This window comes from Bradyrhizobium sp. 2TAF36, assembly GCF_052114925.1.
Taxonomy (GTDB): domain Bacteria; phylum Pseudomonadota; class Alphaproteobacteria; order Rhizobiales; family Xanthobacteraceae; genus Bradyrhizobium; species Bradyrhizobium barranii.
This window is the reverse complement of the sequence record NZ_JBFRFR010000047.1, coordinates 1-57,671: the sequence shown is the minus strand read 5'-3', so window position 1 is coordinate 57,671 and position 57,671 is coordinate 1. Positions and strand designations below refer to the sequence as shown.

53 protein-coding genes and 1 tRNA gene are annotated in these 57,671 nt (G+C 63.3%); 36 read left to right on the top strand and 18 right to left on the bottom strand.

Features of this window, described 5'->3' with window-relative positions; translation table 11 throughout:
* The first annotated feature begins 108 nt into the window (after positions 1-108).
* The 9 genes from pncA (at position 109) to AB4Z51_RS26250 (ending at position 10,759) form a co-directional block, all read left to right on the top strand.
* Positions 109-735: a bifunctional nicotinamidase/pyrazinamidase gene (pncA, locus tag AB4Z51_RS26290; RefSeq protein WP_439036662.1), complete on the top strand. Its 627-nt coding sequence runs from the start codon at positions 109-111 to the stop codon at positions 733-735.
* 16 nt (positions 736-751) lie between these two features.
* Positions 752-1,867 (top strand): alpha/beta fold hydrolase, encoded by a 1,116-nt coding sequence (locus tag AB4Z51_RS26285; protein WP_439036661.1) that lies wholly within the window; start codon positions 752-754, stop codon positions 1,865-1,867.
* A gap of 150 nt (positions 1,868-2,017) precedes the next feature.
* Positions 2,018-4,051: an NAD(+) synthase gene (locus tag AB4Z51_RS26280; protein WP_354233566.1), complete on the top strand. Its 2,034-nt coding sequence runs from the start codon at positions 2,018-2,020 to the stop codon at positions 4,049-4,051.
* 462 nt (positions 4,052-4,513) lie between these two features.
* Positions 4,514-5,329: a sugar phosphate isomerase/epimerase family protein gene (locus AB4Z51_RS26275; protein ID WP_063983251.1), complete on the top strand. Its 816-nt coding sequence runs from the start codon at positions 4,514-4,516 to the stop codon at positions 5,327-5,329.
* 30 nt (positions 5,330-5,359) lie between these two features.
* On the top strand, positions 5,360-6,997 hold the full coding sequence (locus tag AB4Z51_RS26270) for an ABC transporter substrate-binding protein (protein WP_441498283.1): 1,638 nt from the start codon (positions 5,360-5,362) through the stop codon (positions 6,995-6,997).
* Between the two features lie 3 nt (positions 6,998-7,000).
* Positions 7,001-7,984, top strand: a complete 984-nt coding sequence (locus tag AB4Z51_RS26265; protein ID WP_166105807.1) for an ABC transporter ATP-binding protein — start codon at positions 7,001-7,003, stop codon at positions 7,982-7,984.
* Entirely contained in the window at positions 7,981-8,973 is a 993-nt protein-coding gene (locus AB4Z51_RS26260; protein ID WP_208071328.1) for an ABC transporter ATP-binding protein, read from the top strand. Before AB4Z51_RS26265 ends, AB4Z51_RS26260 begins: the two co-directional genes overlap by 4 nt.
* Positions 8,973-9,902: an ABC transporter permease gene (locus AB4Z51_RS26255; RefSeq protein ID WP_014495224.1), complete on the top strand. Its 930-nt coding sequence runs from the start codon at positions 8,973-8,975 to the stop codon at positions 9,900-9,902. Before AB4Z51_RS26260 ends, AB4Z51_RS26255 begins: the two co-directional genes overlap by 1 nt.
* Positions 9,899-10,759, top strand: a complete 861-nt coding sequence (locus tag AB4Z51_RS26250; RefSeq protein WP_441498282.1) for an ABC transporter permease — start codon at positions 9,899-9,901, stop codon at positions 10,757-10,759. Before AB4Z51_RS26255 ends, AB4Z51_RS26250 begins: the two co-directional genes overlap by 4 nt.
* 33 nt (positions 10,760-10,792) lie before the next feature.
* Here AB4Z51_RS26250 and AB4Z51_RS26245 read toward each other — a convergent pair whose 3' ends face one another.
* Together AB4Z51_RS26245 and AB4Z51_RS26240 are read right to left on the bottom strand one after the other, a co-directional pair.
* A complete protein-coding gene (locus AB4Z51_RS26245; RefSeq protein ID WP_283018873.1) occupies positions 10,793-12,169 on the bottom strand; it encodes a SagB/ThcOx family dehydrogenase in 1,377 nt (458 codons plus the stop codon).
* Between the two features lie 95 nt (positions 12,170-12,264).
* Positions 12,265-14,511: a TOMM precursor leader peptide-binding protein gene (locus AB4Z51_RS26240; protein WP_441498281.1), complete on the bottom strand. Its 2,247-nt coding sequence runs from the start codon at positions 14,509-14,511 to the stop codon at positions 12,265-12,267.
* Positions 14,512-15,428: 917 nt separating this feature from the next.
* Between AB4Z51_RS26240 and AB4Z51_RS26235 the strand changes: the two genes are divergently transcribed.
* The 3 genes from AB4Z51_RS26235 (at position 15,429) to AB4Z51_RS26225 (ending at position 18,896) form a co-directional block, all read left to right on the top strand.
* Positions 15,429-16,298 (top strand): VOC family protein, encoded by an 870-nt coding sequence (locus tag AB4Z51_RS26235; RefSeq protein WP_441498280.1) that lies wholly within the window; start codon positions 15,429-15,431, stop codon positions 16,296-16,298.
* A gap of 201 nt (positions 16,299-16,499) precedes the next feature.
* Complete coding sequence (ilvD, locus tag AB4Z51_RS26230; RefSeq protein WP_441498279.1) at positions 16,500-18,350, top strand: dihydroxy-acid dehydratase; 1,851 nt, start codon at positions 16,500-16,502, stop codon at positions 18,348-18,350.
* A 222-nt stretch (positions 18,351-18,572) separates the two neighbouring features.
* Positions 18,573-18,896: a hypothetical protein gene (locus tag AB4Z51_RS26225; RefSeq protein WP_071913852.1), complete on the top strand. Its 324-nt coding sequence runs from the start codon at positions 18,573-18,575 to the stop codon at positions 18,894-18,896.
* Between the two features lie 349 nt (positions 18,897-19,245).
* Here the strand turns inward: AB4Z51_RS26225 and AB4Z51_RS26220 are convergent, their stop codons facing one another.
* Positions 19,246-19,767, bottom strand: a complete 522-nt coding sequence (locus AB4Z51_RS26220) for a GNAT family N-acetyltransferase (protein ID WP_439036656.1) — start codon at positions 19,765-19,767, stop codon at positions 19,246-19,248.
* A gap of 151 nt (positions 19,768-19,918) precedes the next feature.
* On the opposite strand from AB4Z51_RS26220, the gene AB4Z51_RS26215 reads away from it, so the two are divergent.
* Genes AB4Z51_RS26215 through fabI form a run of 4 tightly spaced genes read left to right on the top strand, consistent with a single transcriptional unit; the run spans position 19,919 to position 25,138 of the window.
* The gene (locus tag AB4Z51_RS26215) at positions 19,919-22,141 is read left to right on the top strand and encodes a DUF3141 domain-containing protein (protein WP_439036655.1); all 2,223 of its coding nucleotides are present in this window, start codon (positions 19,919-19,921) and stop codon (positions 22,139-22,141) included.
* Between the two features lie 29 nt (positions 22,142-22,170).
* Positions 22,171-23,133, top strand: coding sequence for a phosphate acetyltransferase (locus AB4Z51_RS26210; protein WP_439036654.1), 963 nt, complete (start codon positions 22,171-22,173; stop codon positions 23,131-23,133).
* Positions 23,134-23,138: 5 nt separating this feature from the next.
* On the top strand, positions 23,139-24,353 hold the full coding sequence (locus AB4Z51_RS26205) for an acetate/propionate family kinase (RefSeq protein WP_439036653.1): 1,215 nt from the start codon (positions 23,139-23,141) through the stop codon (positions 24,351-24,353).
* Complete coding sequence (gene fabI / locus AB4Z51_RS26200) at positions 24,350-25,138, top strand: enoyl-ACP reductase FabI (protein WP_028147828.1); 789 nt, start codon at positions 24,350-24,352, stop codon at positions 25,136-25,138. The genes AB4Z51_RS26205 and fabI overlap by 4 nt, the downstream gene beginning before the upstream one ends.
* A gap of 6 nt (positions 25,139-25,144) precedes the next feature.
* Here the strand turns inward: fabI and AB4Z51_RS26195 are convergent, their stop codons facing one another.
* From AB4Z51_RS26195 to AB4Z51_RS26175, 5 genes are all read right to left on the bottom strand, one after another.
* The gene (locus AB4Z51_RS26195) at positions 25,145-25,603 is read right to left on the bottom strand and encodes a MaoC family dehydratase (RefSeq protein WP_441498278.1); all 459 of its coding nucleotides are present in this window, start codon (positions 25,601-25,603) and stop codon (positions 25,145-25,147) included.
* 13 nt (positions 25,604-25,616) lie between these two features.
* Complete coding sequence (locus AB4Z51_RS26190) at positions 25,617-26,267, bottom strand: 3-oxoacid CoA-transferase subunit B (RefSeq protein ID WP_166096587.1); 651 nt, start codon at positions 26,265-26,267, stop codon at positions 25,617-25,619.
* A 4-nt stretch (positions 26,268-26,271) separates the two neighbouring features.
* The gene (locus AB4Z51_RS26185; RefSeq protein WP_439036652.1) at positions 26,272-26,919 is read right to left on the bottom strand and encodes a CoA transferase subunit A; all 648 of its coding nucleotides are present in this window, start codon (positions 26,917-26,919) and stop codon (positions 26,272-26,274) included.
* 93 nt (positions 26,920-27,012) lie between these two features.
* Positions 27,013-27,609, bottom strand: a complete 597-nt coding sequence (locus tag AB4Z51_RS26180) for a hypothetical protein (RefSeq protein WP_439036651.1) — start codon at positions 27,607-27,609, stop codon at positions 27,013-27,015.
* Positions 27,606-28,532, bottom strand: coding sequence for an alpha/beta fold hydrolase (locus AB4Z51_RS26175; RefSeq protein WP_441498277.1), 927 nt, complete (start codon positions 28,530-28,532; stop codon positions 27,606-27,608). The genes AB4Z51_RS26180 and AB4Z51_RS26175 overlap by 4 nt, the downstream gene beginning before the upstream one ends.
* A gap of 132 nt (positions 28,533-28,664) precedes the next feature.
* Here AB4Z51_RS26175 and AB4Z51_RS26170 point away from each other — a divergent pair, with 132 nt between their 5' ends.
* The 8 genes from AB4Z51_RS26170 to AB4Z51_RS26135 all read left to right on the top strand — a co-directional run bounded on the left by AB4Z51_RS26170 (position 28,665) and on the right by AB4Z51_RS26135 (position 36,198).
* Positions 28,665-31,172 (top strand): alpha/beta hydrolase, encoded by a 2,508-nt coding sequence (locus AB4Z51_RS26170; RefSeq protein ID WP_441498276.1) that lies wholly within the window; start codon positions 28,665-28,667, stop codon positions 31,170-31,172.
* Positions 31,173-31,181: 9 nt separating this feature from the next.
* Positions 31,182-32,045 carry an alpha/beta fold hydrolase gene (locus AB4Z51_RS26165; RefSeq protein ID WP_085401516.1) on the top strand — a complete coding sequence of 288 codons (864 nt, stop codon included), beginning with the start codon at positions 31,182-31,184 and terminating at the stop codon, positions 32,043-32,045.
* 27 nt (positions 32,046-32,072) lie between these two features.
* Positions 32,073-32,423, top strand: a complete 351-nt coding sequence (locus tag AB4Z51_RS26160) for a phasin (protein ID WP_071913875.1) — start codon at positions 32,073-32,075, stop codon at positions 32,421-32,423.
* A 49-nt stretch (positions 32,424-32,472) separates the two neighbouring features.
* The gene (locus tag AB4Z51_RS26155) at positions 32,473-32,649 is read left to right on the top strand and encodes a hypothetical protein (RefSeq protein ID WP_166096581.1); all 177 of its coding nucleotides are present in this window, start codon (positions 32,473-32,475) and stop codon (positions 32,647-32,649) included.
* A 16-nt stretch (positions 32,650-32,665) separates the two neighbouring features.
* Positions 32,666-32,800: a hypothetical protein gene (locus AB4Z51_RS26150; RefSeq protein ID WP_256376406.1), complete on the top strand. Its 135-nt coding sequence runs from the start codon at positions 32,666-32,668 to the stop codon at positions 32,798-32,800.
* 24 nt (positions 32,801-32,824) lie between these two features.
* A complete protein-coding gene (locus AB4Z51_RS26145) occupies positions 32,825-33,514 on the top strand; it encodes a MarC family protein (RefSeq protein WP_439036648.1) in 690 nt (229 codons plus the stop codon).
* Positions 33,515-34,188: 674 nt separating this feature from the next.
* The gene (locus tag AB4Z51_RS26140) at positions 34,189-35,802 is read left to right on the top strand and encodes an NAD(P)-binding domain-containing protein (RefSeq protein ID WP_439036647.1); all 1,614 of its coding nucleotides are present in this window, start codon (positions 34,189-34,191) and stop codon (positions 35,800-35,802) included.
* Positions 35,803-36,006: 204 nt separating this feature from the next.
* Positions 36,007-36,198: a hypothetical protein gene (locus AB4Z51_RS26135; protein WP_063983274.1), complete on the top strand. Its 192-nt coding sequence runs from the start codon at positions 36,007-36,009 to the stop codon at positions 36,196-36,198.
* 47 nt (positions 36,199-36,245) lie between these two features.
* Here AB4Z51_RS26135 and AB4Z51_RS26130 read toward each other — a convergent pair whose 3' ends face one another.
* From AB4Z51_RS26130 to AB4Z51_RS26110, 5 genes are all read right to left on the bottom strand, one after another.
* Positions 36,246-39,626, bottom strand: coding sequence for an AAA family ATPase (locus AB4Z51_RS26130; protein WP_439036646.1), 3,381 nt, complete (start codon positions 39,624-39,626; stop codon positions 36,246-36,248).
* Between the two features lie 814 nt (positions 39,627-40,440).
* Positions 40,441-40,701 (bottom strand): DUF3551 domain-containing protein, encoded by a 261-nt coding sequence (locus tag AB4Z51_RS26125; protein WP_071917452.1) that lies wholly within the window; start codon positions 40,699-40,701, stop codon positions 40,441-40,443.
* A gap of 283 nt (positions 40,702-40,984) precedes the next feature.
* Positions 40,985-41,257, bottom strand: coding sequence for a hypothetical protein (locus AB4Z51_RS26120; RefSeq protein WP_063983276.1), 273 nt, complete (start codon positions 41,255-41,257; stop codon positions 40,985-40,987).
* A 42-nt stretch (positions 41,258-41,299) separates the two neighbouring features.
* Positions 41,300-41,554 carry a hypothetical protein gene (locus tag AB4Z51_RS26115; protein ID WP_038937372.1) on the bottom strand — a complete coding sequence of 85 codons (255 nt, stop codon included), beginning with the start codon at positions 41,552-41,554 and terminating at the stop codon, positions 41,300-41,302.
* Between the two features lie 361 nt (positions 41,555-41,915).
* Positions 41,916-42,005: transfer RNA gene (locus AB4Z51_RS26110), tRNA-Ser, on the bottom strand.
* Between the two features lie 467 nt (positions 42,006-42,472).
* Here AB4Z51_RS26110 and AB4Z51_RS26105 point away from each other — a divergent pair.
* The 9 genes from AB4Z51_RS26105 to AB4Z51_RS26065 all read left to right on the top strand — a co-directional run bounded on the left by AB4Z51_RS26105 (position 42,473) and on the right by AB4Z51_RS26065 (position 51,621).
* Positions 42,473-42,688 (top strand): hypothetical protein, encoded by a 216-nt coding sequence (locus AB4Z51_RS26105; protein WP_441498275.1) that lies wholly within the window; start codon positions 42,473-42,475, stop codon positions 42,686-42,688.
* Entirely contained in the window at positions 42,685-43,599 is a 915-nt protein-coding gene (locus tag AB4Z51_RS26100; protein WP_441498274.1) for a tyrosinase family protein, read from the top strand. The genes AB4Z51_RS26105 and AB4Z51_RS26100 overlap by 4 nt, the downstream gene beginning before the upstream one ends.
* On the top strand, positions 43,506-44,567 hold the full coding sequence (locus AB4Z51_RS26095) for a tyrosinase family protein (RefSeq protein WP_441498286.1): 1,062 nt from the start codon (positions 43,506-43,508) through the stop codon (positions 44,565-44,567). Before AB4Z51_RS26100 ends, AB4Z51_RS26095 begins: the two co-directional genes overlap by 94 nt.
* A gap of 18 nt (positions 44,568-44,585) precedes the next feature.
* Positions 44,586-46,865, top strand: a complete 2,280-nt coding sequence (locus AB4Z51_RS26090; protein ID WP_439036594.1) for a LodA/GoxA family CTQ-dependent oxidase — start codon at positions 44,586-44,588, stop codon at positions 46,863-46,865.
* On the top strand, positions 46,862-47,278 hold the full coding sequence (locus AB4Z51_RS26085) for a hypothetical protein (RefSeq protein WP_439036593.1): 417 nt from the start codon (positions 46,862-46,864) through the stop codon (positions 47,276-47,278). The genes AB4Z51_RS26090 and AB4Z51_RS26085 overlap by 4 nt, the downstream gene beginning before the upstream one ends.
* A gap of 161 nt (positions 47,279-47,439) precedes the next feature.
* A complete protein-coding gene (locus tag AB4Z51_RS26080) occupies positions 47,440-48,417 on the top strand; it encodes a tryptophan 7-halogenase (RefSeq protein ID WP_439036592.1) in 978 nt (325 codons plus the stop codon).
* Between the two features lie 10 nt (positions 48,418-48,427).
* Positions 48,428-50,635, top strand: coding sequence for a multicopper oxidase family protein (locus tag AB4Z51_RS26075; protein ID WP_439036591.1), 2,208 nt, complete (start codon positions 48,428-48,430; stop codon positions 50,633-50,635).
* A 31-nt stretch (positions 50,636-50,666) separates the two neighbouring features.
* A complete protein-coding gene (locus AB4Z51_RS26070) occupies positions 50,667-51,314 on the top strand; it encodes a DJ-1/PfpI family protein (RefSeq protein ID WP_439036590.1) in 648 nt (215 codons plus the stop codon).
* A gap of 115 nt (positions 51,315-51,429) precedes the next feature.
* On the top strand, positions 51,430-51,621 hold the full coding sequence (locus AB4Z51_RS26065; protein WP_028153368.1) for a hypothetical protein: 192 nt from the start codon (positions 51,430-51,432) through the stop codon (positions 51,619-51,621).
* 58 nt (positions 51,622-51,679) lie between these two features.
* Here AB4Z51_RS26065 and AB4Z51_RS26060 read toward each other — a convergent pair whose 3' ends face one another.
* Positions 51,680-51,904, bottom strand: a complete 225-nt coding sequence (locus tag AB4Z51_RS26060) for a hypothetical protein (protein WP_028153369.1) — start codon at positions 51,902-51,904, stop codon at positions 51,680-51,682.
* A 262-nt stretch (positions 51,905-52,166) separates the two neighbouring features.
* Between AB4Z51_RS26060 and AB4Z51_RS26055 the strand changes: the two genes are divergently transcribed.
* Positions 52,167-52,487, top strand: a complete 321-nt coding sequence (locus AB4Z51_RS26055) for a DUF1476 domain-containing protein (protein ID WP_441498273.1) — start codon at positions 52,167-52,169, stop codon at positions 52,485-52,487.
* Between the two features lie 18 nt (positions 52,488-52,505).
* Here the strand turns inward: AB4Z51_RS26055 and AB4Z51_RS26050 are convergent, their stop codons facing one another.
* The gene (locus AB4Z51_RS26050) at positions 52,506-53,096 is read right to left on the bottom strand and encodes a TIGR00645 family protein (RefSeq protein WP_441498272.1); all 591 of its coding nucleotides are present in this window, start codon (positions 53,094-53,096) and stop codon (positions 52,506-52,508) included.
* Positions 53,097-53,258: 162 nt separating this feature from the next.
* Between AB4Z51_RS26050 and AB4Z51_RS26045 the strand changes: the two genes are divergently transcribed.
* Positions 53,259-53,549 carry a hypothetical protein gene (locus tag AB4Z51_RS26045; RefSeq protein ID WP_439036588.1) on the top strand — a complete coding sequence of 97 codons (291 nt, stop codon included), beginning with the start codon at positions 53,259-53,261 and terminating at the stop codon, positions 53,547-53,549.
* A gap of 31 nt (positions 53,550-53,580) precedes the next feature.
* Here the strand turns inward: AB4Z51_RS26045 and AB4Z51_RS26040 are convergent, their stop codons facing one another.
* Positions 53,581-53,709, bottom strand: a complete 129-nt coding sequence (locus tag AB4Z51_RS26040; protein ID WP_256374848.1) for a hypothetical protein — start codon at positions 53,707-53,709, stop codon at positions 53,581-53,583.
* Between the two features lie 804 nt (positions 53,710-54,513).
* Here AB4Z51_RS26040 and AB4Z51_RS26035 point away from each other — a divergent pair.
* Positions 54,514-55,446, top strand: coding sequence for a septal ring lytic transglycosylase RlpA family protein (locus AB4Z51_RS26035; protein WP_441498271.1), 933 nt, complete (start codon positions 54,514-54,516; stop codon positions 55,444-55,446).
* Positions 55,447-55,512: 66 nt separating this feature from the next.
* On the opposite strand, the gene AB4Z51_RS26030 is transcribed toward AB4Z51_RS26035, so the two are convergent.
* On the bottom strand, positions 55,513-56,769 hold the full coding sequence (locus AB4Z51_RS26030; RefSeq protein ID WP_441498270.1) for an autotransporter outer membrane beta-barrel domain-containing protein: 1,257 nt from the start codon (positions 56,767-56,769) through the stop codon (positions 55,513-55,515).
* On the bottom strand, positions 56,766-57,671 hold a 906-nt coding region (locus tag AB4Z51_RS26025; RefSeq protein WP_441498269.1), incomplete at its 5' end, for an IPT/TIG domain-containing protein. The genes AB4Z51_RS26025 and AB4Z51_RS26030, both read right to left, overlap by 4 nt.

The window sequence follows — 57,671 nt, the reverse complement described above, 5'->3', positions numbered from 1 at the left end:
GCGCGATATCGCCGCATGTGTCGATGGTTGCGAAGCCGCGCGGGAAGATCGACATTGGACGGATCGTTCGGCGCCCGTCGCGCCGGACGGCTGGAACGGGACCTTGCGATGCAGATTTCCGACCGCGACGTGCTGCTGGTGATCGACGTGCAGAACGACTTTTGCACCGGCGGAGCGCTCGCCGTTCCCGGCGGCGAGAAGGTTGTCCCGGCGATCAACCGAATTGCCGCAAAATTCACCAATGTGGTGCTGACCCAGGACTGGCATCCGGGCGATCACGTCTCGTTCGCACCGAACCATGCGGGCAAGCAGCCGTTCCAGACCATCGAGCTCGACTACGGCACCCAGGTGCTGTGGCCGACGCACTGCGTGCAAGGCACGGCGGGCGCTGAATTCCATGGGGAGCTTGAAATTACCGGGGCAAACCTCGTCGTGCGCAAGGGTTTTCGTCGCGGCATCGATTCCTATTCGGCGCTGTTCGAGAACGACCACCGGACGCCGACGGGCCTGCTCGGCTATTTGCGCGAGCGCGAGCTGAAGACCGTCTTCGTCGCCGGTCTCGCGCTGGATTTCTGTGTTCGATTCTCGGCGGAAGATGCCCGCAAGGCGGGGTTCGAGGTCGCCGTCATCGAGGACGCATGCCGCGGCATCGATCTCGACGGCTCTGTGGCCGCGACCCATCGGAGTTTTCGCGAGCGCGGTATTTCGATCGTCAGCCTGGAGGCCTTGCTGTGAGGACCCTGAGATAGTCATGGTGGAGAAGAGCGGCAAACCGCTGGGTGGGTCGGACCGTCCTCCGGATGATCCGCTGTTATGGCCGTTTGCGGCAGCGCGGCTCGCGATGGACGCCTGCTTCTGGTGGCTGGAACGCGGTCCGCCGGAACAGGACGAGAGCAATCTGCCGTGGACGACGCCCAACACAGTCGCCCTGGAGCTTGCGACCATGCGCCTGCGCGATTGCACGCGGACGCAATCCGGCCAGCCGGCACTGGTCTGCGCGCCCTATGCGCTGCATCGGGCCCTGATCGCCGACTTCGCGCCCGGCCACAGCGTGGTGCAGTCCCTGCAAAATGGCGGCATCGATCGGGTGTACCTCACCGACTGGCGCTCGGCCTCGCCGGAGATGCGCTATCTCTCGATCGACGCCTATCTCGGCGATCTCAACGTCGCCGTCGACGAAATCGGCGCGCCGGTCGATCTCGTCGGCCTGTGCCAGGGTGGCTGGCTGTCGCTGCTCTATGCGGCGCGCTTTCCCGCCAAGGTGCGGCGGCTGGTGCTGGTGGGGGCGCCCGTCGATCTCTCGATCGATTCCGCGCTGTCCCGGCTAGCTCGCAATGCGCCTGAGGCGCTCTACGACCAGCTCGTGGCGCGCGGCGGCGGCAATGTCAGCGGCGACGAGATGCTGCGCTTCTGGACGAAGGCGCCGAGCCGCGACGACATTGCGGCGGCATTGCAGAGGGATCTCTCGGACGAGGAGGGCGCGGCACTGCTCGCGCGTTTCGATCGCTGGAATACCGAGACGCTCAACCTGCCCGGCACCTATTATCTGGAGATCGTCAACCGAATCTTCCGGGAGAATCGGATTGCCGGCGGCAACTTCACGGCGCTCGGCCGCGAGGTTGATCTGAGGGACGTCAAGGCGCCGGTCTTCCTGCTGGCCGGACTCGATGACGACGTCGTGCCGGCCAGACAGGCGCTTGCGACCGCCGGTCTGCTCGGAACACCGCCGGCCTTCATTGCCGCGGCCTCCGAGCCCAGCAATCATCTCGGCCTGTTCATGGGGGCGCGCACCCACGCCCATGCCTGGCCCCGGATCGCCGAGTGGCTGCGCAACGACCTCTCCGGAGTGCTGGCCCGCAGCGCCTGACCTTGTCAGTACCTTGGCCCGGCCGGGCCGGCGAACACGCAAATCCGTTATGCATGACGGCGGATGGCCTGCACGGGGCCCGGTCGATGGGTTACATATCATCCGGAACTGGCGGCTGCGGCCGCGACAAGATTAAGGGTACCGCGCTCGATGAGCTTCCACTCGATCTACGCCCACGGATTTGCGCGCGTGGCGGCCTGTGTCACCGCCTCCCACGTGGCCGATCCCACGGCCAATGCGAAGGCGATCCTGGCAGCGGCAGGCGCTTGCCATGAACAGTCGGTGGCGGTCGCCGTCTTTCCGGAGCTGTGCCTGTCCGGCTACGCGATTGAGGATCTCGTCAAGCAGGACCCGCTGCTCGATGCGGTCGAGCGCGGCCTTGTCACGATCGTCGAGGCGTCCTCGGCGCTGATGACCGTCCTGATCGTCGGCGCGCCGCTGCGCTTTGGTCATCGCATCTACAATTGCGCCGTCGTCATTCATCGCGGCAACGTCCTTGGCGTCGTGCCCAAGTCTTATCTGCCGACCTATCGCGAATTCTACGAGGGACGGCATTTCGCTTCCGGCGCCGGCATCGCCGGAGAGACGATCGCGTTTGGCGGGCTGCATGCACTGTTCGGCGTCGACCTCCTGTTCGCGGCCGAGGATGTTCCAGGCCTGATCATCGGCGTCGAGATCTGCGAGGACATGTGGATTCCGGTGACGCCGGCATCCGAACTCGCGCTTGCCGGCGCCAGCGTGCTGATCAACCTATCCGGCAGCCCGATCACGATCGGCCGGGCGCGCTCGCGCGCACTGCTGTGCCAATCGACGTCGGCGCGTTGTCTTGCGGCCTACGTCTATTCAGCCGCCGGAGCAGGGGAATCGACCACGGACCTGGCCTGGGACGGCCAGACCTCGATCTATGAGAATGGCGTGCTGCTGGCCGAGGGCGAGCGGTTCCGCCAGGACGGCCAGATCACGCTGGCCGACGTCGATCTCGATCTGCTCAGACAGGAACGCGCGCTGATGGGCACGTTCGACGATAATCGCCGGCAACGCGAAGCCTTTTTCCGGAGGATCACCTTCGCCCTGAAGCCGCCGGCCACCGACATCGGCTTCCTGCGCCAGATCGAGCGCTTCCCGTTCGTGCCGAGCGACGAAGCCCTGCTCGAGCAGGATTGCTACGAGGCGTACAACATCCAGGTCGCCGGCCTCGTGCAGCGCATGCGCGCGACCGGAACCAAGCGCGTGGTGATCGGCGTCTCGGGCGGGCTCGACTCCACCCACGCCCTGATCGTCGCCGCCAAGGCGGTCGACCTGCTCGGACTGCCGCGCAGCAACATCCTGGCTTACACGATGCCGGGCTTTGCCACCGGCAGCGAGAGCAAGACCAACGCACTGGCGTTGATGAAGGCGTTGCAGACGGAGTGGCAGGAGCTCGACATCCGTCCCACGGCGACGCAAATGCTGAAGGACATCGGTCATCCCTTCGGCAAGGGCGAGAAGGTCTACGACATCACGTTCGAGAACGTGCAGGCGGGCCTGCGCACGGACTATCTGTTCCGGCTCGCCAACCATCATGGCGGCATCGTCATTGGAACCGGCGATCTCTCGGAGCTCGCGCTCGGCTGGTGCACCTACGGCGTCGGCGACCAGATGGCGCATTATAATGTCAACGCCGGGGTGCCGAAGACGCTGATCCAGCACCTGATCCGCTGGGTGATCGCCTCAAAACAGTTCAGCGACGACGTCAACCGGACGCTTACGTCGATCCTGTCGGCCGAAATCTCGCCCGAGCTGGTTCCGGTCAAGCCCGGCGAGAAGCCGCAGAGCACGGAAGCTTCCGTCGGGCCCTACGAGCTGCAGGATTTCAACCTGTTCTACACGCTGCGGTTCGGCATGCGGCCCTCCAAGATCGCCTTCATGGCGCAGCACGCCTGGAATGATGTCGCCAAGGGCGAATGGCCGCCGGCGTTCCCGACCGATAAGCGCAGGGCCTATGATCTGCCGGAGATCCGGCGCTGGCTGGAGGTGTTCCTGCGCCGGTTCTTCGCCTTCAGCCAGTTCAAGCGCTCGGCGATGCCGAACGGGCCGAAGGTTTCGGCCGGCGGCTCGTTGTCGCCACGTGGCGACTGGCGCGCGCCGTCGGATTCCAGCGCTGCGGCATGGCTTGAGGATCTCGAGCGGAACGTTCCGAAGTGATTGAGACGGCTGATCGGGCAGGGTAGCTCCAGAACGCGGGCAGGGTAGCTCCAGGCGGCGCGAAATTGCGTTCAATCTAGAAAGTGCCGAGGTCCGGAGTGCCTAGGAGTCCGGACCTCGTCACCTTGCCCCAGCCTTTGATCCCCCCGCCCCATGCGGTCCCCCAACCCCATGTAGCGCGATCAGAAGGTGATGCCCCTGGAAGGCCGCCGATCGATGCGCGCGATGTACGCGAAGTATGGTTAGGATTCCATTCCGGATCACTACGGACACGAACGCGCTTGATGCTGCACGCTGGTGCATTCGTCCGCATCTGCTGCGATCACTGCTGCCTGAATTCGATGCAGGCGATCGGCGGGGATGTCCACATCAGCGCATCGCCCCGGCACCTGCATTTCACGGGCCTGTCACTTAACTGGTCTAGCGCTGCTCCCGTCATCGCTGACGGTCAAGGAGCAAGCCATGTCGAAGCCGGTGCTGGGCGCAGCATTGTCCATCAAATCGATCCCTGCTCACCGAGATTGGCTTCTGGAACGGCAGCGCGATCTCGAAATCCAGGATTTTTTCCGCGCGGATTTGCTCGACGGCGATTGGCGGAGTGCGGCCAGCGAGATCAAGCAGATGCTCTCGGGCCATACCGGCCGGCTCGGCATTCACGGCCCGTTCTGGGGCTTCAAGATCGACAGCCATGATCCCTTGATCCGCAAGGCGGTGACGAAGCGCCTGCTCCAGGGCCTCGATGCCGCGGAATTCCTCGGTGCGACGCAGATGGTGATCCATTCACCGTTCACGACCTGGGACCACAACAATCTCGACCTCTATCCCGATAACCGCGGCAATCTCGTCGAACGCGTCAAGACGACGCTTGCCGAGGTGATCGCGCGCGCCGAGACGATCGGCTGCGAGGTCGTCATCGAGAACATCGAGGACAAGGATCCGCGCGACCGCGTGCGCCTCGCTAAGGCGCTCGAAAGCAACAAGGTCCGCGTCTCCCTCGATACCGGCCACGCCAACTACGCCCACATCTCCACCGGCGCACCGCCGGTCGATTACTACGTCGAGACCGCCGGCGACATGCTGACGCATGTGCACCTCCAGGACACCGACGGCTTTGCCGACCGGCACTGGGCGCCGGGCGAAGGCAACATCCCGTGGGTGGCCGTGTTCCGCGCTCTGGGGCGGCTGACCTCCAACCCGCGGCTGATCCTCGAACTCCGCAATCACGACGACGTTCGCGCCGGCGCAGCCCATCTGGCCGCGCTCGGTCTCGCTGAATAACCGGCATCACAAAGGTCAGGGCTTATCGTCATGAGCAAACTCACCCGTCGCACCATCCTGAAGTCCGGCGGCGCTGCCGCGGGCACGCTTCTCCTGCCGCGCTTCGCGATCGGGCAGGCGGACAACCGTCCGTCGGTGACGATCGCCGTGCAGAAGGTGACGAATTCGAACGTGCTCGACGTGCTGCGCGAGCAATCGAACGTCGGCGAGCGCGTGTTCTTCTCCTCGATCTGGGAGGGCCTGATCTCCAAGAACTGGCGTGGCAGCCTGGAGGCCGTGCCGGGCCTCGCCACCGAGTGGCGTCGCATCGACGACCAGACCGTCGAGGTGAAGCTGCGCCAGGGCGTGAAGTTCCACAATAGCGACGAGCTGACGGCCGAAGACGTCGTCTTCACCTTCAGCCGCGAGCGCATGTTCGGCGAGACCGAGGCCAAGAGCCGTTCCACCATCCAGGCCTTCGAGAAGATCCCGACGCCGCGCCCGGGCAAGGAACTGCCGCCTGATGTGCCGGCGGTTGCCCGCCGCATCTGGCCGGACCTCGTGCGCGTCGATGCCGTCGACAAGTACACGGTGCGCTTCTACAACGCGACGCCCGACGTCACGATCGAGGGCCGGCTGTCGCGCTACGGCTCCGACATCATGAACCGCCGCGCCTGGGAGCAGTCCGCGAGCTATCTCGACTGGGCGCGCAAGCCGATCACGACGGGCCCGTACGAGGTCGTCGAACTCAAGCCCGACGTGTCGCTGACCCTCGAGGCGCATGACGAATATTGGGGTGGCCGGCCGCCGCTCAAGCGCATCCGTTTCCTCGAAGTGCCCGAGGTCGCGAGCCGCATCAACGGCCTGCTGTCGGGCGAATACCAGTTCGCCTGCGACATCCCGCCGGACCAGATTGCCGGAATCGAGAAGAACGCAGCGTTCGAAGTGCAGGGCGGCACCATCCTCAATCACCGCCTGACCGTATTCGACAAGAACCACGCCGTGCTCGCCAATCCCCTGGTGCGGCGCGCCTTCACCCACGCGATCGACCGCCAGGCGATCGTCGACAGCCTGTGGGCGGGCCGGACCCGCGTGCCGAAGGGCCTGCAGTGGGAATTCTACGGTGACATGTTCAACGCCGACTGGAGCGTGCCGGCCTACGATCCGAAGCTCGCGCAGGATCTGTTGAAGCAGGCCAACTACAAGGGCGATCCGATTCCCTATCGCCTGCTCAACAACTACTACACCAACCAGGTTGCGACCGCCCAGGTGCTGGTCGAGATGTGGAAGTCGGTCGGCCTCAACGTCCAGATCGAGACCAAGGAGAACTGGTCGCAGATCATGGAACGCGCGCCGACCCGCGCGGTACGCGACTGGTCGAACTCGGCTGCCTTCAACGATCCCGTCTCGTCGCTGGTCGCCCAGCACGGCCCGAACGGCCAGCAGCAGCAGATCGGCGAGTGGACCAACGCCGAACTGAACAAGCTTTCGGAGTTCCTGGAGACCTCGACCGACCGGGCCGCCCGCAAGAAGGCGTTCCGCCGCATGCTGGAGATCGCCGAGCGCGAGGATCCCGCCTATACGGTGCTGCACCAGAACGCGACCTTCACCGCGAAGCCGAAGTCGATCAAGTGGAAGGCGTCGCCGGCATTCGCGATGGATTTCCGCGCCGGCAATTTCGAGGCGTAAGTGGTGACGCCGCTGGTCAGCATCCAGGGCCTCAGCGTCGCCTTCAACGGCGTCCCGGTCCTGCGCGGCGTCGATCTCACCTTGCAGAAGGGCGAGGCTCTCGGCCTCGTCGGCGAGTCCGGCTCCGGCAAGTCAGTGACGTGGCTTGCTGCGCTCGGCCTCTTGCCGCGGCATGCAAAAGTCTCGGGCTCCGTGCGGCTCGACGGACGCGAAATCCTCGGCGCACCCACGGGTGAGCTTGACCGGGTGCGGGGCGGGCGGGTCGCCATGATTTTTCAGGACCCCGCAAGCGCACTCAATCCGGTGCTCACCATTCGCAAGCAGCTCTGCGAGGCTTTGGCGCTGCATCGCGCTCTCTCGGGCGAGGCGGTGAGAGCCGAAGCGCGGCGGCTGCTCGATCTCGTCGGCATTCCCGATGCGGCGCGGCGGCTCGAAGCCTATCCGCACGAATTCTCGGGCGGCCAGGTCCAGCGCATCATGATCGCGATGGCGCTGGCCGGAAATCCCGATCTCCTCGTCGCGGACGAGCCGACCACGGCGCTCGACGCCACCATCCAGGCGCAGATTTTGGAGCTGCTCTCGACCATCCGCCGCGAGATGAGCATGGCGATGGTGCTGATCAGCCATGATCTCGGCGTCGTCGCGGAAAACTGCGACCGCGTCGCCGTGATGTATGCCGGCCGCATCGTCGAGCAGGCGCCCGCCAATCAGCTCTTTGCCGATCCGGTGCATCCCTACGCGCAGGGCCTGATCGGCGCACTGCCGCCGCTCGACGGACCGCGTCGACGTCTCACGGCCATTCCGGGGACCGTTCCCGATCCCGCGCACATGCCAAGCGGCTGCGCCTTCGCGCCGCGCTGCGCGCTGGCGGCCGAGCCGTGCGGACTTGCCGTGCCGAGCCTGGCGCCGATCGCGAATGATCGCGTGGTCGCCTGCATCCGGGCTGAAGCTTCGCGCCGTGCGCTGCTCGGGATCGCCGCCGAATGAGCGGGCCGCTCGTCGAGATGTCCTCGATCTCGCGCAGCTACGCGATGCGCTCCGGGATGTTCGGCCGCAGCACAGCGGTTCACGCGGTCGACGGCTTGTCACTTGCGATCCGCAAGGGCGAAACACTGGGCCTCGTCGGCGAGTCCGGCTCGGGCAAATCGACCACGGGTCGTATCGTGCTTGGCCTCGAGCCGCCCGATCGCGGCGAGGTGCGGTTCGACGGCAAGATGATGGCCGCGCCAGGCACGAAGGCGTGGCGCGCGCAGCGGGCGCGCATGCAAATGATCTTCCAGGATCCGCTGGGGGCGCTGGACCGGCGGTTGCCGGTCGCAGCCCAGATCCGCGAACCCCTGGACATTCACGGTCTCGGCACGCCGGCCGAACGCGAGGAGCGTGTCCGCGAATTGCTGCGCGCCGTCGAGCTGACGCCGGCGCATGGCGCGCGCTATCCGGGCGCGCTCTCCGGCGGCCAGCGTCAGCGTATTGTGCTGGCGCGGGCACTGGCGACAAAGCCCGATTTCCTCGTCTGCGACGAGCCGGTCAGTGCGCTCGACGTCTCGATCCAGGCGCAGGTGGTGAACCTGCTTTGCGATCTCCAGGCGCAGCTCGGGTTGACGTTGCTGTTCATCAGCCACGATCTACGCGTTGTCAGGCAGATCAGCAATGTCGTCGCCGTGATGTATCTCGGCCGCATCGTCGAGATCGGCAGCGCCGATGATCTCTTCGCGCGTCCCGAACACCCCTATACGCAGGCGCTGGTCTCGGCGTCACCCGCGCCCGGCCGCCGCAGCGCGGGCCGCATCGTGCTGGCAGGCGATCCGCCGAACCCGGCGGCGCGGCCCCAAGGCTGTGCCTTCCATCCGCGCTGCCCGCGCGCTATCGCGCGCTGCGCGAGCGAGGTCCCGGCGCTGTCGGCCGTCAGCGGTGACAGGCAAGTCGCCTGCCATCTCGTGACGGGGCCGCAGGCCGAGACGCGGGACGCGGCCTGATGGGACGCTACCTTGCCATTCGGATTGGACGCGCGGCGCTGACGATCGTGCTCGTCGTCACCTTCGCCTTCGTTGTGCTGCGCCTCTCCGGCGATCCCGCGCTGATGATCCTGGGACCTGAGGCGCCGCCGGAAGTGCTCGCTGCTTTCCGTAAGGCCTGGGGGCTCGATGATCCCATCTGGTTCCAGTACCTCGACTACTTCGGCGCCATCGCCAAGGGCGAGCTCGGCCGCTCCATGCGCGACGGGCGACCGGCGATCGAGCTCGTGCTGGAGCGGATTCCGGCAACGCTGGCGCTGACGCTGCCGGCCTTCTTCTTCAAGGTCGCCCTCGGCATTCCCGCCGGCATCTACGCGGCGCTGCACCGCGGCTCGGGAATCGATCGCGCCGTGATGATGACGGCGGTCGCCGGCTTCACCGTGCCGAGTTTCGTCCTTGCGCTGCTGCTCGTGCTCGTCTTCGCCGTTCAGCTCGGCTGGTTGCCGTCGGGCGGGCAGGACAGCTGGCGTCACGCCATCCTGCCAATCGTGACACTCAGCCTCGGCGGCGCCGCGGTGCTGGCGCGCTTCACCCGCAGCGCCATGCTGGAGGTGCTGGGCCAGCCCTATATCCGCACCGCCTCGGCCAAGGGCGTGCCGTGGCGCAAGGTGGTGACGTCGCATGCGCTGCCGAACGCGGCGATCCCGACCGTCACCATTCTCGGTTTCATGGTGGGCACGCTGATCGCCGGTGCGGTCGTGGTCGAGAGCGTGTTTGCCTGGCCGGGAGTAGGGCGCCTGCTGGTCGTCGCCGTCGCCAACCGCGACCTCGCCGTCGTGCAGTGCATCCTGTTGCTGGTCGCGATGACCATGGTCACGTCCAATCTGATCGTCGATTTCCTCTACGGCTTCCTCGATCCGCGCCTCCGCGCCAAGGGAGCGCACGCATGACCGATGCGACGCTGAACTATACGGCTGTCCGCCGCCGCATCAGCCTGCCGGCCATTCCAGTCTCGGTCGGGCTAGCGATCTCCTGGATCGTGGCGATGCTAGTGATCGCGGCGTTCGCCGAGAAAATCGCGCCTTACAGCTTCACCCAGCTCGACCTGCGCAACCGGCTGGCTGCTCCCGGCAATGTCGCGCACTGGCTCGGCACCGACGAGCTTGGCCGCGAGGTGCTGTCGCGGCTCCTCGTCTCGATCCGCATCTCGCTGTTGATCGCCTTCGGCGCGACCGCGATCTCGGCGATCGTCGGCACCACGCTCGGCTTCCTTGCCGCGCATTTCCGCGGGGCCGTCGAGCAGTTCGTGCTGATGCTGACCGACTTCCAGGCCAGCATGCCGTTCCTGATCATGGCGCTCGCGGTGCTCGCCTTCTTCGGCAATTCGCTGCCGCTGCTGATCGGCCTGATGGGGCTGTTCGGCTGGGAGCGCTATGCCCGCATCGCCCGCGGCCTCGCCATCTCCGCCAATGCGCAAGGCTATGCCGCGGCCGTCCGCCAGCTCGGTGCGACGCCGTCGCGGATTTACTTGCGCCACATCCTGCCCAACATCGCCTCGACCCTGATCGTTTCGACCACGCTGGTTTTCCCCGAGGTGATCCTGATGGAATCCGGCCTGTCCTTCCTCGGCCTCGGCGTGCAGCCGCCGATGACCAGCCTCGGCAACATGGTCGGCTATGGCCGGGAGTACCTGACCCGGGCGCCCTGGATCATGCTGGCGCCGGCGACCACAATCGTGATCACCACGCTGGCCGTCTCCGTGATCGGCGACTGGCTGCGCGACCGGCTCGATCCGACCTTGCAATAGGGCGACTGGCCTGACGCCGTCGGACACCCGCTTCTAGCCTTGGACCTCCGGCGTCCTGCCGCGCCCGAGCGCGAATTGACCGACCGGGCCCTCGATATGGAATTCCAACTCCGTCATTTTCGCGAACAGATCGATGTTGGTGCTGCCAATGGCGCAGCCGCCGAGGCCCATATCGGTTGCCGTCAGGTAGAGCGTCTGAATCAGGCTGCCGACATCCTTCAGGATCAGCGAATATGCGATTGAGCTGTATTTCCAGGAGATCCGCCCAAAACGCGCCGCGATCGTGATGAGGATTTGTGGCTGACCCGGCGCGTCCATGGCGAACTGGGCAGCCGCCAAATGCGCCTGGAGTTGTTGGGGGGAGGCGCTGATCGCGACTAGCGCGTGGCTCCCTGCATCGTAGTGGTAGAGCCCGCGCGCAAGCCCGTCGCAGTTCGCGACGGTAAGGTACAATTCCAGCTCGTACGCGCTGCCCGCCGACGGATAAGGCCTTGTGCTGTAGGTGACGTCGGAACCGCCTTCGAAATACGGCTCGCTCTTCCACTCGGACAAGACGCGCGCGCTGGTGTCGAGAAACTGCGCGAGTTCGCCGAGCGTGACCGGATTCTTGTCGTCGAAATCCCGCGTTGAATGGCGTTCGCGCAACAGCTTCGGGAAGCGGGAGTTCGGCTCCGGGGAGGAGAATTTGCGCAGGTCAATCTTGCTGCCGGCCCAGGGCGGACGCACCGCTGGCGACGGCGGAACGATGCCGGCATAGGTGAAGGCGGCGCCGACCGGATTGGCTTGCCGACCCTCCGTGCTCCGCGTGTGAAACACCAGATCGTGGAAATCCCAGAGTACGAGGTTGCCGTCGCCTTCGTTCACCCGCAGGCCTTGTCCGTCTTTCGCATCGAGCTTGAGCAGGATCTGGCTGTCCAGCAACAGTTCGAGCAGATGGAGGGTGGAGGAAGCCACCTTCTGGTTGAGCTTGCCGATCTTCCGGGGCTGCGACAGCGCCGCAAGGGTGGCGGCGATGGCGGGATCGCCAATCCGGAACAACGCGCCGGCGCATGGCGATTCCAGCACCAGCTCGTTGCCGCGCCGACGGAGAAAGGCAAAGCGCGATAGCACAATGGTGTCACGACTGCCCAGCTTCGCGCGCCGCGGCCAGTATTCGGGGACTTGGGGCTCGATGACCACGAAGTCCTGCGTGTTACGCGACGAGGAGAGGCGGTATTCCAGAAGCCCCTGCCGGGCCAGGCGACGTACCAGGGCGTCGACGTCTCTCGCGAGGGCGCTCTTGCCCGCAAAGGACGCGAGCGGAAGGCCGGTGCTCAGATGTCGCGCGCAGTCCATCGCGGCCGCGCTGAATTGTCCGAGGTTGACGGAATAGTCGCCCAGAATGGCGGTGATGTTTCCGTCCGGCTGCATCTGGAGGGAGAAATGATGGCTCAACCGGGCGGCAATGTCTGGCGCGATCTTCCTGGTCGGCTTTTTCCGGGGAGCGCGCACGAAAGAGCAACCCTTCAGGTGTGTGGAAGGAATGAAGTCAGATCGCTTTCCGGTCGCGGCCGGTCCAACAATCCGAGCTTCACCGGCACATCGTAAAGGCGACCCGGTGCGAAACGGCGATAGAAATGACGCAGGCCGGGAACGAGGACTCTGACGACCGGAACCTCGACGTCGGGACGTGTCTGGTCGAGGACGAGGAAATCGTAGCCTGCACGGGCGGCGATCTCGACGCAGGCGACGACCTGGTCACGCGTATTGTCGTGAAGCTTGAGGCTCGGCGCTGGGAGGACGATCGGGTGGTCGCTCGGTGTCAGGAACGGGTAGTCTTCCAGGCGCAGCGGCGTGACACCGTCGAGGGTCGGCTTCTCGCCGCTTGCGCCGCCCATCATGCCGACGGACATAAATTGGGTCAGTTCGGTGAGGGATCGCAGCAGCGCTATATGGCGGTCGAAATGCGCGCCGGAACCGAACTCGATATTCTCGTGTCCATTCTGCATCCAGTGCATGATCGCCACGTAAGTCGGAATGCCGAGGTCCGTGGTGATGTCGAGCACCCACAGCTTGCGCCCGGCTTCCGCAAATTGAGCCTGGAGATCCCGAACATAGAAATCGTCGAATTGCCCGAGATCGACCTCGGCGCGTTGCACCCGGTTGTACCACCAGATCGCGTAGGCATCGCGCTCGATCAGTTCGAGGAAGCCCTGAACGATGGCTTCGTCGCGGGTGTTGCCGGCCGCGCAGCCGTTGGAATCCGTATGAAAGCCGCCATAGAAGAAGTACAGGAGGCCGGTCGGCAGATATTTGAAGCGTTTGTCGCGCAACGACGAGACCGGCGACCACTCGGTCCTCGTCGAGGGATCGAACGGCTCGGGCACCGGATGGGGATCGTCCGGCTGCTGCAGAAACCTGGTCTTGAACTGCGTTTCGCTGAAGAGCTGGACGTCGTTGGGAAGAAGCGCGTCGCCAGGCGCGAAATCGACGAAGCGGCGCGTCGTCCTGATCTCATCGCCCTGGAAAATACCAGAATAGCGTTCGATCGATTCCATCAGCGCGCTTGCCTCACCCTGTTCAGCCGTCGAGCCCTTGCCAAAACTGCCGCCACTCAATCCGGACCTGAGCTGGTCGATGCTGTGGGCCGGCGCGGRGAAATTGTGCTGGGCGAAGTAGTTGGTGTTCATCGGCAGGTCGACGTCGATCCGCTCGAGCCGGGTCACGACCCCTGTCAGTGGGCTCACATGCTTGCGGAAGCGCGACACCGTCGACCGCGACGTCACGGTGCGATATCCACCACTGGTCATGACGAGCCTCTTGCCCTCGGCAATCTCGACCAGGGCCGGAGATCGGCGCGGGTTGTTCAGCTTCCTGCTGCCGCAGGTCGGACATTGTGGACGTCGCGTCACGTAGTGCTTGGCGATGGCGGCGCCGGTCAGGTCGAAGCTTGCGATGTGATCGCACAAATCGGTGCGAAAATCCGAGGCAATTGCCTTGGYGATCTCGACCGCCGCAAAATGGATTCCAGTCTTGCCGACGCTTTCTCTGACGAGAGGCGACATGGCAACCGCACGCGCCGGTCCCCGGTCAAGAAACCCCTTGATCTCCCGGTTGCGGATCATGCGATCGAACAGGCAGGTCCAGCAGGCGCTCTCGCCCGGTTTGAACATGGGCCCGACCAGCGGAAACGCGCCGGACGGCTGTACCAGCAGCCATGGCGTTTTGCCCGCTACGCGTTCGTGGTTCAATTCGGCGAGCCGCCGGTCGAGATAATCGTTCACCAGCGTGATCGTGAGCTTCGGCGAGCGCTTGGCGATTTGAACACCGAGCTTGCTCAACGCCGCGGTCAGCTCCTTGGCGCCTTTGACGTCAATCGACTCGACCTGCACGGGGCAATTGCGAAGATTTTGTTCCGCGATCTCCAGGGGCATGCCGAGGCTTGCCAGGAAACCGCCGACGGCGTCGTCGAACGCTTTCGGGGTCCGCGCAACGACATATCGGCGATCGAGCAGCCGCTTGATTGCTTCCTCGATCTTGTCGGCCGGGAAGCGCTTCGAAAGCTGGCGAATGATCTCCGACCCGGCCTTGCCGTGTTGCCCGATCGCAGTGGCGAGGGCGCAGTAGAGCTCGCCGTGCAGGAAGAATTTGCGGTTCTCGGAATAGAGACAAACCGCATCGGGAGGCAGTACGTAAGCGGTGAAGTTCGGTGCAAATCGGAGAATGTCTTTGCGGGTCTGCCGCGCAACGCGGGTCTTGCGAGTTGCAGTCATTGAGTCAGCACGCTGATCCTGTTGCCGTCATGCTAGATCCCCGGCGCAAGATGGAACGTCGCGACCGCGCGCCGGCATTTTCCCAGAGAATTGAAACGAATTCAGCTGTCACCCGCAAGCCGCCGATGCAGGCGTCGTAGCGAAATCAAGCAATTGGCCGGACCCTTTCTTGAGGCCGGCCAATGACCTATCAACCCGTGAATTTGACATTCGGAACGTGCCGGGGTCTAGCACACGCGGCAGCGGCCCCATGATGCGCAGCAACCCGCGCATGATACGGCACATCCCACCACACCAACGCCACAGCCGACAGCACAGCCAACTGCACAACCCGCACATCGGCAACCGACGCCACATCGGCAACCACGGCAAGCCCGACAGCCTCCGCAGCCGCGGCAACCGCCGCATCCGCGCCATGCCAGCTGCACGCGGCTACCGGCGTTTTCCTTGTCGAAGAGATGGAAGGTGGCCAGGCTGACGTCAGCCATTTCCTCTTCATCGAGCGCGATTGCCTGGCCCGTTCCAAGGTGCGGCAATTGTTGTACGTCGGGTGTCGGTACGGCGGACGCCGATGCGCCTCCCGCCAGCGAGAACGTCAACCCTGCGGCTCCGAACGCCGGCACGGCGACTTTGCTTACTCGCTTCTTCCCTTTAGAAGTCTTCTTCGCCTGCCGCATGGTCGAACCTCCGAGCATTGCAAGAAGTATCCCAGCCGCGGTAAGTCTACGCCCAGGAAATAACGCGGGCAACAATTACGCGCACAAAAGCGCGGGGCTGCACGTTCGGGATGTATTCATCTTCATGAACGGCAACCGGCACGGCCGGTTGACACAACGCGTCAACGATCCACGCTCTCGCTACGCGTGCAGCTTGGTGCAGTGCCGCAAGCGCATCCAGGTTTGAACGGAGAGATCGGCGTGGCGGATCAACTCGGACGTTTCGCTTGGTACGAACTGCTGACCACGGACGTCGCGGCGGCGGGCGCATTCTATCGCAAGGTCGTCGGCTGGGGCGTGAAGGATGAATCGACTCCGGAACTGCCTTACACGGTGCTTCGTAGCGGCGACATCCCGCTGGGCGGCCTTATGGATATCCCGGAAGAGGGGCGGAGATCAGGGGCAACGCCGAGATGGATGGGTTACGTCGCTGTCGACGACCTGGACCGGGCTGCCGCGCAGATCAGGCGTCTCGAAGGCACGATCTTTGTGCCGCCGACCGACACCAATATTGGTCGAATAGCAGTCGCTGCCGATCCGCAGAAAGCGACGTTCGGGCTGATCGAGAAACCGACATATGGCCGATGGAAACCGGGCCGGCTGGACGAGCCCGGGCGCGTAGGCTGGCATGAGCTATTGGCCGCCGACCGGACAGTGATCTTCGATTTCTACAAAGAACTATTTGGTTGGCAGAAAGCCGACGCTCAAACCGATCCAGCGGACTGGTATCAATTGTTTTCGGCCGGGGGGCAAACGGTCGGCGGCATGCTGACGAAACTTTCGAGCGTAGCGCAGCCATGTTGGCTGCATTACTTCAATGTCGACGACATCGGCGCTGCGACGAAGCATGTGAATGCTGGTGGAGGCCGGATCCTCCAGGGTCCGATCGAATTGCCTGATGGCTGCTGGATCGCACGATGTGTGGATCCCCAGGGCGCCCTGTTTGCACTGCAGGGTGCCGGGGGTCATGCAGGCATCGAGCCATTCTCGGCCTCGGAAGTCGGGTGGTCCGCCAAGTGGGGCGGCATTGCCTCCCAGGGGAGAATTGTGCTGCCAAAGCCGAAGCGCTAGCTGCTGCAGCGTCCGTCCGGCGCTGGCGCGACCCTGCAATAACCCGCGCCGGGAGCAGGGGAGGCCTGCGCGGGGCCGATCCGGGCCGTTTCGGGGCAAGTTCCCGTTGCGCGCGCCCAGCCCGTGCGCTATCCGGCCGGAAAGGCCTGAGGCGGCTTCCATTTTTCCGCCCGGCTGACCCAACCGAGGACGGAAACCGCCATGCCAGCCTATCGCTCCCGCACCACCACCCACGGCCGCAACATGGCGGGCGCCCGCGGCCTCTGGCGCGCGACGGGCATGAAGGATGCCGATTTCGGCAAGCCGATCATCGCGGTCGTCAACTCCTTCACCCAGTTCGTGCCCGGCCACGTCCACCTCAAGGACCTCGGCCAGCTCGTCGCCCGCGAGATCGAGCAGGCCGGCGGCGTCGCCAAGGAATTCAACACCATCGCGGTCGATGACGGCATCGCCATGGGCCATGATGGCATGCTCTACAGCCTGCCGTCGCGCGAGCTGATCGCCGACAGCGTCGAATACATGGCCAACGCGCATTGCGCCGACGGCCTCGTCTGCATCTCCAACTGCGACAAGATCACGCCCGGCATGCTGATGGCCGCGCTGCGGCTCAACATCCCCGCCGTGTTCGTCTCGGGCGGCCCGATGGAGGCCGGCAAGGTCACGTTGCAGGGCAAGACCAAGGCCGTCGACCTCATCGACGCCATGGTGGCGGCCGCCGACTCCAAGGTCAGCGACGAGGACGTCAAGGTGATCGAGCGCTCTGCGTGTCCGACCTGCGGCTCCTGCTCGGGCATGTTCACGGCCAATTCGATGAATTGCCTGACCGAAGCGCTTGGCCTCGCATTGCCCGGCAACGGCACGGTGGTGGCGACCCATGCAGACCGCAAGCGCCTGTTCGTCGAGGCCGGCCACACCATCGTCGATATCGTGCGCCGCTATTACGAGCAGGACGATGCCTCCGTGCTGCCGCGCAACGTCGCCAACTTCAAGGCGTTCGAGAACGCGATGACGCTGGACATCGCGATGGGCGGCTCGACCAACACCGTGCTGCATCTGCTGGCGGCGGCCCATGAAGGGCAGGTGGAATTCACCATGCAGGACATCGACCGGCTGTCGCGCCGCGTGCCCGTGCTCTGCAAGGTCGCGCCGTCGGTCGCCGACGYCCATGTCGAGGACGTGCATCGCGCCGGCGGCATCATGGGCATTCTGGGCGAGCTCGATCGCGCCGGCCTAATCGACACCTCGGTCTCGACCGTGCACGCGCCGACCATGAACGACGCGCTGGAGCGCTGGGACATCAAGCGCTCCAAGAGCGAGTCGGTCCGTACCTTCTTCCGCGCTTCGCCCGGCGGCATCCCGACGCAGGTCRCCTTCAGCCAGGAGCGCCGTTACGACGAGCTCGATAGCGATCGCGAGAAGGGTGTGGTCCGCAACCTCGAGCATGCCTTCAGCAAGGATGGCGGTCTCGCCGTGCTCTACGGCAACCTCGCGCAGGACGGCTGCATCGTGAAGACCGCGGGCGTGGACGCCTCGATCCTGAAGTTCTCCGGCCCGGCACGCGTGTTCGAAAGCCAGGACGCCGCTGTGGAAGGCATTCTGGGCGGCAAGGTCGTTGCCGGCGAGATCGTGGTCATCATCTACGAAGGCCCGCGCGGCGGCCCCGGCATGCAGGAGATGCTGTATCCGACGAGCTATCTGAAATCGATGGGCCTCGGCAAAGCCTGCGCGCTCGTCACCGACGGACGCTTCTCCGGCGGCTCGTCCGGCCTGTCGATCGGCCATCTGTCGCCGGAAGCGGCGGAAGGCGGCAACATCGGTCTGGTGCGCACCGGCGACCGCATCGCCATCGACATCCCGAAGCGCAGTATCACGCTGGAAGTCTCCGACGAGGAGCTCGCCAAGCGCCGCGCGGCGGAAGAGGCCAAGGGCGATGCCGCCTGGCAGGCTGTGGGCCGCAAGCGCAACGTCTCGACCGCGCTGCAGGCTTACGCTGCGCTCACCACCAGCGCTGCGCGCGGTGCCGTGCGCGAGGTGAAGCGGCGCACGAAGTAAGCGCTGCACCGTCCGCGCCTCGCGCGCATAGTCAACAAGTTCTGAACGGCCGGCGAAAGCCGGCCGTTCGCATTAAGGATGCCTCGACGAAGTTCGGCAACTCGGGATGTTGCAGCGTATACTGCTCGCGACCTTCGCAAATCCATTTTGGGCAACTGGGGCACCACCACAATGTCTCGTACTCTCGCTATCGCTTTCTCAACAGTCGTCGCCGCGATTTCCATGACGAGCGCGGCCTCTGCCGGCTGCTACAATTGCTACGCGCCGCCGCCGTGCCAGACCTGCTACCAGCAGCAATACGTGCAGCCGCAATACCGCACCGTCGACGAGACCGTGATGGTTTCTCCCGGCGCTACCGTCGCGCACCGCACGCCGGCGCAGTACCGCACCGTGATGGTGCCGCAGACAGTGATGGTGGCACCGCCGAGCGTCCAGTACGAACGCGTCCCGCCGCAATACGCCACGCGCCAGCGCGTCGAGATGGTTTCGCCGGGGTATTCCTATTACGCGCCGGTGCAGATGGGCTGCGCGTCCTGCGGCTACTGAGCCGACGCAGCGACGAAGAGTTTCGGGCGGCGCTCCTTTGGGGGCGCCGTTTTCTTTTGAGGCAGCAAACGAGGCCCGGAAATGGACGCGAATCCAACCGGGCCTCGCAACCGGCGACGCCCTGGGCGGTGTCGCCAGTGTCCGGGATTGCTGAGGGGCGGCGTGTGTCGGCGGCCGACATGTTGCGAAGCTAGACGAACAGGCTGACGCTCGCCTGACAGATCGCGCGCGGCGGAAAATTCAGGCCTGGGGTGAGGGCGCGCGCTTGGAGGTGCTGGTACCAACGGACGGTGGCGCGACGCGCCGCCGCCATTTCTCTCGATGCTGGAGCTCTCGTGCCGGCCGCGTATTAGGACAGCTTCAATGCCATGTGAATTACACCGGGTTCGCGGATCGTTGCGGGCTTGAAGCCAAACTTGTCGAAGACGCGGCGCATGGCTGCGTTCTCCGGTAGCACTTCCGCGGTCAACTCCGTCAAACCGGCCTCGCGGGCGATAGCGATCAGATGGTGCGTCAGCAGCCCGCCAACGCCGCGTCCCTGCCAGGCATCGATCACGACGAAAGCTGCTTCGGCCCGTCCAGGCTCGAATATGACATAGCGACCACCGCCGATGATCATGCTGCGGCTCGCCTCTTCCGTGCACGCAACCAGCGCCACGTGGTTTCTGAAATCGGGTTCCATGAAGAAAGCGCGTTCCCGTTCGGAAAAATGACGCTTCGTCACAAAGAAGCGGCGTTGGAGCGATTGAGCGCTGGTCTCCTCGAGCGCGGCAAGCATGTCGGGCTCATCCTCGGGACGAAGCGCCCGGATATCGACCAATCGTCCGTCGCGTAGTCTCTCCTGGCGGCTGTAATTGGCTGCATCCGGCACTTAAGCTCTCCCGCGGCCCGATTGCGGCGTGCCCCCGCGGGGCGGTTGGTCGATCCCGATTGACGCGAACGCCGTCACCAACCGTTGACCTAAATCAACGTCAGCGACCGCCGAGCTTTTTGAATGACCTCGCGCGACGACGAGGTCGAACATGGCGATCAAAGACTTAAAGCTGCCTGATGGCCCGATGTCGGGGCTAGTCGCCTCGGCCGTGGAATACATGGTTGATGCGGGACAGCGCAGCGTCCTGTTCCTGGACATCATGCGCCAGCGCGGCGACCAGTACCGCGATCACGTCGCCCAGACCGCACCGCATGTGCTGCAATATGCTGCTGAATTGATCACGGACGGCCGGAAGCTGGACGAACCGGTCAACTACGCGCTGGTGCGCATCATTCCGCCGAAGGATGTTGAGATCGACATGAGCCGGCGTCCGTTCGTCGTGGTCGATCCGCGCGCCGGCCATGGACCCGGCATCGGCGGCTTCAAGGCCGATAGCGAGATCGGCGTCGCCATGAAGGCGGGGCATCCCTGCTACTTCATCGGCTTCCTTCCGGAGCCTATGCCCGGGCAAACCATCGAACGCATTGCGCGCGCGGAAGCCATCTTCATCGAGACCGTCATTAGCCGCCATCCGGACGCCGACGGAAAGCCCTGCGTGATCGGCAATTGTCAGGCCGGCTGGGCCGTCATGATCCTGGCATCACTGCGGCCGGAATTATTCGGGCCGCTGATCATCGCCGGTGCGCCGCTGGCTTACTGGGCAGGCGTGCATGGCAAATACCCCATGCGCTATTCCGGCGGCCTGCTGGGCGGAAGCTGGCTCACGGCGCTCACGAGCGATCTCGGCGCCGGCAAGTTCGACGGTGCCTGGCTGGTACAGAATTTCGAGAACCAGAACCCGTCGAATACGCTCTGGGCCAAGCAGTACAACGTCTACTCCAAGGTCGATACCGAGGCGGAACGCTATCTCGATTTCGAGCGCTGGTGGGGCGGACACGTCAATCTCAATGCCGAGGAAATCCAGTTCATCGTCGACGAGCTCTTCATCGGCAACAATCTCGCAGCCGGCAAGATCGATATGTCCGATGGCCAGAAGGTCGATCTGCGCAACATTCGCTCGCCGATCGTGGTGTTCTGCTCCAAGGGCGACAATGTCACCCCGCCGCAGCAGGCGTTGGACTGGATCCTGGACTGCTACGCCGACGTCGACGAGATCAGAGCTTATGGCCAGACCATCGTCTATACCGTTCACGAGAGCATCGGCCATCTCGGCATCTTCGTATCCGGCGGTGTGGCGAAGAAGGAGCACGCTGAGTTCTCCAGCAACATCGACCTGATCGACGTGCTGCCGCCAGGACTCTACGAGGCCACGTTCGAGGCCCGTGGCAACGAGACGCTCAATGCGGATCTTGCGACAGGCCAGTGGGTGATGCGCTGCGAGGCCCGCACGCTGGATGATATCCGCGCGATGGGCGGAAATTCGCCCGAGGACGAGCGGCGCTTCGCTGCGGCCAAGCGTGTCTCGGAGCTCAATCTCGCGGCCTATCAAAAATTCTTGCGGCCGTGGGTGAAGGGCATGGTGACGCCCCAACTCGCGGAATGGGCCCGCAACATGCATCCGCTGCGGCTGCAATACGAGGCGTTCAGCAGCCAGAACCCCTGGATGTCCACGGTCAAATCGGCTGCAGATCGTGTCGAGACAGACCGCAAGCCGGCTTCAAAGGACAATCCATTCCTGGCATTCCAGGAACAAATGTCGAAGCAGATCGTGCACACGCTGGATAGCTGGCGCGATGCGCAGGAGGCGCTGAGCGAGGCCGTCTTCCTCAACCTCTACGGCTCGCCGCTGCTCCAGGCCGCGGTCGGCGTCGACCCTAATTCCGTGCCCTCGCGCCACCGGGAGATGTCGCCGGAGCATCGCGCCATGCTCGCGGCACGGATCGCCGAGCTGAAATCGCACATCGCTGAGGGCGGGCTCCGCGAAGCGGCGCTCCGCGCGCTGCTTTATGTTGGCTCCGCACGCGGCATGGTGGATGAGCGGAGCATCGAGGCGTTGCGGCATGTTCGGCGTGACCATGCCGGCGCCCGCATGACGCTGTCGGAATTCAAGAAGCTGGTGCGTGAGCAGTTCTTCATGCTGCTTCTCGATCGCGAAGGTGCTCTCGCTGCGATCCCGAAATTGTTGCCCGACGACACCAACCAGCGGCGTGCGGCCTTCGTGGCGATGCGCGAGGTGCTGTCCGCGAGTGAGGACATCACCGGCGAGCGGGCCAATCGCCTGAAGCGCGTCGCCGCGCTCTTCGGTCTGGACGGAGAGGCGGAGTTGACATCGAACGTCGCCCCTTTCGATCCCAAGGCACGGGCGTCGTAACGCGGATTGGCAGGATCGGGAGTGACATCATGTCGGCCGACACGACGCAAATCCAGCCCGGTAGCAAGTACGATCGCTTAATTGCGGCGGCGAAGGGTGCGCCACCAACGCCGACCATCGTGGTGCATCCTTGCGACGAGACCTCGCTGCGCGGCGCCATCGATAGCGCAAGCGCCGGAATTATCCGGCCTGTGCTCGTCGGGCCCGAGCGGAAGATCAAGGATACTGCCGCCCGGTGCGATCTCGATGTGTCCGGTTTCGAGATCGTTGATGCCGCGCACAGCGACGAATCCGCGACCAAGGGCGTCGAGCTCATCCATGCCGCCAAAGGCGAGCTGTTGATGAAGGGCAGCCTGCACACCGACGAATTGATGCGCGCCGTCACGGCCAAGACCGGTGGCTTGCGCACCAACCGGCGTATCAGCCATGTCTTCGTGATGGATGTGCCTGCCTATGCAGAGACCATCTTCGTGACGGATGCGGCGATCAACATTTTCCCCGATCTCGACGCCAAACGCGACATCATTCAGAACGCGATCGACCTCTACAACCAGGCAGGGTTCGGCAAGACGCCGCGGGTGGCGATTCTGTCTGCTGTCGAAACCGTGACCTCGAAAATCCCCTCGACCATCGAAGCCGCTGCCCTATGCAAGATGGCCGATCGCGGCCAGATCACCGGCGGCATCCTCGACGGCCCGCTGGCTTTCGACAATGCCATCGATCTGGAAGCGGCGCGGATCAAGGGCATCACATCCGAGGTCGCCGGCCGCGCCCAGATCCTGATGGTTCCGGACCTCGAGTCCGGCAACATGCTCGCCAAGAATCTCGCCTATTTCGCCAAGGCCGATGGCGCCGGCATCGTGCTCGGTGCGCGCGTGCCCGTCGTGCTGACCTCGCGCGCGGATTCGCCACGTGCGCGGATGGCGTCTTGTGCCGTCGCCGCGCTCTATGCTCATGCCCGGCGCCGGAAGGCGCCGACGGTTGCCGCGTGATCGCCATGGATACGATCCTCGTCGTCAATGCCGGCTCGTCCAGTGTGAAGTTTCAGGTCTATGCGATCGAAGGCGACGGTGCGCTTCGTCGTCAGATCAAGGGACAGATTGACGGTATCGGCAGCCGACCGCGTCTGCGGGCAAGTGGCCCGAGCGGCGATCCGATGGCCGATCGGGCCTATCCGATCGAGGCCGTGCCTGATGTTCCGGCGGCGATGGCCGTTGCCGGCGACTGGCTGCGGGACGAACTTCGCGTCACGCCGATGGCGGTCGGTCACCGGGTCGTGCATGGTGGGCCGGACTATTCGCGGCCGGTACTGATCGACCACGGCGTCGTGTCCCGTCTCGAACGATTTGTGACCCTGGCGCCGCTGCACCAGCCCCACAATCTGGCGCCGATCCGTTCGCTGCTGGCGAATTTCCCGACGCTGCCACAGGTTGCCTGCTTCGACACCGCATTTCACCGCACGCATGATGCCGTCGCCGACCATTATGCTATTCCGCATCAACTTCATGCCGAGGGTGTCAGGCGCTATGGCTTTCATGGGCTGTCCTACGAATATATCGCCCGGACGCTGCCGGGCGTGGCGCCCGATATCGCGAAGCGGCGCGTGATCGTTGCCCATCTCGGCAGCGGCGCGTCGATGTGCGCGCTCAAGGACGGGCGTAGCGTCGAGAGCACCATGGGTTTCACGGCGCTCGATGGCCTCCCGATGGGAACGCGTCCAGGCCAGATTGATCCCGGGGTGGTGATCTACCTCATCTCCGAGAAAGGGATGTCTGCCTCAAACGTGCAGAACTTCCTTTATCGCGACTGCGGATTGAAGGGGCTCTCCGGTGTCAGCAATGACATGCGCGAGCTGGAGGCGAGCGCCGACCCCAAGGCGAAGCTCGCGGTCGACTATTTCGTCTATCGGATCGGTCTCAGTGCCGGCATGCTCGCGGCCGCCTTGCAGGGCCTCGACGCCTTCGTCTTCACGGCCGGGATCGGCGAGAATTCGGCGAACATTCGCGCGCGCGTGGTCGAGCAGCTCGGATGGCTCGGCGGCACGCTCGATCCCGTCGAGAACTCCCGCAATTCCAGATTGATCTCGCGTTCCGACAGCCGCATCCCCGTCTACGTCGTGCCGACCGACGAAGAGCTGATGATCGCACAGCATACGCTGTCGCTGTTGATGAACGGACAATCGACCAATCCAAGGCAAGAGAGGGTGTCATGATCCCCGTGTTCCCGGATACAAAGGTTGCCCTGAAGGGCAAGAAGGGCCTCGTCGTCGGCATCGCGAACGACCAGTCCATTGCCTGGGGGTGCGCGAGGGCATTTCGTGCGCTTGGGGCCGATCTGGCCGTCACTTACCTCAACGATCGCGCCAAGAAGCACGTCGAACCGCTGGCGCAGGCGCTGGAAGCGCCGATCTTCATGCCGCTGGACGTGATGACGGAGGGGCAGACCGAGGCGGTGTTCGAGCGGATTACGAAGGAATGGGGACAGCTCGATTTCCTGCTGCATTCAATCGCCTTCTCGCCGAAGGAAGCACTCCATGGCCGCGTGGTGGACGTCGGCCGCGATGGCTTCCTTAAGACGATGGACGTCTCTTGCTGGTCATTCCTGCGCATGGCGCATCTCGCCGAGCCGCTGATGAAGAACGGCGGCACGATGTTCACCATGACCTATTACGGCAGCCAGATGGTGGTGGAGAACTACAACATCATGGGCGTGGCGAAAGCGGCGCTTGAAGCGGCCGTCCGCTACGCGGCCGCCGAACTTGGCCCAAAGGGGATCCGCGTACACGCGATCTCACCCGGCCCGCTCGCCACGCGTGCAGCGTCAGGTATCCCGGAGTTCGACGAGCTTATGGACAAGGCGCAGTCCAAAGCGCCGGCGCGCAGCCTGGTCAGCATCGACGACGTCGGCAATGCCACCGCGTTCCTGGCGCTTGACGGCGCCAAGCTGATCACCGGGGGCGTTCTCTATATCGATGGCGGGTATCACATCATCGACTGAGCGCCCTCAGCGATAGTGCAGGGCGATCAGCTCGGCGACACAAGCGGGCTTCTTGCCGCCCTCGATCTCGATCACGAGATGATAGTTGACGCGCAAGCCGTCCGGCGGCACGTCCTCGGTTTCAGCGACGGTGACCCGGCCGCGGAGCTTTGAGCCGGCCGGCACCGGCGCCAGATACCGGATGCGATCCGCGCCATAATTCAGCGTATTGCGCAGCCCTTTCAAGCCCATCACGGATCGAATGAACAGTGGAGCAAGCGAGAGCGACAGCAGGCCGTGAGCGATGGTGGTGCCGCCGGGCGCTTCCTTCCTGGCGCGGTCCTGGTCGACATGGATCCATTGCTGGTCACAGGTTGCTTCGGCGAATTTATTGATCCGATCCTGGGTCRCTTCGATCCAGTCGCTCGCGCCGATCTCGGTGCCGACCGCGGATTTGATCTCGTTGAAGTCGCTGAATATCCGCATGGTCGTGACCTCGTCAGATCGTCATTTCAGGGATGTTGTCAGGAACGACCAATTCGGCCTCTGTCACCGCCATAACCTCGCCAACGCTGACACCTGGGGCGGTCTCGAGCAGCGTCGCCTTGCCGTCCGCAAAACCGATGACCGCCATGTCGGTCACGACCAAATGGACCGGGCGCGCCGAGGTCAGAGGCAAGTTGCATGTCTTGACAATCTTCGACTTGCCCTTCGCTGCATGTTGCATGGCGACGATGACCCGCTTGGCGCCGCTGACGAGGTCCATCGCCCCGCCCATACCCGGCACCATCTTGCCTGGGATCATCCAGTTGGCGAGAAGCCCATGCGCATCGACCTGGAGGCCGCCGAGCACGGTGACGTCGACATGGCCGCCGCGGATCAGTCCGAACGACATCGCACTGTCGAAGGTCGCCGCACCCGGGAGCGCGCTAATGGGGCGGCCGCCGGCGTCTGTCAGTGTCGGATGCGCCATGCCTTGTTCGGGAATCGGCCCGGTGCCGATCAGTCCGTTCTCCGACTGAAAGAAGACTTTCAAATCGGCCGGAACGTAGTTCGCAACCAGGGTCGGAATGCCGATGCCGAGATTGACGAGGTTTCCGCTCTTCAACTCCCTGGCGACGCGTCGGGCGATGATGATCTGCGGGTCCATGATCTCACCCGTTGGTAATGAGGTAATCGACGAGCGGCGCCGGGGTCACGACGTGATCGGGCGCGATGACACCGACGGGCACGATATTCTCTGCAGTGACGATGACCGTGTCGGCAGCCATCGCCATGATCGGGTTGAAGTTGCGGGAGGTCAGAGCGTAAGCGAGATTGCCGAGATAGTCGGCGAGAAACGCGTGAACCAGCGCGTACTGCGCCCGCAATGCCGTCTCCAGCAGGAACGGCTTGCCATCCACCTCGATCTGACGCTTGCCTTCGGCAACCAGCGTTCCGACGCCCGTCGGCGTCAGCACGCCGCCGAGGCCACATCCGCCGGCGCGGATGCGTTCGACGAAGGTGCCTTGCGGCACGAGATCGACGGCGATCTGGTTCGCGAGCATCTGCTGCTGCGCCTTCGGATTGAGGCCGATATGCGTTGCCGTCAGCCTTGAGACCAGCGCAGCGTCGAACAGCTTGCCGACGCCTTTGCCGGGAGTAGCGGCGTCATTGCAGATCAGAGACAGGCCGGTCTTGTTCTGCCGCACGAGTTCGTCAAGCAGGCGCTCCGGGGTTCCGACGCCCATAAAGCCGCCGACCATGACGCTCGCACCGGCCGGGATCATCGCAACGGCTTCTTCGACGGAAACGGCCTTCATGGGCGGAACTCCGGTCGGCAGGCGCAAGTGAATACTGGATCGATGTTGGGGGCGGGCAGACTCTCGGCTTTGATCTGCGTCAAGGTTGCCGGGTCATTCGCGCAGGCCAACGCCGACGCCTGCAAGGGTCTCGTGCCAGAGCCTGCGCACCTCGGCGTGCCGCCGTTCGAGCGTCGCGCTGACGGCATCCCGGAAAGGTAGGAGGTCCGGGCCCTTCAGGAACAGAATCTGCGCCTGCAACAGCCGGCCGCTTTCGAACTCGATGCGGCGCAGCGCCATCACGAAGGGATCGTTCGCGTTCGCTTCCGTCGGCAGCAGGGCCGCCGGCCGGATCCCGGCATGGACCGCATGTGCGAGCGTCGCGAGGTGAATGGTCTGCGCGCGGGTGTGGTCGGCGATGCCTTCGATGGGGGCGGGGAGCCAGGCCATCTCCCAGGATGCCGCCATGGGGCCCAGCGCGAGGTCCGGGACCCAGGCGGTCGCGCGCATGAGAAGCGAGACGATCTCGCTCTCGCGATAGAACTGCGCGTGCAATTCGGTCTGCCAGGCGGCATCGAATCTCGCGGGCAGGGCGACCGCGAATTGCCGTGCCAGCGCACCATGCGCAGAAACCAGGAACGCGGCGACCCGCGTCTGCTGGTGCGGCGGCACGCGCCCGTCGGCTTGCAGCGGTCCGAAGAACGCGCTCATGTTGCTGGCCTCTGCACCGGGATCGCGCGCAGATGGTCATAGCCGGCGGGAAACGGCGAAAAGTCTCCGCCGGCATCTTCCGGCGCGATCAAGACCTGCTTGTTGCCCTGCCAGCGGCCAGCCAACACGTCCTCGGCGAAGCGCGCCAACAGGTCGGCAGTTAGTGCAGCCTTTTCGAGCGTGAAGGCGTGATAGGCCCTCGGGATGATGACGAGCGCACTGTCGGGAATCTCCACACGCAACGTCTCGTGCAGCGCCCGCGGCGTGAGGAAGTCGAACTCGCCGTTCAGGATCATGGTCGGGACGGATATTGAGGAGAGCTGCGGCGTCAGCGGCTTGAAGTCGAGGAAAGACTCCATCAGGTTCTGAAGGGCGTAGACGTCGTTGACCAGCCAGCCCCGCCGCTTCACGTTGTCGAGCTTGTCCAGCAGCGGCTTCAGCCACTGGTCGGACRGGTTCATCGGCAGCAGCAGATCCTGGAGGTAGCCGGTTCCGCCCAGGATGAGGCCGGTGCGCAAGGCGTTGCCGATCAGAAGCAGTTGTGGTGAAAGCTCGGCAAAGCAGCTCATCGGTACAAGGCCCGACAGCCGCGCGCCATGCTCGATGGCATAGCGCAGCGCGATCAAGCCACCGAAACTGATGCCACTGAGGAAGACCGGACTGTCTCCAAGTTCGCCGATCAGGCGATGCAGCACGGCGATGTGGTCGTCCTGATCGATGAACAGCGCGGGCTTGTCGGAGACGCCCTGGCCGAGCAGGTCGAAGGTAGCGACCCGGAACCGCCGTGCGATCAGCGTGTCGCGATACGTGCCCCAAAGCTCGGAATACTGCGTGAGACCGTTGACGAGCACATAGGCAGGCGTGTTCGCCGGTCCGTCGAGCTCATAGCGGATACGATATGAGCCATGAGTGAGGAAGGGCATTGCGGAGACCGGCCAGCGTGACGATGACCACGATCCTCAACGCAGGCTCAAGGATTCCATTGAGCTAAATCAAACCTCAGGAGGAGGTCCAGCCTAGCGTTCGCGCAAAATACCGCCAGTAGGGAGTTCGTCATGAACGGGAGAAGCGCACTCAAGCGTTGCTTCGTCAGCCTGATCCTGTTGCTGCTCGGCACCGCGCTCGCGGTCGCCCAGCCGTTCACGCGGCGCTCGTCGCAGATGCAGCATGACGGGCTCAAAAAGACCTATGAGATCGCGAACTTCCGGCTTGGCGGCAAGTACGACCTGGCCAATCCCTCCAAATGGGAGAATGGCGGCGAGGGCGGCGTGACGCTGGAATCGCTCGGGGCAGGCAAGCTGCGTACCGGATACATCGCGATCGGCAACGCGCGGCGCAATGCCGCCGGTGAGATCACCAACGCGGTCGTGATCAATTCCTATTATTCCGGCGATTCCACCGATATGTACGAACAGTGGGTCAAGGGCGCGGCCCTGTCGGGCGGCGTCCCGATCATCGGCCCCGGACGGCCGATCGACACCGACCGCTACTACGTCATCATGGTCGACCCGCTCGGGACGTGGGGCGCCAGCAAACCGTCCGACGGCCTCGGCATCAAGTTTCCGCAGTACAGCTACTACGACATGGTGCAGGCGAACTACCGCCTGCTGCGCGACGAGTTGAAGGTCGCGCGCGTCGCGCTTGTCACGGGCGTCTCCATGGGCGGCACCCAGACCTATGTGTGGGGGGTCATGCATCCCGAATATATCGGCGCGCTGATGCCGATCGGCGGCACCACGCAGTCGGACGGTGAAGACCCCGTCGGCAACTGGACCTTCCAGATGATGACGGCCGCGATCGAGGGCGATCCGGTCTGGCAGGCGACCAAGGGCGACTACTACAATCTGCCCAAGGAGAAGCACCCTATGCCGGGTGTGGCGTTCGGTTGGTCGATTCTGGGCATGACGGGCTACGACTTCGGCTTCCGCACGACCCAGAACTGGGCCGCGGTCCAGCCCGAGATATTCTACTGGGATCCGCCGAACGAGAAGGCCGGTCTGAGTGTCACCAACCGTGCCAAGCTCTATGACGCCGTCGATCTCGTCTGGCGCAACCGGGTCGGTGAGACCCACAACATCAATCCATATCTCGGCCGCATCCAGTCGCGCACACTGGTGATGCACATCACCAACGACCTCTGGCTGAACTTCAAGCTGGCGCAGAAGGCCGTAGATCGCGTGCCGGGCGCGGACCTGATCGCGCAGGAGAGCCCGGTCGCACATTACGGCGTGTTCCCAATCATCAACCAGCGCAAGAACGATCCGAAGTTCGTCGCCTTCATGGACGACGTCGCGGCTCTCGATCGTGCGAGGATGTTCGTCGACAAGAATTATCGTGTGCCGGGCGTCGCCGAAAACATCGATCCGAGCAAGTCCTTTTGGAAGGACTTCGTGACCTATCCCTATCCGGTCAAATACGCCAACGCCAAGGACAAGATCGGCAACACCTGGCAGATCGGTTACATGGATGAGTATGCCGGCACCGACAAGGATCCCAAGGTCCTCGTCATCATCCACGGCAAGGGCGCATTCGGCGGGCACTATGGCAACATCATGCAATATGCGCTGCGGAGTGGCTTGCGTGTGATCGTGCCGGACTTGCCGAACTACGGCATGTCCGGGCCCGGTAATCTCGATAAGAGCCCGGCGCGCATCATGCAGGATATGCGCGAGGTCATCTACGATCTCGTCGTAAACCAGCTTGGCGTCAAGAAAGCCTATTATCTCGGCCACTCGCTGGGCGGTCAGTTCGTCACGGGGTACGCCCTGACCTGGCCGGATGCGGTGCAGGGCCTCGCGCTCGAAGCACCATCCGGGCTCGAGGAATACCCGCGCGACATTACGATCGCGAAAGACAAGAAGGCACCTCTGTTCCAACCGGGACTCGGTCGCGACTTCGACAAGTGGAAGCAGATCTGGGACCAGACCGGCATCCTGGCGGCGGAGAAGGCTCGCGACGAGCAGGGCATTCGCGACTTCTTCTATTTCAAGAAGCGCGACCCCGACACCGGCGTGGTGTCGGCGGCCAAGAGCGGCTACTTCTTCAGCGACAGCGAATATGCGCGCTTCCATACCGAGCAGCGCGTCGGGCTTACAAAGGGCAATCCCAAGGAGCTCGAACAGTGGTGCAACGTCTTCATCTTCGACATCTACACGATCGGGGCCGAGCTCCAGCAGGATGATCCGAAGAACCTTTACGAGCGGGTTACCCAGATCAAGGCGCCGATCTTCCTCGCTTTCGGTGACAAGGAGCCGTTCATCCCGACGCCGGCTTTCAACGGGCTGACCGATCTCGGACGCGACGTCATCACGCCGTTCATGACGCGCATGACCAATGCGGGCAACCGGCCGATTCTGAAAATCTATCCGGAGACCGGGCACTTCATCCATACCGACAATCCGGTGGAATATTCCGCCGACGTCGTGGACTTCGTCACGAAAGGAACGGTCGACACCTCATCGCCCCTCGGCACAGATCGCATGATCAAGGGTTCCGTGGTATCCGCCCTGCCAGTGGCGCCGACACCTCCCGGTGCGGCACCAACCGCCGGTCTCAACAAATAGGATCGGTCTATGCCACGGGTGCAGGCGGGTGAAATCGAGCTTGGCTGGCGGGAGTGGGGCCGAGGCGAAGTGACCGTCGTCTTCATCCATGGCAATCTCGCCAGCAAGGACTGGATCGAGCTGGCTGCGCCCTTGTTTCCAACGGGCCTGCGCGTCATCGCCATCGACTGGCGCGGCTGCGGGGACAGCGACCGGCCGAAGCCTGCCGCCGATTATTCGAACTACTCCATGCAGCAGCATGCCGAGGACATGCTGGCGGCACTCGATATGCTCGACATCGGTTATTGCCATCTCGCGACGCATTCGACCGGCGGCATCATCGCTGCCCGCATGCTCTTGATGCAGCCGCAGCGTTTCGGGCGCGTGTTCGCACTCGATCCGGTGACGCCGCTCGGCATGGCTTTCAATGCCGATCAAATCGGCCTGTTTCGGGCGATGATGGCGAGCAAGGACCTGACACGGACGATCATGGCGACGGCGGCGTCCTCGCTGTTCGTGCCCGAGAGCATGGCGCCGAACGCCGTGCCTCGATTTCGGGAGGGATTGAAGGACATCCAGGCGTTATTCGACCGCATCATCGAGCAGACCTTTGGCGTCTCCGAGGGCATCTGGATCGGGACGCCGGTCAACCTCACGAAGGAAAGAGAGAGCAGAGAGCTCGAGCGCCGCATGCCGGAGCTGAAGCATCCGCATCTGGTGCTATGGGGCGAATGGGACGGCTGGATTCTGCCAGCCGATCTTCACGTCATGGCCGATGCGATGCCGGATTGCCGTCTCGTGATCGTGCCTCGCGTCGGGCACTCGATGAATCTCGAAGTACCCGCGCTCTACGCCGGCTATTTCGGCGCCTGGTTCGGTGGACTTACCGCGTAACTGCTAACACCTGAAGGGAGAGACGTCATGGCAGAGATCAATCTATCGGCAGATAACGTCCGTGCGGCGCTGACCGAGGCGCTTGGCCGCCTGCGCAAGGCCAACGCGGACTATTTCGAGATGCTGGAGAAGGGGATCAGTTCGTCGCCTCTGCCGATCGCGAACCAGGCGAAGGAGTTTTGCAGTTTCATGCAGCGCAATGTCACAGCGACCCTGGACCTCAGCGACAAGCTGATCCATGCCAAGGATGTCCAGGACGCGCTCAAGCTTCAAGCCGATTTCTTCCAGGAGCAGATGCGGGCCCTGACCGACCAGACCAAGACCATGGGTGAGGCGGCGATGAAGGCGGCCGGCGGCATGTTCAGTCCGAAGAGCTGAGACTGCAACCACGGTACTGACAGACGCGGTAGCGTCAGAAAGGTCTGGTATGGCCGAGACCAACAAGCTTTCTGTCGAAAAGGCACTCCAGAAGTTGCTTCGCGACGAACCCTTGGAAACGGCGAGCGAGCAACGAGACGAAAAAGCCGAGGCGCTCAGGGAGGAGATCAAGCGCATGCGCGCGCAGAGATCGCGTCTTGAGCGATCACCCGGCAAGGACAAGTGAGATCCGGTATCATCGGATGATGCCCCGGTTTTTCGTCGGCATGCTGGCCCGTGTCGCCAACAGCTGGTCGGTGGCCGTGCTGTTCGAGGTTCTGCGCAAGACGCTCGACAATCTGGCCGATTTCAAAGCGCCCGGCTTCACATGCCCGTAAGCCGAAGAGCGGAGCGGGCGCAGCATGCGTGATATCGCCACATCGGGGCTCGTTGCCGATTTCCTGTTCGGCTTCGGCGCGCTGTTCGCGATCATCAATCCCTACGGACTGGCCTTCATCTTCCTCGACAAGACGAGAGGTCTTTCTGAAGACGAGCGCGCGAGCCTTGCGCTACGGGTTGCCGGTTATGCCTTCGTGGTCCTGCTGGTGTCGCTGTTTCTGGGCAGCCAGATCCTCAACTTCTTCGGCGTGACCATCCCGGCGCTTCGGATTGCCGGTGGCCTCGTGGTCGCAGCGACGGGCTGGTCCATGCTCCACGCGCCGTCGGGCCCGGCCGGACCTCACCAGGTCTCGTCCCCAGATCATGCGACCATGAAGCGCATGGCCTTCTTTCCCCTCACAATTCCGCTGACGACCGGGCCGGGAACGATCGCGACAGCTATCGCGATCGGAATCAGCCGGACCAGCAGCCTCGATGCGATGTTCCAGTCATCGATCGTTTCGCTTCTGGTGGCGTTCGCCGTGACTGCCGCGATCTATCACGCCTACCGGAAATCGAGCGCAATGGCGCGTCTGTTCGGCGAGGAGGGCACCAGCGTGGTGACGAAATTGTCAGCTTTCCTGCTGCTCTGCATCGGCGTGCAGATCATCCTCACCGGCGTTTCCGAGGTCGCGCGGTCCATATTGGACAGCGCTTCGCGCGCTATTCAATAGGTGGAAGCACGCCGACCGCACAATCGGCCAATGCGACTCCGAGGTTGGTCCGGTGATGATCAGGTAGAGTCCGTCTCCATCGGCGTTTGGCGCTCTACCTCGAGCGGTTTGAGCCTTCCAGCCATTCCTCAGGAAAAACCGTCCTCTGAACCTACGGTCAAAAGCCGCGGTCAGTGATCTGTCACCGCTCCTCCAAACAACGCTAGCCAAGAAGTTGAACTCATTGCAAATTCTGACGATCCGCGCGGAGCTCGCGTACAATGCTACGGTGACGAGCTACGAATGGACCCTCGCAAATTCGGCACTACGCCGATTGGGCGGGCAGGGGACTTCGTCAGGAACGCGGCTAAGCGTGCCGCTATGAGGCTACCTGATGGGCGAGCTAGCCTGAGTCTTTCAGTCGATTGACGCTCAGATCGTCACCGATAGGCGCGTTGATTGTCGATGTTGCGTGTCTCGCGATCGGAGGCAACTGATGGCTCGATCGTCGAGCGGATCAGAATTTGAGTGAGCGCTAGAACAATAGCCCGCTGTCTTGCGGGCCAAAATCGCTCTGTGCGAAACCCAATGGCGGTCGGGCGGTCGATTTTTCTGCAATCAGACCTGTGGTAATGGGACAGTAAGCCGAATGGCAAAAGTCATTTCTAACAAGAGCGCAGCGGCAGGAATGTCCCATGAGCGTCTCCCAACTCACGAAGCGCGTTCGACGCGAGCTTACTTATTTGGACTATCCGGCTCGGGAGTGGACCGTCCCGCGATTTATGGACGGAGTGCCGGTTTTGGACGTGCTGGTTGTCGGCGCTGGACAGAGCGGACTGGGTATCGCGTTCGGCTTGAGGCTTGAGCGCATAGCAAACTTCAGGATCATCGATCGTTGCCAGCGCGGTTTCGAAGGACCTTGGCGCAGTTTCGCTCGGATGGAACGGTTGCGGACTCCGAAGGAGGTGACTGGGATTGATTTCGGTGTCCCGAGTCTAACGGTGCGGGCGTGGTACGAGGAAAAATTTGGGCGGCGAGCATGGGGTCGCATAGATACCGTCCCTCGGGAGGTGTGGCGCTCGTATCTGGATTGGTACCGAGACGTCCTGGACCTCCCGGTTGAGAACGAGGTCGAACTAATGTTGATTGAGCCGGCGGATGGCATCTTCCTTGCCCATCTCCGTCGTTCCGAAGGAATTGAGCGGGTGTATGCAAGAAAGATCATTCTTGCGACAGGCTTTGAGGGAAGTGGCAGGTGGGGCGCTCCTAAGTCTCTGGTCGCCCATTTGTCGGCAGATCTTTACGCACATTCGGCCGATGATATCGATTTTCGCAAGCTTGCAGGAAAACGCATTGGTATCCTTGGTGCCGGGGCATCCGCCTTTGACAACGCAGCTCTCGCACTTGAGGCGGGCGCCGCGCGAGTAGACCTTTGCTTCCGCCGTTCGGAGATGCCGCGGGTCAACCCACTCACTTGGATGAATTTTGCCGGTATGTTGGGCCACTTCGGCGATCTGACGGACCTGGACCGCTGGCGATTCATGCGTCACATTCTTGAGGAGCTTCCGGTCCCGCCTACACAGGACGCTTTTTGGCGATGCCGCGAGTTTGAGAATTTCGCCTGGCACCCCGACTGCGGATGGAGTTTCATCGACGAAGCTTGCGGTATTGCAAGTGTTCGAAGCAGCAATCGTAGATTCGAATTCGACTTCATGATTTTTGCGAGCGGCGTTGAGGCGGATCTCTCGGCGCGTCCCGAGCTCGCCCTATTCTTTGAACAAATAGCCCTTTGGCGCGACCGCTTCACGCCTCCATCGGGCGAGGAAAGCGAGGCCCTCGCGCGCTATCCCTATTTGGGCCAAGCCTTTGAATTCACGGAGCGGCACCGCGGCACTGCTCCGTTTCTGCGAGGGCTACACAACTTTACATTCGGAGCGATGCTGAGCCATGGAATATCAGGAGCGGCCATCACGGGGATAAAATATGGAGTGCGGCGGCTCGTAAATGGCATCGCGCGTGATCTGTTTTGCGAGGAGTCGGCAACTTATTACCGAGATCTGCTTTCATACCAGACGCCTGAGTTGCGCACCTTGGACAGTGCATTTGTCTGGTTGAGCCAGCTTGGCAGTGACGCCACTGATTTCGAGAGCTTCGCCAATCAGCTGGATCAACGCCAGTTTGCCACGCTCCGCGCCTTGTTGCAGCGATCAAGGCCCCATGAGAAATCTCCGACTGTAAGGTCTTCCCGACTCGGTCGCACGAAGCGCACCTCGCGACCGGCGCGGCTCAAGAACAAAAAGCGGAAGTGAAATAACGACGGCGTGGTAGCGCGATGTCAGTTGATACCGCTTTATCTCGCGCTCACCACGAGGGCCCGTAGGTCGGAAGGCCGATCGAGTATTTCTGGAAGAAATGCCGTTTGACTATAGGTCGATGATATTGGAGAATATTTGTTTCACTGCCTTGCACATATTGATCACGGCCTAACGACCACCACCATCGGGAGGTAAGCAATGGCCTTCATCGCGTTTACGAAGGTGATCGATTTTACGACATTGACCGCCGAGCAGCGAAGACAACTCAAGAGCATTCTTGGAAAGCGCGAGAAGCAGCTCAAGAAGGCAATCAAGGATGTCGAGAGCGCCCTTAGCAAACTTGAACGAACAGGTGGCAAGTCCGGAAAGCGGGCGAAGGGCAGGCGTTGATCGGACGCTGATCAATTTACGTCAGGCATGATGTTGAGCGGTGTTGGTCAACAGCTGCCACGCTTTGGCTCATCTTTCATTCCTGAAACTGAGCGTAGTTCGTCCACGAGATTTCTCGCGTCTGTCAGATCGGGTGTATCCCGACCTTCGGTGAACCAAGTGTATATAGGCTCTAAGAGGGACCAAGCCTCGAAATATCTGCCTTCGTTACTCCAATGCCGCGCGAGACAGATCGAGGCACGCAACTCCCACCAGCGAGCTTGTTGTTGCCGCGCAATCGCCACGGCTCGCTGCAGTGCGGCCTCTGCCTGGTCACGCCTGCCGAGTTTTAGGTTGATGTTGCCCCGAAGACGATACAACTCGGCCTCAAAGAATCTCTCCCCTGTTGTTTCGGCCAGCTGGACGCCTTCGTCCAGCAGGCGCAGTCCAACTTCAAGCTCTCCGAGCTGGGCATGAGCGAAGGCGAGATGGCCCAAATAGAGAGTGCGGCGGCACCGTTCAGAGTTTTGGTAAGTTGCCGTCAAAGCGCCGCGCATCAGTTCGATCCCGACTTGAAGATCCCCTCCTTGGGCTAATAGCGCTCCGCGGAAAAAACGTGCTCTTCGTTCAATTGCCGCAAATTCATGCTCGATGCTGAGCGATATCGCTTCGTCGGCGTGAGCCAAAGCGCGCTTTGCGTCGCCGCCGATTGTGCCCAGAACGACTATGTTCCCCAGGGCCAGGGCCGTCGTAAAGCTTTGTTCCCTCGTTCGAGCAAGAGTTTCAGTACGCTCGACGATTGTTGTAGACTGTTTAGGATAGCCAAGGACCAATAGCGTCGTCGAGAGCCACGCTAGGCTGTTCACCGCGTCATCGACTCCGAAGCGGCGATAGGTCGATATCGTGGCTGGATTGGTTGAGCACAGTGCGAGGGCGCGATCGAGGTGTTCGCGTGCGTCGGCGAAGGCACCCGTGAGATGCAATGATTGTCCAATAAAGCGCGTGGCTAGGACGGCCACGCCGGGATGATCATGCTCTGCGGCCAACGCGAGGCCGTACCGGGCATCCTCCAGCGCTGAGCTATACTCCGCGCGCACACTGTGGGCTAGGTAGCTGCCCCACAGGATCGTCATCCGTTCTTCTAGRCTGACACTTTCGCCTAGCAGCGTGCGAGCCCGTGAGAAGACCCGCGACGTTTCAGCCGCGGCATCGCCCTCAGTTGCGGCGACTGCAGGACCAAGGGCCAGATAGAAATCCAGTTCTTTGCGATCGCGTTGCGGCGAGCTGAGCAGTTGCTGGGTCAGCTCCATTCCTCTCGTGAGATGTTTTACAGCCTCGGCATTGGAGGAGCGCCCGAGCGCGCGCTTTCCGGCCTTGAGCCAATAGTCCGTAGCCTTCTCAAGCATGCCGGCTTCGGTGAAATGGTGCGCAAGGATTTCAGGGTCGTTCACGACGGCATCCTGGAAGCCTTCCTCTAGCACGCGCGCTATTTGCGCATGGAGTTGCCGCCGCCGTGTCTTCAGCAGGCTCTGATAAGCCGCATCCCTCACCAATGCGTGTTTGAAGCTATAAATGGCATCCGGCAGGTCACCTTCGCGGAAAATAAGCCCGGCCTCCTCGAGTTCGGAGAGGGAATGCTGCAACCGTGTTTCCTCTCGAGCGACCACAGCCCGCATCAAGGAATAAGAAAATTCGCGACCGATGGTGGCGCCAATCTGGGCGATCTCCTTCACCGAATGCAGGCGGTCGAGCCGCGCCATCAGGGAGTCGTGAAGGGTTTCCGGGATGGCAAAGGGCGGTAACGGTCCCCCGAGCTGATAGCGATCCTGGCATTCGATCAGAATGCCAGCTTCGAGGACAGCCTTGGTGAGTTCCTCCACGAAGAGCGGATTTCCGTCAGTCTTTGTTACGATCTGCTTCATCACGTCGATCGGAAGCGCTCGGCCATTGGCCACCTGCGTGGCAACACCTTTGACATCATCTGGGTTGAGCCGTCCGAGGACCAGGCTTCCGACATTCGCAAGACCGGTCCAGGGAGGCTCGAACTCTGGTCGAAAGGTAACCAGCGCAAGGATAGACAACTGTCGGGCTCGCTCTACGATGAGGTCGAGCAATTCGAGGGTGGTGTCGTCGGCCCACTGAACATCTTCGATGAGCAACAGGATGGGCTGTTTGCGAGAACGGCTCTCGAATTGATCGAGCAGCGCGGCAAGTGTGCGGCGACGCTGCTGGGCGGGGCTTAGCTGCGGTTTTGGATAACGGCTCGCGAATGGGATCGATAGCAGCTCAGCAAAAAGTGGTACTACCGTCTGAACTTGCGGTGCGCTCAACGAGAGGAGTGCCTCCAGCTTGTCAAGCCGCGTCTCGACGGGATCGTCCGCCTTAAATCCGGCACTCCTTTCCAACTGCTCGACCACGGGATGAAGTGCGCTGTTGGCGTGGTAAGGCGAGCACTGATAACGGAAATGCACGTGTGGTTGATGCTTAGCTGCACGTTCAGCCAGAGCCGCTGCTAAGCGCGATTTCCCGATACCCGGCTCGCCTGAGATGAGAACGATCTGGCCTTCGCCCGTGCGAGCCAAACGTTGACGTTCCAACAAGAACTCCAACTCGGAATCGCGGCCGATGACAGGGGCGAGTTCTGTCGGACGCACCGCCTCAAAGCGGCTCTCGGAAGCCGAGACGCCCTGGACGGCCCACGCGCTCACCGGCTCGCTAATGCCTTTGAGGTGGTGGGCGCCAAGGTCGCGAAGACTAAAGATATCGCCAAGGAGACGACGGGTGGAGTCTGCGACGACCACGGTGTTCGGCTCGACCAAGGCTTGCACGCGAGCCGCGATATTGGGAGCGCCCCCAACCACGGAGTGCTCCCGAAGTTTGCCTTCGCCGCCCAGGTCACCGACTACCACCATGCCGGTAGCGATACCGATACGCACCGCGAGCGGTTCTCCAGCGCGGGTTTCAAGCCGTGCGACAGCAGCAATGATATCGAGCGCAGCTCTTACAGTTCGTTCGGGATCGTCCTCGTGCGCAATGGGATAGCCGAAATACGCAAGAATGCCGTCTCCGCGAAAGTCGGCGAGAAAGCCGTCATAGGAGCGCGTGATACGAGCACAAGCAGCGTGATAGGCATCGATGACGGCGCCCATATCTTCCGGGTCAAGGCGTGCCGTCAGGGCGGTCGAATCGACCAAGTCACAGATCATTACCGTGAGGTGGCGCCGTTCCGCGTATTGCGCAATTGCAGCATTCACGACAGTGGAGGGAAGGCTGGAGGGAAGCGCACTGATCGCATTCACGAGGCGTTTCCGGTCGCCGAGTGGGATGCCAACCTTTTCGAAGTCAACTTCTGTCAATTGCGGCAACACATCGCAATCTATGGCGTTCGCGATGAACAGGGACTCATGTCGTCCTAGGCCCAAACTTTTCAGCCAAGTCCCGATTTCCATGGCAGGACCCTTGTGTGTACGAACAGCTTCAGCGCATCAGAGCCGAATATTTGCTCGTCCTACTTAATTCTATTGGAAGCCATTCAAACGAACAGTTCGGCATGACCGCACCGACAATAGCATGCTGTCGGGTCCGGACATGTGAACAGCCTCGCAATTCGCAGCATCCAAATACCTGCGGAAACGTGCGAGCGCTTCCGGTTCGCGATGATGGTTGCGACCTGGGCGGCCCGTGAAATTGAGCGGACGATACGTCCGTGAAGCCAGGCCCGCCGGCTCACGCGGGCGGCCTACTTCGCGATCCGATATTTCCTGGCCGCCTTGCGCCTTGGTGGTGTATCCGGCGTACGCTGCTTTCCGAGGTCTCAAACAGAGGCAGGAGATAATGTCGGCTACAGAAATCCTAAAGAGCGCGCTCGCGCTAGCCCTTTCTACTGCGGCGACAACAACGACGCTCGCAACCGCCCAAGAAGCGACATTTTCAGAAGGCGAGCGACTTGGCCTTGCGGCGTGTTTGTCCAAATGCCCCGATAACGACAAGGCGTGCAACAATCGATGTATCTCGAGTTCTCAAACCAAGGGCCGTGTGTGGGGCGACGATGTGCGCGCTTGCATTAGGGGTTGCCGGGTAGGCACCCAAATGAAAGATCAGATATTTGGTTGTATAACGGGCTGCCGTCTTGATCGGATCGTCCGATAGAAGCGCGGTGGTAGCGTCGACACAAGCCGCTAGGGATTGCGGTACCGAAACGCAGGCGGCCCAAGCAGCAACCCGCCGGTTCACGCTGGCGGGCTGAGCGTCTCTCGCAATGCCCTAGTAGGCGCGGCGGCCGTGCCGCCGATAAGCTGCGGGGTTTTCCACGCCCGCGAAGTATGGATTAATGGCGCACTCTGCGGCGCGGCCCGATGCCGAAGCATTGCACTGAGGCAGCGATGTGTAGCTGCAATCGTAATAGTTGGCCCCCGCGCGGTAAACGTGCAGGCAAACCGGAAAGGCCGGATTATACGTCTGAGCTGCCGCCGGCTCTGTTGATGCCATCCCGATTGCCAAAATCGCCAAGGCCGGAGTACGCATTGGAACCTCCATTCGGACATTGAGAACGCGCGCGAAGCTCCACGAGCCAGTACTTCGATCGTACCCCGCGGAGGTCGCGACTGCGCCTGACGATCGCTACCAGCCCGCTGGTCACGCTGGCGGGCCGTCCCTTCTAAACTTCATTGCGATCGGTTCCGTTCCCGATCTGGAACTATACTGCTTTGGGCACAAGTGGACAGAACTGATTGCCGGTTTTTCCTATGCTCATGACCACCTGGCGACCCCATTACCGCCAAGGTAGCCTCCAAACGGCCCCGGCAACTTAGTCTTTTGCTGGGGCCGCTTTTGCGCTGGTGTCGATCAGCCGGACATAGGTCCCGCTCTCGTGCAGCTCGAGCCAGCCCTTCTCAACTGCATGCTTGATGCCGGCGCCGAACTCCAACCCGGTGGCCTTGAGCGTGTAGAGAAACGGAGCATTGAGCTTTTCGATGTGAATGCGACCGTCCTGGACAGCTTCAATGGTCTTCGCGAGCTCGACCAGTTTGCGGGCGGCGGCTTCAGGAGCGGCAAAGGCACGTTCGGCGGCGAGTTTCATGCAGATCGACTACCCGATTCTTCGTCCCCAGGCCGTACTGCTTCACCCGCACTTGTGGTTTTTGGCGTGCAGCGCGGTTCGGTCGCCGGTCATCTCACCGACGTAGTCGTCAATGGCGCTCATCAGCTTCTCGCGGTCGGCACGGCGATCCTTCCTGCCAAAGATGAGGTAGTGGCGAAGCCGGCCGAGTTCGGCCAGGTCGGCTGCTACCGCCTCGGCCCGCACTTCTTCCGCGCGCTGACGCATGCGCTCTTGGTGCCAAGCTCTCGCCGCCGCTCTGTTCTCTGCCTTGGTCATGACGCCATCGAACCGCGGCGCAGGCGAGAGTCAAATTATCGATTCCTAGCGGCGCGGAATGCTCGCGAGCTACTGCCGGTCGTGGGTGTGGATAGATGCGCGACGCCATCGCTGTGATTCAAGGACCGTCTTGTCGCTCCTTCGATGCATCGCGTCGAAACACGACAGTCCATCGCGACGTCGGAAAGCTGATGAGATCGGCGGCGGCATCAGTGTTGGGATCGGGCGTCGCCTCGTCCGAACTGCGACAAATCGACTCGATCTCACCGCGACGCTTACGGCGCCACCAAGCGACGATTGTACGTTCGATTGTGCGCTGAAGCGAAAACCACGAGCTAACTAATTGATTTTGTTGATGTTTTGGCGGAAGGGGTGGGATTCGAACCCACGGTACCCTTGCGGGCACGCCGGTTTTCAAGACCGGTGCCTTAAACCACTCGGCCACCCTTCCGGACAGAGAATGGTTGTCGCTTAACGCAGTCGACCGCGCAAGGCAACGCGAAGTTCGCGCTTGCGGGGGAAAACCAAGTCCGATGGGGAAACAGGCCGGGAAGGGCGAAGCTCGGCTTCGTCGAGCAGTCGTTCGGCGCGGATTCGCTCACGGTGGGGCTCGGCTTCGTCCCACGACGACTGGAATGCACGCTGGGCTCAATCGCGCAGCGCTTGATGACCGGACACGTCCGATGGCCGGCGCAGAGCTTGAGCAACACACTCGTGCTCGCATCCGCCTCATCCGCCTCATCCGCACGACGCATGGCCAGATCTGTCGTTTCGATAAAGGTTGTATGAAATAGATCACGCAACCCCGAAAAATATTCGCGCTTGCTTCGACGTTGAAGGTGCGTGTCTACGTGACATCACCCAAAAGTTGTGATTAGTCTCCGGCCGCCTTCTTCGTCTTGCTGTCCGGGGGCTGGAATGGACACCGAAGCATTGACCGTTGCTTATGCGCGCGTGAAGGCGATCCTGGATGAAGCTGCCGGCGATAGCACCGCTGATTATGGTGGCGCTGGACGGTTTTGGGATAAGGGCGCACAGGCGTTGGAGGCGGCCGAGATCTTCGGCATCAAGATGGTTGCTCCAGTGCCGGATGCTGCATCCCGCCGCATGCGCGCAGCGACGCGTCCGGATTGATCAAGGGATTGCGCGGTGAAGCACCGTTCGACGGTGGCCGGTTCCCGGCGCTGCCATGGGGCGGCAAGCGCGTCGCGCCCGCTGACGTCGACCGCATTGCCGACTGGATCGATGCCGGTTGCCCGGATGATGCGACCAGCGTCGCAGTCGAGCTTGCGCCTGGCAAGCCGGCGAAGACCGCGACGGTGAAGGTGAGCGAGATCGCCGAGTTTGCGGTCGCTGCCGACGGCTATTCGCCGGCCGCGGATGCCGGCGAGCCCCGGCGGCGCATGAACATCGACTGCATGAGCGAGCCGCAGCTCGAACGGCTGCGCCGCGGCTTCCGCCGGCTTTACGATCTCGACCACTGGCCGGAAGACCGGCGCAACTACAACAACCAGGCGCTGATCCACCAGAACCATTGCCAGCACGGCTGGGAGCGCTTCCTGCCCTGGCACCGCGCCTATCTCTACGAGTTCGAACAGAACCTTCAGGACTTCGAGCCCGGGCTGATGCTCCCGTACTGGGACTTCACGATGCCGGAGTACCGGCCGGAGGAGCCGGACAAGGGCCGCATCATTCCGAATTCGATGAAGGCCTATCTCACCGAGGAGGCGGCTGAGACGCTGTTGGCGGCGCTCGACCCGGCGCCGACGGCGGCGCAGAAGAAGGCGATCCTGGCGCTCGCGCATGACCGCGTCACCTTCACCTCACAGCACAGCTTCTTCTGCTATGTCATCAGCAACATCGGCTATGCGGCCGTCACGCCGGATCCTGACAATGCAACCGCCAGCGCTTCATCGACGCGCTGCTTCAGTCGAACTCGCTCTGGTATCCGCTGCGCTATCCGGCCGAATATCCCAAGGGACAGACGATCAACCAGGCAATCAACTATCATTACCCGTCGGCCGACGACATCGCCCAGATCCTGAGCCTCAACAATTTCCGCGACTTCGGCGGCGGCAGCATCTACGACGCGGCGTTCGGGTTCCTCGACCAGAATCCGCACAACACCATGCACATCTGGACCGGTGGGCAGAATCCGGATGCAGGGCAGGCGACCTATGTCTGCAAAGATGCCCCGACCGCGGCGGCTGCGTCGCAATCCGACGCCGAGACCACACGTCTGCGCGCGCTCGCCAAGCGCCGCAACGATGCCGTACAGGTCGGCGGGCGCCGTTTCCACGCCCGCCCGGATCTCTATTCGCAGCCGGGCTCCGGCGACATGTTCAGCAACCTGACGGCCTCCTACGATCCCGTGTTCTGGCCGATCCACGTCAATATCGATCGGATCTGGTGGGAGTGGCAGAAGCTCAATCCGAATGCGCTGCCGGCCGATCTCGATTCCGTGCTGTCGCCGTGGAACTACACCATCCGCGACACGCTCGACATCGCGCCGTTCGGCTACGAATACGTCCGCAGCTCGCATTTCATGCCGGTCGGCCTCGAGGCGCCGGTCAGCCGCTTCGTGTCGCAGCCGATCAACGTGCCGCAGGCCGCGCGCAGTTTCAAACGCGCGGAGATCCGCCTGCATCAGGTGCCGCAATTGATGCGCTCCTGCTTCGTGCGCGCCTTCCTGAACGAACCCGGGGCCGACGCCTCGACGCCGATCAAGGGCAATCCGCACTACGCCGGCTACATCTCGATCTTCGGACATGGGGCCTGCTACGGCGGTCCCGGCCATTGCGATATCCCGCCGCCGCAGCCGCGGCGCTTCGACCAGCGCGGGCGCAGCCACAATATGCCGCGCGTCCATCGCATCGACGTCACGGCCGCCGCCAGGCAGGCGCTCAAGAAGAAGGGCCCGCTGCAGATCACGCTGGTCGTGATCGGCGGCGACTACCAGGAGGAGAGGGAGCTTCTGAAGCTGGAAGGCGTGTCGATCAGTTTCCTGGATTGAGAAAGCGGCGGGGAAGTCATGGCGACGTATCGAATCCATCCGGGCATCGGCATCGCGCGCCTGGGCAACAGCGACAGCGAATTCTACCTCGCGCCGGAGACGCCCGCGGCGATGCCGCTCGCCTGCGACAGTTTCGGCAATCCCGTGCACGGCCCCGACGGGGTCACACCTGTTCCGGTCAAGACCTTCAAGGATGCGCAGGGCCGCGTGAAGCGCCAGGCCGCGCGCTTCCAGATCTTCGTCTATGACGAGGAGTCCCCGGAAGGCAGGCCGCTGGCGCTCGGCGATGCCGTGGAGGGCGGCGGCAATCATGGTGTGCTCGTCGACATCCAGTGGCGCGTCTATGTCGCCAACAAGAAAGCCTCCTGGTACCCGTTCACCGAGCTCAAGGGCGAGCATGGCTACGCCCCCGGCAGTGCGCGCCGCAACGCCGACATCACCGGCCAGGACCGCGACCTGCTCATCATCGATCCCGGCCCGCGCAGCGTGAATGCGACCACCAACCGGCGCGCGCATTTCGATCGCTCGGGCGGCCCCGGCGGCTATGCCACCACGTTCCCGCCCAGGGGCCTCCAGCCGTTCGACATCGACACGCTGGGCGAGATGATGACCGACAACAAGGGCCGCCTGGTCGTGCTCGGCGGTCACGGCAATTCGGGCATGGACGTCAACGGCAGCTTCGGTCCGAAGATCGAGGACTATGCCAACACCGACGGCTGGTACGACGACATCTCCGATGGGCCGGTGATGGCGCGGCTGATCATGTATTCGAAGCAGGTCGGCCAGACCCGCTACATCGACGTCGAGTTTCCGGCCTGGGTCGTGGTCGGCTACCCGCGCTTCGTCCCTGAGATCCTCGACATGATCACGATGGACGAGGTGCTGTACGATCTCTATGTGCGCCAGTTCGCCACCGATACCGGCATCTATGGGACGCTCGGCACCTATGACGATCCGCAGCAGATCCCGTTCCGCGACGAGGCGGCGCTGCGTCATTGGCAGGCCGGCCGTCTTGCCTGGAATCGCAACTACCGGCCGTGGTTCTATCGCGACATCTGGCCGATCCTGTTCCGGCCGGATGAATTCAGATATCTGAACGATATCCTTCAGCAATCGAACTATCCGCACGATCAGGCGCAGCGCGGCACGTTCGATCCCGACAAATTATCGAAGACCCCGAAACGCGCGACGCGGCCGACGGCGACGGCAACACCGTCGGATGCACCGTTGCGCGATGCCAGTCAGGGCGAAGCGGTCATGGCGGTGGCGGCGGTCGCAGGTCCGCCCCACTCTTCCAAGGCCGACGATCCCTACGGACCGATGCGCCGCTTCCTGTTCGATTTGTTGCGCCGTACGGGCGAGGCCAATTCGTTCCAGGTGCAGGACCGGGCATCGTCGCGCGTCCATTCGCTGCCGCTGATGCCATTGTTGTGCGGCGACAATCCGCTGACCAACGAGACGCCGTCGAAGTTCCTTCATCTCACCCAGTACCAGCTCTTCATCCTCGGCCAATGGGCGCGCGGCTGGTTCATCAACGAGAAGGAGGAGGGCTGGCTGCCCGAAGGCTATTCACCCTTCGCGCCTTATCCGAAGACACCGCCGAAGACCGGCCGCGAGCTCGACCGCGGCGTGCTCAGCAACGTGCTCGGCGGCGCCTTTTGTCCGGGCGCCGAGCTCGGCTGGGTGATGCGCAACCCTTCGATCTACTGGGCGCCGTATCGCATCAACGCCGATCGCAGCGTCTCGGATTTCCTGCAGAGCGCCGCCCAGGCCAATCAGGACCACGGCACCGTGATTGCCGACCCGACCTTCAACGTCAACTCGCCGCTCAGCCAGGACAACGACTTCAAGACCGGTCTTCAGCCGGGGGACCTCACCAAATATATGGGTCTGCCCTGGCAGTCCGATTTCAACGAGTGCACCACGCAGCCGATCAACATCACCTACGCCGACTGGAACAATCTGTGGCCCGACAGCGACAATGACGATCGCTTGCGGCGCGACGAGAAGACCTGGACCACGCTGTGGTGGCCGGCGCATCGACCGTTGCAGTCGTTCGAGATTGCCTCGGTCTCGAACGGAAAGCCCAATTACGTCTGGACCACGTGGAGCCGCGGCGTCCCGCAAACGCCGGTCGGCGACCTCAAGATGGTCACCGAGTGGTCGCTGCTCGGTTTCATCGTGCGCAATCCCTACGAGCCGGCCGTCAAGCCCGCCGACAGTTATCAAGGGCCCAAATACATCAGCGTCGAGCGAACAACCGGGTCGAGGCCCGATCCCAAAAGCGAGGCATCATGAGCGACAATGCATTCGTCGGACATTGGACCTATCGCAGCCTGCTCAACGATCCCGACGTCAACACGGCCTTCAACAATCTCGAATTCGGCCGCGGCACGATCGAGATCGTGGACGGGCCGATGCAACTCTTGACCGGCACGATCGGCGGCCCGGGCTGGTCGCTCGCGCTGAAGGGATCGCGCGCCTATGGATCGCCGATGCAGGTGCGTTTCCAGGGCACCGGCGTCGTCGGCGGCGAGGAATGGATCTACGATTATTGGGGCTCGCTGGTGCCGGCCTGGCCCAATGGCGTCGACCAGCGTCCGGCCATCGTCGGCTCAGTGATCCGGACCATCCCGCATAGCGGCGGTTCGCCCGGCACGGTGGCGCCGGCCGGCGTGGTTGCCTCGTTCTACGCAGTCCGGGCCGACTGACCTTGGCCGCGTTCGACATCATCGTTGCAGGCGTAGGTCCAGCCGGGGCGGCCGCTTCCCGCGCGCTTGCGATGTGCGCGCCGGAGCTTCGGGTGGCCGTGATCGCGCCATCCGAGCGGCGCGGGCGAGGCGAAGGACGAGGCCAAGGACGAGGCGAGGTCTTGTCACCGCTGGTCCAGCCGGTGCTGCGGCAGCTCGGTCTGTGGCCGACTTTCCTGGCGCAGGGCTTTGCGCCGTCGCACCGCACGCTCACCTCCTGGGACCAGGCCGGCCTGACGTCGAGCGAATTGCTGCTGGAGGCGCGCGGACCGTCATGGCGCGTTGACCGCCGGGCGTTCGATGGCTGGCTCACGGCGGCGGGTTGCCGCGCGGCCGAGCGCGTCGACGCGAAGGTCTGTCATCTCGCGCGCGAGGCGGCGGACGGCTGGTCGGTCGTTTGCGACGACGGCGACAGCCATTCGGCCCGGCTGATCATCGATGCGACGGGCCGCGCCCGCGCACTCGCCGATCGCCAGGGGTCGCGGGCGAAAGCGCAGGACCGCCTGATTGCGGCCTATGCCGAGGCGACGACATCGGGACCAGCGACACCGGAACTGCTCGTCGAGGCCTTTGAAGACGGCTGGTGGTACACGATGGCACTCGACCAGGGCAGGCGCGCCTTTGCGTGCATGACCGATGCCGATCTCGCGCGTGGCCTCAGGCTGAACACGCCGGACGGCTGGCGCAGAGCTCTCGCCAGGACGCAATTCGTCTCGGCGCTCGCGAGCAAGATCATTCGGCTCGAACAACCCCGCTTGATCCCTGCGGGCAGCCGGTACGCCGCAACGACTGCCGGCTTCCATTTCCTCTGCGCAGGCGATGCCGCAAGCGCTTTTGATCCGATCTCGGGTCATGGCGTGGTCAAGGCCATGCGCTCGGGCGTGTTCGCCGCCTACGCCGCCAGCGATTGCCTCGCGCGCGGTGATGCGGCCGCTCTAGATCGCTACGGCGCGTGGATCGCGCGCGAAGCTGCGGCCTACGCGACGACGCTAAGCGAACACTACGGCAGTGTCTCGCGCTGGCCCGAGCGCCCGTTCTGGCGGCGCCGGCGTGCCGACGCGCCTTCACGCAATCCTTCGAGCAGTCTTCTGGAACAGTAGGGCGGACAACATGATGAAGAGCTTCGCGCGAATTGGTCTTGTCATCGCCGCGCTGGGACCGAGCCTTCCAGCATTCGCGGCGCCGGTTCCCCGTGCTTTCGAACCGCCGCCGACGCTGCCCGGACAGGGCAATGTCGTGGCCCTGGAGGCCGGCGTGGCGCCGGCCGTTGGCGGTTGCCGGCCGCAAGGATCGATCTCGCGCAGCGGCTCGATCGTCTCGGTGGTGCTCAACTTCGTGCGCGGCCGCTTCTTCATCAACAACCCGGATCCGACCGATCCGCAACCGGATGGCCTCGACCCCGTCGAGCTGCGCTCCTATGGCGGCTGCAAGTCGGGCCCGGCGATCTTCGTCAAACCCGGCGATACGCTGCGCGTCGACCTGATCAACCAGCTCGCGAAGGACGACCCGAGCTGTTTGCCCAATCCTCCGGAGGGGCTGGGCTTGCCGGCGTTGGTCGGGTGCTTCAACACCACCAACCTGCACACGCACGGCCTGCACGTTTCGCCTGCCGGCAACAGCGACAACGTGCTGCTCAACATCGCCCCGCAGACGAAGTTTCCGTATGAGATCAACATCCCCAACGACCATCCGGCGGGGACGTTCTGGTATCACGCCCACCGTCATGGCTCGACGGCAGTGCAGGTGGCGAGCGGCGCCTCGGGCGTGCTGGTCGTCAAGGGCGAGCGTCCCTATACGCCACCGTCGCCGCAGAACCCGAAGCCGATTGCCGATATCGACACGGTCCTGCATGACGTCAACGGCGCCCCGTTCAAGGAGCAGCTCTTCCTGTTTCAGCAGATCGCCTATGCCTGCTTCGCCAACCAGCCGAACCAGCCCGGCGGCCCGTGGCAACAGATCTACACCACGCAGGGACTCTACAACGCCAGCAGTCCGGCAAATATCGCCAACGCGCCGTGGACGTGCCCGCTGGCGACGTCAGGCAATCCGGTAAGCCCCGGCGTCGTCGAGAACTTTGGCTTGCAACTGGACTCATCGTCGATCTGGGACACCAATGGCCGCTTCACCAGCGTCAATGGCATCGTGCAGCCGACGCTCACCGTGCCGGCGGGCGAGATCCAGCGCTGGCGCTTCGTGCATGCCGGCATTCATGACACGATCAACATTCAGCTCGTGCGGGCTACGCCGGTCGGCACAACCAACCTGATCGCGACCTCGGCGCTGAGCGGCAACCGCCAGCAGCAGAAGGCCGATCTTCTGGCCGCCTGCAACGCCTCGACGGGCACACTGATCCCGCAGTTCGAGATCGCATCCGACGGTCTGACCCGGACCAAATTGCGCACCGTGCACGCCTCGCAGGTCGGCGGCGTGCTCGAATCGAACTACATGCAGCCCGGCTATCGGAGCGACGTCCTCGTCGTATTCCCCACGGACGGGGACTATTGCCTGCTCAACCAGGCGGCGCCGAAGGCTGAGCGCGTGTCCAACGGCAATGGCGGCGGGCAGGGGCCGACGACGCCGCAATTGCTGGCCTATGTCCATGTGCGCGGAGGGCAGCCCGTGACGGGGGACCTGCAGGCCTATGTCGGCAAGGCGCTGTACGATGCCAATCCGACGCTGCCGGACGCCGTTCGCACCGGGCTGCGTGACGGCGATCTGCGGCCGTGGGCGCCATTCGAAAACCTTGCGCCGCCGGCTGCCGGCAGCCAGCAGCAGCAGGCGGCCTTCGCGATCAACTTCCCGGCCTTCACGGTCAACAACGCCTCGTACGATCCCGACGTGGTGAACTTCACGCGCGAGGTCAACACCACGGACGACTGGATGCTGTCCGCGCAAGGCGAGCCGCACATCTTCCATATCCACGTCAATCCGTTCCAGGTGATCGACGTCACCACCACCAACACCAACGGTCAGCAGATCTCGATCTACAATCCCGACGGCACCTGCAAACCTGACATCGTGTATGCCGACAAGCAGCAACTGGCCAACCAGTATTGCGGCATGTGGCACACATTCCGCGACACGATCATCGTCGAGAACAACTATCAGATCCGCGTCAGGACGCGGTACGACCGCTACATCGGCGAGTATGTCCTGCATTGCCACATCCTGGACCACGAGGACGCGGGCATGATGGCCAACATCGCGATCGTTCCCGACCTCAACGCGCCGGGCGGCGGCCTCGGGATGGCGGGGATGCGCCATGCCAAGCAGCCGACGGCAACACCCGCGGCGACGCCCGTAGGCCACAAACATTGATCGTCAATGGAAGCAGGGAGGATTACGCGCGATGAAGATCGGCATTCCCGTCTACGACGGCGTCGACATGCTCGACGTCGCCGGACCCTTCGAAATGTTCGACTGGGCGGATTTCGACGTCGAGGTCGTCGCTGAAAAGCCGGGAATGAAACGGTTTCGCAACCGGGGATTTCCGTTCGAGGTCGCAAAATCCTTCGCGGAGTGCACCCAATATGATGCCGTCTGGATTCCCGGCGGCGATCCAGTCGCGCTCACCGAGATCATCAACGATCCGCACCGGACCTACGTCCAGTTTCTGACCAGGCAGGCCGCCGGTGCGAAGTACATGTGCTCGGTCTGCGAGGGGGCGATGCTGTTCGCGGCATCGGGTCTTCTCGACGACCACTGGGCGACGACGCACTGGGCTTTCCTGGAATGCTTCCCGACGCTGTTCCCGAAGGTGAAGGTTGCCGACGGACATCCGCGTTTCGTGCTGGATCGCAATCGCCTGACCGGAGCCGGAATATCCGCGGGCCTCGACGAGGCCCTGATGTTGATCACGCTGCTCGGAGGCACGGAGCTGGCGCGTCAGGTTCAGCAAAACACCGAATACTATCCGGATCCGCCCGTGCGCAGCGCGATTCCCGCAGCGCCGCAGTGCCCGCTCACAGGCGTCAAGCCGCCGGGGTCGACGCAATAGGTCCGGCCGACCGAATGCATCATCTAACTATCTGATATGTCGAGACTTCAATCGGCCGCGTCGACTGCCGGGTTCAACTCATGGAACCGTTTCGTTGCTTGCGCGTTGTCTCCGCATGACCGAAGACCTTTCCTTCCGACGCAAACCCCTGACCCCTGAGCAGCGCCAGGCTCGTGATGCCGCACGCCGGATCGAGGCCGAAAAGGCCATGCGCGATCACGAGGAGGCCCAGAAGGCGTTTTACGCCAACAAGGAACGGCTGAGGGCCGAGCGGCTCGCGCGCGAAGCGGCCGAGGCGAAGGGCTGACCGAACGCGGTCGCCGCCCACAATCTTCTGAAGCGATCTCCCAACCGGAGACCGGCCGCTAATGCCGGTTGGACATTCCCGTTGCGCTCAAAGCCAGCTTGAGCGCCTGGACGGCGCCGGCGAACGCGCCGCGGGGCGCTTGCGCCTCGATCGCCTCGGCCGCGATGCGACAATCGTCGGCGACCTTGAGCAACCCGCTTCGCGCGAGATCCATGGTGGAGAGGGCAGCCTGCTCCAGGCAGACCCGTTCAAGCCGTCGAAACTCCCGCAGCTCTTTGTTCATGCGCCAGCTCTCAATGTCCCCCGGCCCATCCGGCGCCGAGTCTGCTTAACGGACGGTAAACATCTCTGCCTAGCCGATTTGGCTGGCGCGGCGCTGGTGCGTGTCGTGCCCACGCCCGGGCTTGCGGCGCACCACCGCGCAGGCTTGACGGCCTCGGCCTTCCGGGAGGAAGATTCAAATGATCCTAAACTGACGAGAACCACGGAGACGTTCGCTCCCAGCCAGTCCGATTCTCCTCAGCGAAAACGCATTGGAGCTGACCATGACCACGTTCGACAAGCGCGAGCAGGGCTTTGAGGCCAAATTCGCCCACGACGAGGAATTCATGTTCAAGGCCACGGCCCGGTCCAACAAGCTGCTCGGGCTCTGGGCCGCGGGCCAGCTCGGGCTCAGCGGCGATGCCGCGGCAAGCTACGCAACGGCGCTGGTGACAGACAATCTGGAGAGCCRGAGCATCGACGATGTCGTGGGCAAGGTGTCTGGCGATCTTGCCGCCAAGGGCGTGGCGCGCGAGCAGGTCGCGCAGAAGCTTCAGGAGTGCCTGCACCAGGCGCTCGCGCAGCTCGAAGCAGGCAAGCAATAAGAAGGCCGGCCGTTGCCCTCACTCGGCGTGCTTGCGCATTCCGGAGTCGCTGAGCCTGTCGACGTAGGCAATGCCGATCGCCGAGGCGATGAAGGTGATGTGGATCAGGACCTGCCACATCACGCCGGTCTCGGTGAAGCCGGCGCGGTTCGAGCCGAGATTGCCGGCCTCGATGAAGGTGCGCAGCAGCGCGATCGAGGAGATGCCGATGATGGCCATGGCGAGCTTGATCTTCAGGACGCTCGCATTGACGTGGCCGAGCCATTCCGGCTCGTCGGGATGACCCTGGAGGTCGAGCCGCGAAACGAAGGTCTCGTAGCCGCCGACGATGACCAYCACGAGCAGGTTGGAGATCATCACGACGTCGATCAGCGCCAGCACGCTCATCATGATCTGCTGTTCGGTGAGGTCGATCGCGTGCCAGGAAAGATGCCAGAGCTCCTTGAGGAACAGCACGATGTAGACGCATTGCGCCACGATCAGTCCGAGATAGAGCGGCAGTTGCAGCCAGCGCGAGCCGAAGATGATCATCGGCAGCAGGCCCAAACGCGGCAACGGCGGGCGGGGTTCGGTGCGCAGTTCGGACTCGGGTCCAGGCTCAACCGACATTCAGGCAGCATCCTCGCGAGCTGAGATGATCTCGCCTTCATGTAACCCGACAAGATGGCCGGTGGAAGACGGCCAAGCCGCTGGTTGCGGCCGGCAGATCGCGCAGTCTCGTGCTACCGTGCCGAACGGCCAAAGAGTCAGGGCTTGAATCGGGAGGCGGGGGTGTCTTGGAGCGGCTTCGGCAAAGGGCTCGGCGGCATCGCGGTCGCCGTCGCAATCGTGGTTGGCGCCGGTGGCGCGGAGGTCTCGGCGACGCCGCTGACGCCGTTTCGCTACGAGGCGCAGGCGCAACGTCATTGCCCGCACGATCAGGTGGTCTGGCTCGATTTCAGGAAAGGCATCTACTACGGCAAGGGCCAGAAGCGGTATGGCCAGGGTTTCTACGGCAGCTTCGTCTGCCTGACCGAGGCCCGCGACAGCCTTTATCGCCGCTCGCTATTGGGCCTGCGCTGAGCAGCGCGTGATTCGGAAGTTTGGGGGACGGCTATTTCCGGTCCGGCAGCTTCACCGGCACGTGCGGGGAGGTGCTGATCACCCGAGGACTTCCGTCGGGATAGGTGCGGTCGCCGCGGATCAGCGATTCCAGAACCAGAAAAAATTTCTCAGCAAGCATTTGCGTCACCCTCGTTGGTGATGGCCTCTTGAAATGAGTCGAGGCGCCGAACGCAGAAATTCAATCAACTAAACGGGAGCAGGGCAATACCGGACAGCGCTGTATGCTGCATCGCGGTGTAGTTGTGGTTAGAAAGAAGGAGACTGGTGGTGGTGCTCAGGCGAAGGCCAGTGCCACCAGGCTCGAGCAGAGAAGAAACAAGCCGCCGGCGGTCAGTGCCAGGAAGCCATCGGATACGAAGTCATGATTGCGCATGGGACACCTGCCGCTCTCGTGTTCGATGCTCGGTCGGATCGATTAAGATTGTCCGAACGTGCCGTCTTGAAAGAGGTGATCCTTGCCGTCCGCGCGAATGCCCTCAGGCCCTCGTGCGGTAACCTTCAAACGCATGGGCCAGGAAGATCCCCGCGCTTACCAGACCCATCAGTGCCGAAACCGTCTCGATCATCGTCAAATTCCAGTTCGCCCCTGCAACCGAGAAAACGCGTGCGGCCTTGCACAGTCAAAAGAATTCCAGTGAGCCACAAGACAATGGGGGTGGAGTGAGGATTTGGCGCAACAGAATGTCCAGGAGTGGCACAGAGCAGGGGGCCTGCGCTCCGTAGATCAACGGGGAGAAGCGAACGCCCCGTTTACCATCCCGGCGTGAACGCTGTGGGCTCCCCATTTCCGCCGTGTTCGGGTTGCGTTATCCTTACTGCTTCCGACGCGGTGGTGGGCCGCCTTGGATTTTGGGACCGGACAGCGCTCCCCCGTAGCCAAAGCGGGTTGGGTATGCCTCCGGCGAAGTGGTATTTGGGGCGCATGGGGATCCGACGGTCAGATTCGGTTTTGCGGGCCGCGCGCGGTGTTGCCGCGGTCGCGACCTGCCTCGCGCTCGCCAATTGCGCCTCCTCGAACAAGTTCGCCAGCCGGGTCGATCCGAAATACGGCGTGTCCTCGAGCCCGCGGGTCGTGGCGTTTGGGGATCCGGTTCCGAAAGGCGGCGGCACCTACCGCGTCGGCRAGCCCTATGTTGTGGGCGGCCGGACCTACGTGCCGGAGGAGGACGTCAACTACCGCGCCGAGGGTATGGCGTCCTGGTACGGCGACGATTTCCACGGCCGCCTGACCGCCAATGGCGAAGTGTTCGACATGACCTCGCTGACAGCGGCGCATCCGACCCTGCCGATGCCGTCCTATGCGCGGGTGACCAATGTCTCGAACGGCAAATCGCTGATCGTGCGCGTCAACGACCGCGGGCCCTATCACGGCAACCGGCTGATCGACGTCTCGAACAAAGCCGCTGAACTCCTTGAATTCAAAGGCAATGGCGTCGCCAAGGTCCGTGTCGAATACGTTGGCCGGGCGCCGCTGGAAGGCTCCGACGATCGCCAACTGATGGCGACCCTGCGCACCGGGATCCCGGCGCCGTCGCCCTCGATGGTGCGGGTTGCCTCGGCAAGGCCCTTCGTGCCGGAGCTTCCGTCGTCGAACCGCGGCGCCATTCGCGGTGAGGTTCCGACGCCGGAGGGGCGGCCCTATAATCTCGGCAACACCTCCGCCGACATGGCGTCGCTCAACGCGACCTCGGAGATGTCGGCCTCGAGCCGCAGCCGCAGCCGGGGCCGGGCGCTCCAGAACGCGCGTGCCGTGTCCTATGACGAGGATGGCCGCTACGCGACCGAGAACGCACCGTCATCGGCCGACGGCGCCGCCGAGGCCCGCAGCATCCTGAGCGGCCGCGGCCTCTACTAAGCAGGTACCAAACCGGCAAATCCGGCGAGCGGCGTAGCGCCGCTGGCCCGTCGTCGCGCCCAGGGATCAGAATGGGATGCGCGCGCGTCCCGTGAACGTCCAGATCTGCGTGTTGCTGCCGATGCCGCCGAGTTCGGCGCCGAAGCCGACCGTGGTGCCACCCGCCAGCCTTGCGCCGATGCCGCCCGTGATGCGGGCTGACCAGCCCTGGAGCAATGGTGTCGAAGCGAGCGGGATGCCGCCCGCAGCAACGATCGCGGCCGCATCGTCCTGCGTGAAGTAATAGTCGGCAAAGACGCCGGCATAGGGCGCCAGCAGCACGCTATCGAGCCACGGTATGGGGTAGGAGACCCTGTTGCCGGCAGACGCGCGGCCGCTCGAGAAGGTGCGGGCCGCCTGCTGGGTGCCGAGCGAGTCGACATAGGCGTTTTCCCGCTCCCAGATCGCGTAGACCTTGGCCGACGGTTCGATATTGAAATTGGCCCAGCTGTAGCTGCCGGTGAAGCCGGTCGCGAATATCCAGCGATTGCCGTTGAAATTGCCTTGCGCCGTGCCGGCGGTGCCGTCATAGCCGATGCCGGAATAGGTCACGGCCACGTCGTAACGCAGCGTCGGGATGATCTTCCAGCCGAGATAGGCGCCGACGGTCCAGCCGTCGCCCTTCAGCTTTCCGTTGATGTCGGTCTGGGTGTAGCTGAAGTTCTCGTAGCCGCCGGTCACACCGACCAGCAAATTGGGTCTCGCCCGGTAGGTCAGTCCGGACAGCAGGTTGATCTGCTGGCCGAAGAGCGTGGCCTGGGTTGCACCCTGACCGATGTTGCCGGACGAGCCCCATTGATCGATGCCGGTGCCGCGCACGTCGATCCAGAACAGCCAGTCCCTCTGCTCCCTGAAGCGCGCAGCCGGTGCTTTGGTCGGAGCCGCCCGATCGATCGCGGCGAAGGCGTCATCGATCCGCGAGGAGCCGCGCCCGCGGCCGCCGGTCCGGCCGGAGCCGCCGTCGCCCGAATAGGCGTTCAAACTTTGAGAACCGGGCTGCTGACCGGATTTGGGCTTGTCGTCCTCATCGCCGTCGGGCGCGGCGGCGAAATTGACGCGCAGCCCGCCCGCGCCTGGCGTGATGTATTGCCCGCCGTCGCTGAACCCTTCGGAAATCGCGGTGTCAATCGAACCGGAGATCGCCTGTCCCGAACTCTGCGCCACGATCTTGGTGACGTTGAGCTGGAGGGCGCGCAGCTTGGCGCTGTCGGCGGGAATGTCGATCGACTGGTTCAGGGCCGGCGAGGTCGAGGCGTTGAAGGCCACACTGCCGTTGTAGGTCACCGTGATGCTGTGATTGCCGACGGCGAGCGCGTCGTGGCAAAGGTGGCGACGCCGGCCGACAGGCTAGACGTGCCGATCGGCGTGCCGCCGTCGTTGAAAGTGACCGTTCCCGTCGGCGTTCCGCCCAAGCTGCTCACCTTGGCCGTGAACGTTACAGACTCGCCGTAGCTGCTCGGATTCTTCGACGAGGTGAGCTCCGTGGTGGTCGTCGCGGACAGATAGGTGAACCTGTCTGCCGCCGAGGTCGGCGACGTCCCTCCGGCCGTCGTCACGGTGACATCGACCGTGCCGGCGCCGGGCGGCGAGGTTGCCGTGATCGACGTTGCCGAATTAACCGTGAAGCTGGTCGCGTTGTTGGCGCCGAACTTCACTGCGGTGGCGCCGCTGAATCCGGTCCCCGTGACCGCCACGGAGGTGCTGCCGATCGCGGATCCGGAGCTCGGTGAGATCGAGCCGACCGTTGGTGCCGGCGTGTAGCTGAATTGGTCCGATGCCGATGTGGCGGACGTTCCGCCTGGCGTCGTCACGGTGACATCGACCGTACCGGCGCCGGCCGGCGAGACCGCGGTGATCGAGGTTGCCGAATTGACCGTGAAGCTCGATGCATTCGTCACCCCGAACTTCACGGCGGTCGCACCGGTGAAATTGGTACCGGTGACGGTCACCGACGTGCCGCCTGCGAGCGGGCCGCCTGTCGGCGAGATCGACGTCACGGTCGGCACGGCGAAATAGGTGAACTGGTCTGCCGCCGATGTGGCCGAGGTGCCGCCCGTGGTCGTCACCCTGACGTCGACGGTACCGGTGCCGGCCTGCGATGTCGCGGTGATCGAGGTTGCGGAGTTGACGGTGAAGCCCGCCGCCGCGGTTGCACCGAACGTCACGGCTGTCGCGCCGGTGAAATT

Coding starts and splice junctions, on each gene's coding strand:
- pncA (WP_439036662.1), top strand. CDS start 109: ATGCAGATTTCCGACCGCGACGTGCTGCTGGTGATCGACGTGCAGAAC.
- AB4Z51_RS26285 (WP_439036661.1), top strand. CDS start 752: ATGGTGGAGAAGAGCGGCAAACCGCTGGGTGGGTCGGACCGTCCTCCG.
- AB4Z51_RS26280 (WP_354233566.1), top strand. CDS start 2,018: ATGAGCTTCCACTCGATCTACGCCCACGGATTTGCGCGCGTGGCGGCC.
- AB4Z51_RS26275 (WP_063983251.1), top strand. CDS start 4,514: ATGTCGAAGCCGGTGCTGGGCGCAGCATTGTCCATCAAATCGATCCCT.
- AB4Z51_RS26270 (WP_441498283.1), top strand. CDS start 5,360: ATGAGCAAACTCACCCGTCGCACCATCCTGAAGTCCGGCGGCGCTGCC.
- AB4Z51_RS26260 (WP_208071328.1), top strand. CDS start 7,981: ATGAGCGGGCCGCTCGTCGAGATGTCCTCGATCTCGCGCAGCTACGCG.
- AB4Z51_RS26255 (WP_014495224.1), top strand. CDS start 8,973: ATGGGACGCTACCTTGCCATTCGGATTGGACGCGCGGCGCTGACGATC.
- AB4Z51_RS26250 (WP_441498282.1), top strand. CDS start 9,899: ATGACCGATGCGACGCTGAACTATACGGCTGTCCGCCGCCGCATCAGC.
- AB4Z51_RS26245 (WP_283018873.1), bottom strand. CDS start 12,169: ATGCAGCCGGACGGAAACATCACCGCCATTCTGGGCGACTATTCCGTC.
- AB4Z51_RS26225 (WP_071913852.1), top strand. CDS start 18,573: ATGACGAGCGCGGCCTCTGCCGGCTGCTACAATTGCTACGCGCCGCCG.
- AB4Z51_RS26215 (WP_439036655.1), top strand. CDS start 19,919: ATGGCGATCAAAGACTTAAAGCTGCCTGATGGCCCGATGTCGGGGCTA.
- AB4Z51_RS26210 (WP_439036654.1), top strand. CDS start 22,171: ATGTCGGCCGACACGACGCAAATCCAGCCCGGTAGCAAGTACGATCGC.
- AB4Z51_RS26205 (WP_439036653.1), top strand. CDS start 23,139: ATGGATACGATCCTCGTCGTCAATGCCGGCTCGTCCAGTGTGAAGTTT.
- fabI (WP_028147828.1), top strand. CDS start 24,350: ATGATCCCCGTGTTCCCGGATACAAAGGTTGCCCTGAAGGGCAAGAAG.
- AB4Z51_RS26190 (WP_166096587.1), bottom strand. CDS start 26,267: ATGGACCCGCAGATCATCATCGCCCGACGCGTCGCCAGGGAGTTGAAG.
- AB4Z51_RS26185 (WP_439036652.1), bottom strand. CDS start 26,919: ATGAAGGCCGTTTCCGTCGAAGAAGCCGTTGCGATGATCCCGGCCGGT.
- AB4Z51_RS26180 (WP_439036651.1), bottom strand. CDS start 27,609: ATGAGCGCGTTCTTCGGACCGCTGCAAGCCGACGGGCGCGTGCCGCCG.
- AB4Z51_RS26170 (WP_441498276.1), top strand. CDS start 28,665: ATGAACGGGAGAAGCGCACTCAAGCGTTGCTTCGTCAGCCTGATCCTG.
- AB4Z51_RS26165 (WP_085401516.1), top strand. CDS start 31,182: ATGCCACGGGTGCAGGCGGGTGAAATCGAGCTTGGCTGGCGGGAGTGG.
- AB4Z51_RS26160 (WP_071913875.1), top strand. CDS start 32,073: ATGGCAGAGATCAATCTATCGGCAGATAACGTCCGTGCGGCGCTGACC.
- AB4Z51_RS26155 (WP_166096581.1), top strand. CDS start 32,473: ATGGCCGAGACCAACAAGCTTTCTGTCGAAAAGGCACTCCAGAAGTTG.
- AB4Z51_RS26150 (WP_256376406.1), top strand. CDS start 32,666: ATGATGCCCCGGTTTTTCGTCGGCATGCTGGCCCGTGTCGCCAACAGC.
- AB4Z51_RS26145 (WP_439036648.1), top strand. CDS start 32,825: ATGCGTGATATCGCCACATCGGGGCTCGTTGCCGATTTCCTGTTCGGC.
- AB4Z51_RS26140 (WP_439036647.1), top strand. CDS start 34,189: ATGAGCGTCTCCCAACTCACGAAGCGCGTTCGACGCGAGCTTACTTAT.
- AB4Z51_RS26135 (WP_063983274.1), top strand. CDS start 36,007: ATGGCCTTCATCGCGTTTACGAAGGTGATCGATTTTACGACATTGACC.
- AB4Z51_RS26125 (WP_071917452.1), bottom strand. CDS start 40,701: ATGCGTACTCCGGCCTTGGCGATTTTGGCAATCGGGATGGCATCAACA.
- AB4Z51_RS26120 (WP_063983276.1), bottom strand. CDS start 41,257: ATGAAACTCGCCGCCGAACGTGCCTTTGCCGCTCCTGAAGCCGCCGCC.
- AB4Z51_RS26115 (WP_038937372.1), bottom strand. CDS start 41,554: ATGACCAAGGCAGAGAACAGAGCGGCGGCGAGAGCTTGGCACCAAGAG.
- AB4Z51_RS26105 (WP_441498275.1), top strand. CDS start 42,473: ATGGACACCGAAGCATTGACCGTTGCTTATGCGCGCGTGAAGGCGATC.
- AB4Z51_RS26090 (WP_439036594.1), top strand. CDS start 44,586: ATGGCGACGTATCGAATCCATCCGGGCATCGGCATCGCGCGCCTGGGC.
- AB4Z51_RS26085 (WP_439036593.1), top strand. CDS start 46,862: ATGAGCGACAATGCATTCGTCGGACATTGGACCTATCGCAGCCTGCTC.
- AB4Z51_RS26075 (WP_439036591.1), top strand. CDS start 48,428: ATGATGAAGAGCTTCGCGCGAATTGGTCTTGTCATCGCCGCGCTGGGA.
- AB4Z51_RS26070 (WP_439036590.1), top strand. CDS start 50,667: ATGAAGATCGGCATTCCCGTCTACGACGGCGTCGACATGCTCGACGTC.
- AB4Z51_RS26065 (WP_028153368.1), top strand. CDS start 51,430: ATGACCGAAGACCTTTCCTTCCGACGCAAACCCCTGACCCCTGAGCAG.
- AB4Z51_RS26060 (WP_028153369.1), bottom strand. CDS start 51,904: ATGAACAAAGAGCTGCGGGAGTTTCGACGGCTTGAACGGGTCTGCCTG.
- AB4Z51_RS26040 (WP_256374848.1), bottom strand. CDS start 53,709: ATGCTTGCTGAGAAATTTTTTCTGGTTCTGGAATCGCTGATCCGCGGC.